At 68.9% G+C, this 55,926-nt stretch carries 52 protein-coding genes, 1 pseudogene and 1 riboswitch (2 of these 54 running past the window's edge); of the genes and pseudogenes, 21 read left to right on the top strand and 32 right to left on the bottom strand.

Annotation, left to right across the window (positions count from 1 at the left end):
- From ABD104_RS15470 to ABD104_RS15455, 4 genes are all read right to left on the bottom strand, one after another.
- A protein-coding gene (locus ABD104_RS15470) for an amino acid ABC transporter permease (protein WP_343927776.1) crosses the window boundary here: on the bottom strand, positions 1-303 show its start. 450 nt of this gene lie to the left of the window's left edge; the window shows 303 of its 753 coding nt (coding positions 1-303); it begins with the start codon at positions 301-303; its stop codon lies beyond the left edge, outside the window.
- A gap of 132 nt (positions 304-435) precedes the next feature.
- Positions 436-1,341 carry an amino acid ABC transporter substrate-binding protein gene (locus ABD104_RS15465; RefSeq protein WP_087837597.1) on the bottom strand — a complete coding sequence of 302 codons (906 nt, stop codon included), beginning with the start codon at positions 1,339-1,341 and terminating at the stop codon, positions 436-438.
- Positions 1,342-1,468: 127 nt separating this feature from the next.
- The gene (gene aspA / locus ABD104_RS15460) at positions 1,469-2,902 is read right to left on the bottom strand and encodes an aspartate ammonia-lyase (protein ID WP_087837596.1); all 1,434 of its coding nucleotides are present in this window, start codon (positions 2,900-2,902) and stop codon (positions 1,469-1,471) included.
- A 150-nt stretch (positions 2,903-3,052) separates the two neighbouring features.
- The gene (locus ABD104_RS15455) at positions 3,053-3,964 is read right to left on the bottom strand and encodes a LysR family transcriptional regulator (RefSeq protein WP_343927775.1); all 912 of its coding nucleotides are present in this window, start codon (positions 3,962-3,964) and stop codon (positions 3,053-3,055) included.
- 174 nt (positions 3,965-4,138) lie between these two features.
- On the opposite strand from ABD104_RS15455, the gene ABD104_RS15450 reads away from it, so the two are divergent.
- Both ABD104_RS15450 and ABD104_RS15445 read left to right on the top strand, forming a co-directional pair.
- Positions 4,139-4,510, top strand: coding sequence for an acyl-CoA thioesterase (locus tag ABD104_RS15450; protein WP_343927801.1), 372 nt, complete (start codon positions 4,139-4,141; stop codon positions 4,508-4,510).
- A 138-nt stretch (positions 4,511-4,648) separates the two neighbouring features.
- Positions 4,649-5,251 carry an SRPBCC family protein gene (locus ABD104_RS15445; RefSeq protein WP_087837594.1) on the top strand — a complete coding sequence of 201 codons (603 nt, stop codon included), beginning with the start codon at positions 4,649-4,651 and terminating at the stop codon, positions 5,249-5,251.
- A 25-nt stretch (positions 5,252-5,276) separates the two neighbouring features.
- Here the strand turns inward: ABD104_RS15445 and ABD104_RS15440 are convergent, their stop codons facing one another.
- Positions 5,277-6,716: an MFS transporter gene (locus tag ABD104_RS15440; protein ID WP_343927774.1), complete on the bottom strand. Its 1,440-nt coding sequence runs from the start codon at positions 6,714-6,716 to the stop codon at positions 5,277-5,279.
- A gap of 58 nt (positions 6,717-6,774) precedes the next feature.
- Positions 6,775-7,407 carry an OmpW/AlkL family protein gene (locus ABD104_RS15435; RefSeq protein ID WP_087837593.1) on the bottom strand — a complete coding sequence of 211 codons (633 nt, stop codon included), beginning with the start codon at positions 7,405-7,407 and terminating at the stop codon, positions 6,775-6,777.
- A gap of 141 nt (positions 7,408-7,548) precedes the next feature.
- On the opposite strand from ABD104_RS15435, the gene ABD104_RS15430 reads away from it, so the two are divergent.
- Together ABD104_RS15430 and ABD104_RS15425 are read left to right on the top strand one after the other, a co-directional pair.
- Positions 7,549-8,127, top strand: coding sequence for a type 1 glutamine amidotransferase domain-containing protein (locus ABD104_RS15430; protein WP_087837669.1), 579 nt, complete (start codon positions 7,549-7,551; stop codon positions 8,125-8,127).
- An 81-nt stretch (positions 8,128-8,208) separates the two neighbouring features.
- Positions 8,209-9,117 (top strand): LysR family transcriptional regulator, encoded by a 909-nt coding sequence (locus ABD104_RS15425; protein WP_343927773.1) that lies wholly within the window; start codon positions 8,209-8,211, stop codon positions 9,115-9,117.
- A gap of 30 nt (positions 9,118-9,147) precedes the next feature.
- Here ABD104_RS15425 and ABD104_RS15420 read toward each other — a convergent pair whose 3' ends face one another.
- Together ABD104_RS15420 and ABD104_RS15415 are read right to left on the bottom strand one after the other, a co-directional pair.
- Positions 9,148-10,488: an amidohydrolase family protein gene (locus ABD104_RS15420; protein ID WP_087837668.1), complete on the bottom strand. Its 1,341-nt coding sequence runs from the start codon at positions 10,486-10,488 to the stop codon at positions 9,148-9,150.
- A gap of 5 nt (positions 10,489-10,493) precedes the next feature.
- Positions 10,494-11,504 (bottom strand): Bug family tripartite tricarboxylate transporter substrate binding protein, encoded by a 1,011-nt coding sequence (locus ABD104_RS15415; protein WP_343927772.1) that lies wholly within the window; start codon positions 11,502-11,504, stop codon positions 10,494-10,496.
- Between the two features lie 252 nt (positions 11,505-11,756).
- On the opposite strand from ABD104_RS15415, the gene ABD104_RS15410 reads away from it, so the two are divergent.
- From ABD104_RS15410 to ABD104_RS30335, 5 genes and pseudogenes are all read left to right on the top strand, one after another.
- Complete coding sequence (locus ABD104_RS15410) at positions 11,757-12,110, top strand: YciI family protein (protein ID WP_130357006.1); 354 nt, start codon at positions 11,757-11,759, stop codon at positions 12,108-12,110.
- Positions 12,111-12,225: 115 nt separating this feature from the next.
- Positions 12,226-12,636 (top strand): YciI family protein, encoded by a 411-nt coding sequence (locus ABD104_RS15405; RefSeq protein ID WP_130357005.1) that lies wholly within the window; start codon positions 12,226-12,228, stop codon positions 12,634-12,636.
- A 26-nt stretch (positions 12,637-12,662) separates the two neighbouring features.
- Complete coding sequence (locus ABD104_RS15400; RefSeq protein WP_087837589.1) at positions 12,663-13,070, top strand: VOC family protein; 408 nt, start codon at positions 12,663-12,665, stop codon at positions 13,068-13,070.
- Between the two features lie 4 nt (positions 13,071-13,074).
- Positions 13,075-14,355 carry an RNA polymerase sigma factor gene (locus ABD104_RS15395; RefSeq protein ID WP_343927771.1) on the top strand — a complete coding sequence of 427 codons (1,281 nt, stop codon included), beginning with the start codon at positions 13,075-13,077 and terminating at the stop codon, positions 14,353-14,355.
- A 7-nt stretch (positions 14,356-14,362) separates the two neighbouring features.
- Positions 14,363-15,908, top strand: a pseudogene (locus ABD104_RS30335) (MFS transporter).
- A 16-nt stretch (positions 15,909-15,924) separates the two neighbouring features.
- On the opposite strand, the gene ABD104_RS15380 reads toward ABD104_RS30335, so the two are convergent.
- Entirely contained in the window at positions 15,925-17,169 is a 1,245-nt protein-coding gene (locus tag ABD104_RS15380; RefSeq protein WP_087837666.1) for a DUF445 domain-containing protein, read from the bottom strand.
- 167 nt (positions 17,170-17,336) lie between these two features.
- Between ABD104_RS15380 and ABD104_RS15375 the strand changes: the two genes are divergently transcribed.
- From ABD104_RS15375 to ABD104_RS15365, 3 genes are all read left to right on the top strand, one after another.
- Positions 17,337-17,690 carry a VOC family protein gene (locus ABD104_RS15375; RefSeq protein ID WP_087837586.1) on the top strand — a complete coding sequence of 118 codons (354 nt, stop codon included), beginning with the start codon at positions 17,337-17,339 and terminating at the stop codon, positions 17,688-17,690.
- A 98-nt stretch (positions 17,691-17,788) separates the two neighbouring features.
- Positions 17,789-18,481: a substrate-binding domain-containing protein gene (locus ABD104_RS15370; RefSeq protein ID WP_087837585.1), complete on the top strand. Its 693-nt coding sequence runs from the start codon at positions 17,789-17,791 to the stop codon at positions 18,479-18,481.
- 7 nt (positions 18,482-18,488) lie between these two features.
- A complete protein-coding gene (locus ABD104_RS15365) occupies positions 18,489-19,424 on the top strand; it encodes a TIGR03571 family LLM class oxidoreductase (RefSeq protein ID WP_087837584.1) in 936 nt (311 codons plus the stop codon).
- Between the two features lie 7 nt (positions 19,425-19,431).
- Here ABD104_RS15365 and ABD104_RS15360 read toward each other — a convergent pair whose 3' ends face one another.
- The 5 genes from ABD104_RS15360 to ABD104_RS15340 form a co-directional block, all read right to left on the bottom strand.
- A complete protein-coding gene (locus ABD104_RS15360; protein WP_338617568.1) occupies positions 19,432-20,139 on the bottom strand; it encodes an SDR family NAD(P)-dependent oxidoreductase in 708 nt (235 codons plus the stop codon).
- Between the two features lies 1 nt (position 20,140).
- The gene (gene phhA, locus ABD104_RS15355; RefSeq protein WP_343927769.1) at positions 20,141-21,031 is read right to left on the bottom strand and encodes a phenylalanine 4-monooxygenase; all 891 of its coding nucleotides are present in this window, start codon (positions 21,029-21,031) and stop codon (positions 20,141-20,143) included.
- A 9-nt stretch (positions 21,032-21,040) separates the two neighbouring features.
- On the bottom strand, positions 21,041-21,364 hold the full coding sequence (locus ABD104_RS15350; RefSeq protein ID WP_254914562.1) for a 4a-hydroxytetrahydrobiopterin dehydratase: 324 nt from the start codon (positions 21,362-21,364) through the stop codon (positions 21,041-21,043).
- Between the two features lie 52 nt (positions 21,365-21,416).
- Positions 21,417-22,385 carry a tripartite tricarboxylate transporter substrate-binding protein gene (locus tag ABD104_RS15345; protein ID WP_087837580.1) on the bottom strand — a complete coding sequence of 323 codons (969 nt, stop codon included), beginning with the start codon at positions 22,383-22,385 and terminating at the stop codon, positions 21,417-21,419.
- A 61-nt stretch (positions 22,386-22,446) separates the two neighbouring features.
- The gene (locus ABD104_RS15340) at positions 22,447-23,877 is read right to left on the bottom strand and encodes a sulfatase family protein (protein WP_343927768.1); all 1,431 of its coding nucleotides are present in this window, start codon (positions 23,875-23,877) and stop codon (positions 22,447-22,449) included.
- 144 nt (positions 23,878-24,021) lie between these two features.
- On the opposite strand from ABD104_RS15340, the gene ABD104_RS15335 reads away from it, so the two are divergent.
- On the top strand, positions 24,022-24,513 hold the full coding sequence (locus ABD104_RS15335) for a MarR family winged helix-turn-helix transcriptional regulator (RefSeq protein ID WP_165963020.1): 492 nt from the start codon (positions 24,022-24,024) through the stop codon (positions 24,511-24,513).
- A 9-nt stretch (positions 24,514-24,522) separates the two neighbouring features.
- Here the strand turns inward: ABD104_RS15335 and ABD104_RS15330 are convergent, their stop codons facing one another.
- The 5 genes from ABD104_RS15330 to ABD104_RS15310 form a co-directional block, all read right to left on the bottom strand.
- On the bottom strand, positions 24,523-24,939 hold the full coding sequence (locus tag ABD104_RS15330) for a putative signal transducing protein (RefSeq protein WP_343927767.1): 417 nt from the start codon (positions 24,937-24,939) through the stop codon (positions 24,523-24,525).
- A 67-nt stretch (positions 24,940-25,006) separates the two neighbouring features.
- A complete protein-coding gene (locus tag ABD104_RS15325; RefSeq protein ID WP_087837665.1) occupies positions 25,007-26,206 on the bottom strand; it encodes an acetyl-CoA C-acyltransferase in 1,200 nt (399 codons plus the stop codon).
- A 212-nt stretch (positions 26,207-26,418) separates the two neighbouring features.
- Complete coding sequence (locus tag ABD104_RS15320; protein ID WP_343927766.1) at positions 26,419-28,824, bottom strand: 3-hydroxyacyl-CoA dehydrogenase/enoyl-CoA hydratase family protein; 2,406 nt, start codon at positions 28,822-28,824, stop codon at positions 26,419-26,421.
- Between the two features lie 234 nt (positions 28,825-29,058).
- The gene (locus ABD104_RS15315; RefSeq protein WP_132979061.1) at positions 29,059-31,023 is read right to left on the bottom strand and encodes a bifunctional metallophosphatase/5'-nucleotidase; all 1,965 of its coding nucleotides are present in this window, start codon (positions 31,021-31,023) and stop codon (positions 29,059-29,061) included.
- 112 nt (positions 31,024-31,135) lie between these two features.
- Positions 31,136-31,696 carry a TMEM165/GDT1 family protein gene (locus ABD104_RS15310; protein ID WP_087837574.1) on the bottom strand — a complete coding sequence of 187 codons (561 nt, stop codon included), beginning with the start codon at positions 31,694-31,696 and terminating at the stop codon, positions 31,136-31,138.
- 17 nt (positions 31,697-31,713) lie between these two features.
- A riboswitch (yybP-ykoY riboswitch) is annotated at positions 31,714-31,880 on the bottom strand.
- A gap of 72 nt (positions 31,881-31,952) precedes the next feature.
- Between ABD104_RS15310 and ABD104_RS15305 the strand changes: the two genes are divergently transcribed.
- Entirely contained in the window at positions 31,953-32,735 is a 783-nt protein-coding gene (locus ABD104_RS15305; protein ID WP_130356986.1) for a M15 family metallopeptidase, read from the top strand.
- A gap of 38 nt (positions 32,736-32,773) precedes the next feature.
- Positions 32,774-34,126: an MFS transporter gene (locus tag ABD104_RS15300; RefSeq protein WP_087837572.1), complete on the top strand. Its 1,353-nt coding sequence runs from the start codon at positions 32,774-32,776 to the stop codon at positions 34,124-34,126.
- Here the strand turns inward: ABD104_RS15300 and ABD104_RS15295 are convergent.
- Positions 34,118-34,990, bottom strand: a complete 873-nt coding sequence (locus tag ABD104_RS15295; RefSeq protein WP_279818137.1) for an endonuclease/exonuclease/phosphatase family protein — start codon at positions 34,988-34,990, stop codon at positions 34,118-34,120. The genes ABD104_RS15300 and ABD104_RS15295 overlap by 9 nt on opposite strands.
- A 137-nt stretch (positions 34,991-35,127) precedes the next feature.
- On the opposite strand from ABD104_RS15295, the gene ABD104_RS15290 reads away from it, so the two are divergent.
- The gene (locus ABD104_RS15290) at positions 35,128-35,691 is read left to right on the top strand and encodes an NADPH-dependent FMN reductase (RefSeq protein WP_087837571.1); all 564 of its coding nucleotides are present in this window, start codon (positions 35,128-35,130) and stop codon (positions 35,689-35,691) included.
- An 81-nt stretch (positions 35,692-35,772) separates the two neighbouring features.
- Here ABD104_RS15290 and ABD104_RS15285 read toward each other — a convergent pair whose 3' ends face one another.
- Complete coding sequence (locus ABD104_RS15285) at positions 35,773-36,141, bottom strand: DUF423 domain-containing protein (RefSeq protein ID WP_087837570.1); 369 nt, start codon at positions 36,139-36,141, stop codon at positions 35,773-35,775.
- Positions 36,142-36,254: 113 nt separating this feature from the next.
- Entirely contained in the window at positions 36,255-36,677 is a 423-nt protein-coding gene (locus ABD104_RS15280; RefSeq protein WP_279818139.1) for a VOC family protein, read from the bottom strand.
- A gap of 127 nt (positions 36,678-36,804) precedes the next feature.
- Between ABD104_RS15280 and ABD104_RS15275 the strand changes: the two genes are divergently transcribed.
- Complete coding sequence (locus ABD104_RS15275; protein ID WP_338617553.1) at positions 36,805-37,686, top strand: LysR substrate-binding domain-containing protein; 882 nt, start codon at positions 36,805-36,807, stop codon at positions 37,684-37,686.
- A gap of 125 nt (positions 37,687-37,811) precedes the next feature.
- Positions 37,812-38,240 (top strand): VOC family protein, encoded by a 429-nt coding sequence (locus tag ABD104_RS15270; RefSeq protein ID WP_087837569.1) that lies wholly within the window; start codon positions 37,812-37,814, stop codon positions 38,238-38,240.
- Positions 38,241-38,243: 3 nt separating this feature from the next.
- On the opposite strand, the gene ABD104_RS15265 is transcribed toward ABD104_RS15270, so the two are convergent.
- From ABD104_RS15265 to ABD104_RS15250, 4 genes are read right to left on the bottom strand one after another with little or no spacing between them, the layout of a single operon-like run.
- Positions 38,244-39,668, bottom strand: a complete 1,425-nt coding sequence (locus ABD104_RS15265; RefSeq protein WP_343927765.1) for an MFS transporter — start codon at positions 39,666-39,668, stop codon at positions 38,244-38,246.
- Positions 39,665-41,077, bottom strand: coding sequence for an efflux transporter outer membrane subunit (locus ABD104_RS15260; RefSeq protein ID WP_132979063.1), 1,413 nt, complete (start codon positions 41,075-41,077; stop codon positions 39,665-39,667). The genes ABD104_RS15265 and ABD104_RS15260 overlap by 4 nt, the downstream gene beginning before the upstream one ends.
- Positions 41,078-41,087: 10 nt before the next feature.
- The gene (locus ABD104_RS15255) at positions 41,088-44,174 is read right to left on the bottom strand and encodes a MexW/MexI family multidrug efflux RND transporter permease subunit (RefSeq protein WP_343927764.1); all 3,087 of its coding nucleotides are present in this window, start codon (positions 44,172-44,174) and stop codon (positions 41,088-41,090) included.
- A 13-nt stretch (positions 44,175-44,187) separates the two neighbouring features.
- On the bottom strand, positions 44,188-45,297 hold the full coding sequence (locus ABD104_RS15250) for an efflux RND transporter periplasmic adaptor subunit (protein WP_420495150.1): 1,110 nt from the start codon (positions 45,295-45,297) through the stop codon (positions 44,188-44,190).
- Positions 45,298-45,465: 168 nt separating this feature from the next.
- Here ABD104_RS15250 and ABD104_RS15245 point away from each other — a divergent pair, with 168 nt between their 5' ends.
- The gene (locus ABD104_RS15245) at positions 45,466-46,089 is read left to right on the top strand and encodes a helix-turn-helix transcriptional regulator (protein ID WP_087837564.1); all 624 of its coding nucleotides are present in this window, start codon (positions 45,466-45,468) and stop codon (positions 46,087-46,089) included.
- A gap of 123 nt (positions 46,090-46,212) precedes the next feature.
- On the opposite strand, the gene aspS is transcribed toward ABD104_RS15245, so the two are convergent.
- The 5 genes from aspS to ABD104_RS15220 form a co-directional block, all read right to left on the bottom strand.
- The gene (gene aspS, locus ABD104_RS15240) at positions 46,213-48,012 is read right to left on the bottom strand and encodes an aspartate--tRNA ligase (protein ID WP_087837563.1); all 1,800 of its coding nucleotides are present in this window, start codon (positions 48,010-48,012) and stop codon (positions 46,213-46,215) included.
- Between the two features lie 76 nt (positions 48,013-48,088).
- Positions 48,089-48,688 (bottom strand): DUF502 domain-containing protein, encoded by a 600-nt coding sequence (locus ABD104_RS15235; protein WP_087837562.1) that lies wholly within the window; start codon positions 48,686-48,688, stop codon positions 48,089-48,091.
- Positions 48,689-48,734: 46 nt separating this feature from the next.
- Positions 48,735-49,064 (bottom strand): FmdB family zinc ribbon protein, encoded by a 330-nt coding sequence (locus ABD104_RS15230; RefSeq protein ID WP_087837561.1) that lies wholly within the window; start codon positions 49,062-49,064, stop codon positions 48,735-48,737.
- Between the two features lie 188 nt (positions 49,065-49,252).
- The gene (locus ABD104_RS15225; RefSeq protein ID WP_087837560.1) at positions 49,253-50,530 is read right to left on the bottom strand and encodes a putative Na+/H+ antiporter; all 1,278 of its coding nucleotides are present in this window, start codon (positions 50,528-50,530) and stop codon (positions 49,253-49,255) included.
- 378 nt (positions 50,531-50,908) lie between these two features.
- A complete protein-coding gene (locus ABD104_RS15220; RefSeq protein ID WP_087837559.1) occupies positions 50,909-52,942 on the bottom strand; it encodes a methyl-accepting chemotaxis protein in 2,034 nt (677 codons plus the stop codon).
- Between the two features lie 214 nt (positions 52,943-53,156).
- Here ABD104_RS15220 and ABD104_RS15215 point away from each other — a divergent pair, with 214 nt between their 5' ends.
- Complete coding sequence (locus ABD104_RS15215; RefSeq protein WP_087837558.1) at positions 53,157-54,035, top strand: manganese catalase family protein; 879 nt, start codon at positions 53,157-53,159, stop codon at positions 54,033-54,035.
- 22 nt (positions 54,036-54,057) lie between these two features.
- On the opposite strand, the gene ABD104_RS15210 is transcribed toward ABD104_RS15215, so the two are convergent.
- Positions 54,058-55,425: a UDP-glucose dehydrogenase family protein gene (locus ABD104_RS15210; protein WP_132979066.1), complete on the bottom strand. Its 1,368-nt coding sequence runs from the start codon at positions 55,423-55,425 to the stop codon at positions 54,058-54,060.
- Positions 55,426-55,536: 111 nt separating this feature from the next.
- Between ABD104_RS15210 and ABD104_RS15205 the strand changes: the two genes are divergently transcribed.
- A protein-coding gene (locus tag ABD104_RS15205) for a PIG-L deacetylase family protein (RefSeq protein WP_165963021.1) crosses the window boundary here: on the top strand, positions 55,537-55,926 show its 5' portion. It continues 288 nt past the right edge of the window; only the first 390 of its 678 coding nucleotides appear in the window; its start codon is at positions 55,537-55,539; its stop codon lies beyond the right edge, outside the window.

The raw sequence follows: 55,926 nt of genomic DNA, 5'->3' as shown, positions 1-55,926 counted from the left end.
CTTGATCGCGTTGCCCAGCGCCTCGGGCAGCAGCTCGGGCAGCACGAAATACCACAGGAAAAGCTGCACCAGCAGCGGGATGTTGCGGAACAGCTCCACGTAGGCCCCGGCCAGGCGTACCGCCCACTTGAGCTGCGTGGTGCGCACCACGCCGACGATGGAGCCCAGCACGAAGGCGATCACCCATGCCGCCAGGGCCGTGGCCAGCGTCCACTGCAGGCCCGACAGCAACGTGTCCATGTAGGTGCCCTGGCCGTCTGGCGACAGCTCCCAGAAGATCTTCCAGTTCCAGTTGTAGTTCATCGCGGCTCCGCCGTGCTTACCCGGTCCGGCACGGGGCCGGCCCCATGGAAACAGGGGACCGCTCGGGTCCCCTGGAATCCTGCTCGATCATGCGCAGCGCATGGCCGGCTGCCTGGCCTTCCGGCCCGGCAATCAGCGATAGGCTGCCGGGTCTCCCGAATCGGTGGGATTGGCGATCACCTTCTTGAGCGAATCGCTCATGGGCACCTTCAGGTTGACGTTGCGCGGCGGAATGGGCGAGTTGAACCACTTCTGATAGAGCTTCTCGACCTCGCCCGACTTCATCATCGCCACGACGGCGTCGTCCACCACCTTCTTGAACGCCGGGTCGTCCTTGGGCTCGATCATGCCGTAGGGCTCGACGGTATAGGCCTTGCTGCTGACCATCCACTGGTCCGGGCTCTTGGAGTTGGCCACCAGCCCGTACAGCAGGATGTCGTCCATGAAGAAGGCTGCGGCGCGCCCGCTGTCGACCATCAGGAAGGCATCGGCATGGTCCTTGGCGGGGATGATCTGCATGCCCAGGTTTTCCTTGCCGTTGGTCTCGGTCAGCCACTTCAGGTTGCTGGTGCCAGCCGTCGAGACGACGGTCTTGCCCTTGAAGTCTGAAAGGTCGTTCAGTTTCGAGCTTTTCTTGGCGACGAAACGCGTGGCCGTCACGAACGTGGTCGGCGCGAACGACACCTGCTGCTGGCGCTCGGCATTGTTGGTGGTCGACCCGCATTCGAGGTCCACCGTGCCGTTGGCGATGAGGGGAATGCGGGTGGCCGAGGTGACCGGCGCAAGCGCGACGTTCAGCTTGGGCAGCTTCAGGTGGCTCTTGATCGCGTCGGCGATCTTGTAGCAGATGTCCATCGAGTAGCCGATGGATTTCTGGTTGTCGTCCAGGTAGGAGAAAGGAATGGAGGAATCGCGATAGCCAAGCGTCAGCGTCCCCGTGTCCTTGATCTTCTTGAGCCGGCCGGTCAGGTCTTGCGCCGAGACAGACGACACGGCGACCAGGGTCAGCGCGGCGGAGAGCAGCACGAGTTTCTTCATGGAATCTCCCTTCCGTAACTAGTAACGATGTCGGCCGAGTGTAGCAACAAGCCGACAGTACGGACATGGATTTTTACCCGAGCCGAGCCCGGGAACGTGCCGTCACCCTCCCGGACCACCCCTCATCTCAAACCGCCACTTTCTTGAACCGGTAGGGCCGCGTCAACACCTCCGGCTTGAGGACCTGCTCCAGGGTCTCCGCATCCAGCAGCCCCGCTTCCAGCACCAGATCCGCCACCGGCCGGCCCGTCCGCATCGCATCCCGCGCGATCCGCGTCGCCGCCTCATACCCGAGCACCGGATTCAGGGCCGTCGCCAGCCCCGCCGACCGCTTCACGGCCTGCGCCAGCCGCTCGCGATTCGCCGTGATCCCCTTGACGCAGTTGTGCGTCAACGTGGTGCATGCCGCTTCCAGGTGCGAAATGCTCTTGACCAGGCTCCACGCGATGATGGGCTCGAAGGCATTGAGCTGCAGCTGGCCGCTTTCGGACGCCATCGTGATCGTCATGTCGTTGCCGATGACCTCGAAGGCCACCTGGTTGACCACTTCCGGAATGATGGGGTTCACCTTCCCCGGCATGATGGAGCTGCCCGCCGCGCGCTCCGGGAGGTTGATCTCGTTCAGCCCCGACTGCGGTCCCGACGACAGCAGCCGCAGGTCGTTGCAGGTCTTGGACAGCTTGCAGGCCACGCGCTTCAGGACGCCGGACAACTGCACGAACGCGCCCGTGTCCTGCGTCGCCTCGATCATGTTCGCCGCGCGCACCAGCGGCAGCCCCGTGATCTCGGCCAGGTACCGCACCGCCAGCGGGCTGTAGTCGGGATCGGTATTGATGCCGGTACCGATGGCGGTCGCGCCCAGGTTCACTTCCACCATCAGCGTCCGGGCCTCGCCCAGCCGCGCCTCGTCCTCGCCCAGCATGACGGCATAGGTCAGGAACTCCTGGCCCAGCGTCATCGGCACCGCGTCCTGCAACTGCGTGCGCCCCATCTTCAGCACGTCGTCGAACTCCAGCGCCTTGGCCTCGAAGGCGCCGCGCAGTTCGGCCATGGCCACCAGCAGGCGCTGCAAGGAAAAGCACATCGCGATGCGCAGCGCGGTCGGATAGACGTCGTTGGTGCTTTGCGAGGCGTTCACGTCCTGGATGGGGTGCAGGACGTCGTACTGGCCCTTCCTGGCCCCCAACAGCTCCAGCGCACGATTGGCGATGACCTCGTTGGCGTTCATGTTGGTCGAGGTGCCGGCCCCGCCCTGGATCACGTCGACGATGAACTGGTCGTGCAGCGCGCCTTCGATGATCTCCTGGCAGGCCTGGACGATCGCCCCGGCCCGTTCCGCGGGCAGCACGCCCAGGTCCTGGTTGGCGCGGGCCGCCGCCAGCTTGACGCAGGCCAGGGCCCGCACCAGGTCGGCCTGGCCGCCTATGGTCGAGCCGGAAATCGGAAAGTTCTCGCGGGCGCGCAGGGAATGGATGCCCCAGTAGGCGTCGGCGGGAATCTCGCGCTCGCCAAGCAGGTCGTGTTCGATGCGGAAGAGGCCGGAAGCGGCATTGCTGCTCATGTTCGATGTCCATCGGAAAGGCCGCCGCACCATGCGGCGCCCGATGGAAAACACTATAGGCAGGCGCCCCGCGATAGCGCCAATGCCGTGTTCGCATTGGCCAATGTTTTTTTTGCATTGCCAGGAAAATGCCCGGCGGCCAGGGACGCGTCAGCGCGCGGCGGACAGATAGTCCCAAAGGGCGTCGACCAGCGGCTTGGCGGGAGCGCCGGCCGGCGCGCGTTCGCGGTAGAGCCGGATCTCCATGGTCTCGGTATAGGCCTCGCCCGCGCAGGCCAGGCGGCGCGCGGCCACCTCGCGGCTGACCGCGCTCTCGGGCAGGAAGGCCACCCCGTGCCCCTCGAGCGCCATGGCCTTCAGCCCCTCGGCCATGTCGGTTTCGTAGCGCTCGTCCAGCGGCGGCCGGGGCCGGGCGCCCGCCAGGATCAGGTCGACGATGCGGCCCAGGTAGGCGTTGGGCGCGTAGGCCAGGTAGGGCACCGGGCCGCCCCCGCCCAGGACGTACTCGGGCGTGCCGTCGGGCTTGCTGCGCGCATAGGGGTAGACCGCCTCGCTGCCCAGCACCAGCATGTCGTAGTGGCGCGGATCGAGCTGGACCGGCTGGCGGGGATGGTAATAGACCATGACCAGGTCGCTGCCGCCCTGCACCAGGCTGATCGCGGCGTCATGGACGTTCAGCGCCATCAGCCTGGCCGTGAAATCCGGCAGGCCGGCCTCGGCCCGGATACGGCTCAGCCAGCGCGGGAAGAAGGTCAGCGACAGGGTATGGGGCACGGCGAAGTCGATCACCGCCTGCGAGGCGGGACGCATGCCCCGCAGCATCGCGCGGGTCTCGTCCAGCTTGGCCAGCATGGCGATGGCTTCGGCGCGGAAGGTCTCGCCGGCGGGCGTCAGGCGGGTGGGGTAGACGGCGCGGTCGACCAGATCGGTGCCGACCCAGGCCTCCAGGGCCTGGATACGGCGCGAGAAGGCGGGCTGCGTGATGTGTCGCAGCTCGGCCGCCCGCGAAAACGAACGGGTCTCGGCCAGCGCGATGAAATCTTCGAGCCACTTGGCTTCCATGCTTGCAACCGTGGAGGAACCGGCGGAAATTGTACCGTGGGGCCGGTGCCGCGCCCGGCCGGGCATACACTTGCCGCATGGCCCCGCGCCGCACCGACCATCTTCGTGGAGTCCAGCGTGACCGATTCGCTCCCCTACCCGCCCCCTGCCCCCAATTCGCTGCCCGCCGGCCAGATGCCGGTGCTGCGCGTCATCCCCATGCCCGCCGACTCCAACCCGTCGGGCGACGTGTTCGGGGGCTGGATCATGGCCCAGGTCGACCTTGCCGGGTCGGTGCCCGCCCAGGGCCGCGCCAACGGCCGCGTCGCCACCGTGGCCGTGACCTCGTTCGTGTTCAAGGAACCGGTGTTCGTGGGCGACCTGCTCAGCTTCTACGCCCACATCGTCAAGACCGGCCGCACCTCGATCACGGTCGCGGTCGAGGTCTACGCCGAACGCATCCGCCTCAACTCGGAAGTCGTCAAGGTCACCGAGGCCACCCTGGTCTACGTGGCGACCGACCACCAGCGGCGCCCGCGTCCCCTGCCGGGCCTGCGCGCGGACTGAACCCGTCTGGACACCCATGGCGATTAGTGGCACATTGACCACAAGGACGTCACCGCCCCAGCCCAGCCGGCACAGACCGGCCGGCCAGCCAACACGGCAGGCACGCAGGCCCTGCCCCCAAGGCGAAGGAGACTCACCATGGACATATCCGGTTCGCGCCTGATTCCAGCGTCCCAGGAACGCACCTGGAACAAGCTCGTCGCTCCCGAGACCCTCAAGGTCTGTATCAGCGGATGCGAAAAGGTCGAGCGCCTCTCCGAAAACGAATACCGGGTCAACCTGCGGGCCGAGGTCGGCCCGCTGTCGGCCCGCTTCCACGGCCGGCTGCAGCTGACCGACATCCGGCCCCAGGACTCCTACCACCTCACTTTCGAGGGGGAAGGCGGCGTGGCCGGATCGGCCAAGGGTTACGCCGACATCCGGCTGACGCCGGAAGGCGACGGCACGCGGGTCTCGTACACCGCCCACGCCGACCTGGAAGGCAAGCTCGCCCAGTTGCGCACGGACCAGGCCGAGAAGATCGCGCGCAAGATGATGGACAACTTCTTCGCGCTGTTCTCGGTCTGCGCGTGCCGGGCGCTGGAACGTCCCGCGCCCCGTCCGCCGCGCGTGGCCAGGCCGATGGCCGCCGGCGGCGCGCATGCCCTGCACCTGCCCTCGCAATGGGTCAACCGGCTGTCGTGGCTGGCCGCGCTGGCCGTCATCGCGGGCCTGGTGGTCTACCACACCTTCCTGCACTGAGCGCGGCAACGGCGCGCCGCGGCGTTCAGCGGCGCACGTTCTTCATCTTGATGCGCTGGGACAGGGCCATCATCGCGACGCAGAACACGATGGCCATCACCATGCCGGCCTCGATGCCGGTATTGACCGACGTGCGGGCGATGACCAGCCCCACCAGCGCGGTGCCCACCGCGCTGCCCAGGGTGCGCATAGTCTGGATCAGCGCCGAGGCCACGCCCACGTCGCGGCGCTCGGCGATCATCTGCATGAACAGCGTCAGGTTGGGGATGATGAAGCCCATGCCCACGCCGGCCAGGCCGAACGAGACCACGGCGAAGGCCATGGACGATCCGCGCTCCAGGAACATCACGCCCAGGCAGCCCACGGCCAGCAGCAGCGCGCCGAACACCATCAGCCGCTGAGGCTGGCTCTGGCGCGGGAACAGGCGCCCGTTGATGACGCTGCCCACCGGTATGCAGGCCACCAGCGGCGCGAGGATCATGCCCGCCTGGGTGGGGCTCAGCCCCACCTCCACCTGCAGCAGCAGCGGGCCGTAGTAGATCAGGATGAACATCACCGCGCCGGTCATCACGCCGACGACGTTCAACAGGCGCGACTCCCTGCGCTCGAGCACGCGCAACGGGAACATGGGCTGTTCCAGGCGGCGCTCGTACCAGACGAGCAGGAAGACCGACACGGCGGCCACAGCCAGGAACACCAGGCCCAGCACCGGACGCGGGTGGGTGGAGAAGCCCAGCTCGAGCGCCGCCATGGGCGTGCCCACGGCCAGCGCCAGCAGCGCCCCGCCCAGCCAGTCTATGCGCGGCGGCGTGTCGTGCCGGGGCTTGAGCGGCGGGAAATACCGCCACAGCATCACGAAGGCGATCACCCCCATCACCGGGCTGACGAAGAACGCCGCCCGCCAGCCGAAGGATTCGGTGATCGCCCCGCCCAGCAGCGGCCCCACGCCGCTGGCCACCGCGAACGACGTCGAGATCAGGGCCTGCCAGCGCACCCGCCGCATGGCATCGGGAAACAGGTCGGCGGGCGCCGCGAAGGCGGTGGCGATCATCATGCCGCCGCCCACGCCCTGCAAGGTGCGGGCCGCGATCAGTTGCGGCATCGACTGGCTGATGCCGCACAGCACCGAGCCCAGCGACACCAGGCCCAGCGAGACGAGGATGAAGTACTTGCGTCCGAACAGGTCGCCCAGGCGGCCGAAGATGGGAATGACGATGGCCGAGGCCAGCAGATATCCGGTGCCGACCCAGGCGTAAAGCGGCATGCCGCCCAGTTCGGCCACCACGCGCGGCAGCGTGGTGCCGACGATGGTCGAATCCAGCGCCACCAGCATCACGACCGCGCAGATGCCGATCAGCGCCAGGATCAGTTGGCGCTGGTCTTCTACCGGTGAAGCGAGGTCGGAAGGCGGGTGGGGACTGGCGTTCCCGGGCGGAGATGGCGGGTGCGGCGGGTTCTCGGACATTTGCGCATAATCATATACCGCGCCCCGGGTATACCCCTACCCCCCAATGGCCCGCCGTTCAAAAGCGATAGCCGATAGCGATGGTCGGCACCCACGGATCGATGCGCGCCTTGCCGATCTGGCTGCCGTTCAGCTTCACCTTGGACGAAATGTCGATGTAGCGCAGGCTGGCGTTCAGGAACCAGCGCTCGCCCATCTTCACGTCCACCCCTACCTGCGCTGCCAGCCCCCACGAGTCGCCCAGGCTCAGGTCCTGGCCGGCCAGGGCGCCCGCGGCCCGGGTGTGGAAGAAGCGCGTGTAGTTCACGCCCAGGCCGACATAGGGCTGCACCTGCGAATCGGGCAGGAAGTGCCATTGCACGCTAAGCGTGGGCGGCAGTTGCCGGGACGAACCGATGTTGCCGCCCACCGCGCCGGAAGCGCCGATGTCGTGCCGGAAGGGTACGGCGGCCAGCAGCTCGATCCCGACGTTGCGGGTGGCCATGTAGGTCAGACTGGCGCTGGGCCGCGTCGAATTGCCGGCGTCCAGGCGCACGGCCCCGTTCAGGACGGTGCCGTTGTCCGATTTCGGCCGGACCTGGCTGATGCCGGCCTTGAGCAGCCAGTCGCCGGCTTCGTGCGCCTGCGCGGCCGAAAACGCCGCGGCAAGAAGGGCGGCAAGCAGGATGGGCGGCGTGCGGCGGGAAAACATGAGGAGCTCCATATCGAACGATGAGGCTCCAGCTTGGCAGCCCCTCGCCCCGCGCGCCTTGTCCCAGATCAAGCCGCCCTCGGGCACGCCGCTTGCTGGGGCATCCGGCTGCCCACGCGGCGCCCCACTATGGAGATCGACATGGCCAAGCCGTTGCAAGGACTCACCGTTGCCATCGTGGCAACCGACAATTTCGAACAGGTCGAACTGACGAGCCCGAAGGAAGCGCTGGAACGCGCGGGTGCCACGGTGCACATTCTTTCCGCCCAGGCCGGCGAGATCCGGGGCATGAAGCATGACGAGAAGGCCGACCGCTTCCGCGTGGAGGCGAGCTGGAACGACGCCGACCCCACCCGCTACGCCGGCGTGGTCGTGCCCGGCGGCGTCTTCAACGCGGACGTCATCCGCACCGACAAGGGCGCGCAGCGCTTCGTGCAGGCGCTGCACGACACGGGCAAGCCGGTGGCCGTCATCTGCCACGGCCCGTGGCTGCTGGTGTCGGCCGGCATGGTCGATGGCCGGCAACTGACCAGTTGGCCATCGTTGCAGGACGACATCCGCAATGCCGGCGGGCAGTGGGTGGACGAGGAAGTCGTGCTGGACGGCAACCTCATCACCAGCCGCAAGCCCGACGACCTGCCGGCATTCAACGCGAAGCTGATCGCCGCGCTGTCCAACGTCGAGAGCGCCGACACGCCATCGGGCGCGCAGCCTACCTGACCCCGGGTATGTGCCCGGCGCGGGGGCGGCCGGCAACCCCTATACTTGCCGCGACCAGGCAAGTATAGGTAGCGCCGCCGTATGAATGTGACCCTGCGCCAGATGCGCGCGTTCGTCGAAGTCGTGCATTGCGGCGGTTTCACCGCGGCCTCGCGGCGGCTGCACCTGACCCAGTCCGCCACCAGCCTGCTGGTGCGCGAACTCGAAGGCCAGCTGGGCTTGCAGTTGCTGGACCGGTCCACGCGCAAGCTCGCGGTCACCGAGGCCGGCGCCGAATTCCTGCAGCATGCGGAACGCATCCTGGGCGAAGTCGAGCAAGCCATCCGCCGCACCCAGGACCTGGTGCAGATGCGCCGCGGGCGCGTCACGGTGGCGACCACGCCGGTCATGGCGGCCACACTGCTGCCCGACGCCATCGCCACCTTCCAGGCCGCCCATCCCGCCATCGAAGTCCGCCTGTCCGACGCGCCGGTCGACGTCATCCTGCGGCAGGTGCAGCAGGGCGAGGTCGACCTGGGCGTGGGAGTGTTCACCGGCAATGAGGTGGAGCTGAACCGCAGCCTGCTGATGCGGCACCCTTTGGGCGCCATGATCCCGAGCGCGTGGCCGCTGGCGCGAAAGAGACGGGACCTGACATGGGCCGACCTGGCCAGCCAGCCCATGATCGTCGTGCCGCAGTTGAGCGGATCGCTGCCGCAGATGGACCGCGTGCTGCACCAGTCGGGAATCGCGGCCCAGCCGCGCTTCGAAGTGCACTACCTGTGGTCGGCCATCGGCCTGGTCGAGGCCGGCCTGGGCATCGCGGTCATGCCGTCCTACGCGGGGCTGCTGGCCCGATCGAAGCGCGCGCGCTTTCGCGTGCTGCACGACCCGGTGGTGTATCGCAAGATCGAACTGGTCACGCAGCCCGGCCGCTCGCTGTCGCCGGCGGCCGCGTCCTTCCGCGCCCACCTGGCGGCCCACTGCAAGCAGTTCGAGGAACGGGGCTGACGCCACGCCGGCCCGGCGGCCGGCGCGCGTTCACCGCGCGGCCAGCTCGCGCACGGACTGGGCCGCGTCACGCACGATCTGCGCGGGATCGCAGGCGGTCCACTGCCCGTGCCGGCGCAAGACCCGCCCGTCGACGATGACGGTATCCACGTTGGCCGGCTGGGCCGAGTAGACCAGCGAGAAGGCCGGGTCCGCCACCGGCGCCATGTTCAGGTCCGTGGTGCGGACCAGGATGACGTCGGCCCGCTTGCCCGCCTCGAGCGAACCGACGCGGTCCGCGATGCCCAGGTCGCGCGCGCCGTCCAGCGTGGCCAGCCGCAGCAGGCGGCGCGCCGTGAGCGGGACCTCGGCGCCGAAACGCTGGCGATGCGACCACAGCAGGGCGCGCATGCAGGCAAAGAAATCGGCGTTGGCCGAGGCCGACGAACTGTCCACCGACAGGCTCTGCCGCACGCAGGCGCACTCCAGCTCGTGGAACTGGATCACCCCGCGCGATGCCTGGGCGTACAACACCTCGATCACCGGTGAACACGAGAACGAGACGCCGCAGGCGGCCAGCCGCAGCTGTTCTTGCTGCGACACGCCCTGGGGGTGCACCAGTTGCAGGTCGGGCCCCAGCAGGCCGTGCGCGTCCAGCACCGAGACCACCCCCGGGCGCGCGTGCATGGTGATCGGCAGGCCCAGGCGTCGCACGCCCGCGAACTCGGCGCGCACGATGTCGATGGGCACGGTGCCGCGCGGATTGGATACCGGCGTCCGCAGCGCCGCACCCAGGTGGATCATGGGATCGCCGCCCTCGGCCCGGGCGATTTCCGCCAGGCCATCCAGGTCCATCGCGCGCCCCAGCGGCAGGTCCTGCCCCCAGCCATAGGCCATGCGGCCCCGTATGCCCAGGCTGCGCATGGCCGCCAGTTCAGCGCGGGCGTGATCGGGCGTGCGGGTGTTGTGCGACCAGTTGTGGACCGTGGTGATACCGCTCGCCAGGCCCTCGGCCAGCCCCAGCCTCACCGAGTGGTAGGAGTCGTCCGGCGTGAAGCGCGGCCCCATGGACAAGGTCACCGGAAAATAGCCGCGCGCCGCTTCGTCGCCGCTGATCAGCGCGCGCAGCGAACAGTTCCACAGGTGCCAGTGCGTGTCGATGAAGCCCGGCATCACGATCATGCCGCGCGCATCCAGCTCCCGCGCCCCCGGCGCGCGCAGTCCGCGGCCGATCGCCACCAGCGTTCCGTCGCGGACATGGACGTCGGCATCGGGCAGGTCGTCCATGCCGTCGGCCATGGTCATCACATGGCCGCCCCGTATCACGAATTCCTCGCGCGCGGGCAGGCCGGACACGTGTCCGGCCGCCTCGTGCCATCTTGCTGACTGCATGCCCATTAGTCGGCCTTGGCTCCGGTCAGGCGGATCAGGCGTTCCTTGTGGCGCATTTCGTCGCGCAGCGCGGCGGCGAATTCAGCCGGCGCCGAGAACACCGGGTCGAAGCCGCGCGCGGCCACGAAGCGCTGCTGGAATTCCGGATCGGCGGCGATCGCCTTCACGTCGGCATGGATGCGCTGGATCACGGCGTCGGGCGTGCCGCCGGTGGCGAACAGGCCGAACCAGGATTCGCGCGGGTCGACGTCGGCATAGCCGGCCTCCGCCAGGGTAGGCACGTCGGGCTCGGACGCCAGCCGGCTGGCCCGCGCGATGGCCAGCGGCTTCATCTTGCCCGCGCGGATGTGGGGCTCGGCGATGGCCGCGCCCACCATGGCCAGTTGCACCTCGCCGCCGAGCAGCGCCGTCACGGCCGGCATGATCCCCTTGTAGGGCACCTGGGTGATCCGTATGCCCGTCTTGTGCCGCAGTCCCTCGAACAGCAGGTGAGGCAGGCTGCCCGATCCCATCGAGGCATAGTTCAGTTCGTCGGGGCGGGCCTTCGCCAGCGCGACCAGCTCATCGAGCGAATTGGCCTTCACCGAGGGATGCGCCAGCACCATCTGCGGCAGGCTGACCAGTTGCGAGACCGGCGCCAGGTCGCGCACCGCGTCGTAGGGCAGCTTTTCGTACAGGAAGGGGTTGCTGGTGATGGTCGATTCGCTCGTGACCAGCAGGGTGTGGCCGTCGGGCGCCGCCTTGGCGACGGCGTCGGCGCCGATGATGGAAGCCGCGCCCAGCTTGTTCTCGACGATGACCGGCCGGCCCCATTTCTGCCCCAGCCGTTCGGCCAGGGCCCGGGCGATCACGTCCACGCCGCCACCGGGCGCGTAGGGCACGACGATGCGCACCGGCCGCGCCGGCCAGGCCGGCTGCCCCATCGCCGGCCCCGCGGCCGCGACGCCCAGGGCCGCGGCACATGCCGCCAGCCACCGGCGGCGACCCTGCGCCGCCGCTGTACTTGCTTGCCTCATCACTTCTCCTTCCCGCCGGACGGCCCGGAAAGCAAGGCCCGCCTTCCGATGTCCCGCGGCGACATGGCAGGCATTTCACCCGCGGGCGGCGGGACAGGCAAACGAGAAAAATTTGTAGTTCTATCAGTTGGCCATCTAAATACGTGCTCCCGCCGCGCTTACACGCTGTCATGAAAAAAGACGCGAAATCTGCAAGAATCGGGCGCTCCGCCTTCGCCGGCCGCGTCCCGCGGCCCTCTCTTGCGAGTCCCCATGGCCTACATGCTGCTCATCGTCGAACCCACCGGCCAGCGCGCCGAACGCAGCGAGGAGGCCGGCCGCGAACTCTACGACCGCATGGTCGCCTTCGGCGCCGACCTGAAGACGCGCGGCCTGCTGCTGGCCGCCGAATCGCTGGCCTCGCAGGACAGCGCCGTGCGCGTGCGGAAACAGGACGGACGTGCACGCCTGGTGGACGGGCCCTTCGCCGAAGCCAAGGAAATGATAGGCGGCTTCTTCCTGCTGGACTGCGCCACGCGCGAGGAAGCGGTGGCCATCGCGCAAACCTGCCCGGCGGCGCAATGGTGCACGGTCGAGGTCCGGGAAGTGGCGCCGTGCTATCGCTGAGCCGCTCGACCTGGTAGTTTCCCTAGGTCGCCTCCGCCATGTCGATTCCGGCACGCGCCGATCGTCGTAGGGTCAGAAGCCCACGTGCGGGCTTGCAACCACCGGAGAAACCGCCATGCGATTCATGATCATCGTCCGCGCCACCGCGGACACCGAGGCCGGCGTCATGCCCGAGGAACCCCTGCTGGCCGCGATGACCGCCTACCACGAGGAACTGGCCAGGGCCGGCGTGCTGCTGGACGCCAACGGCCTGAAGCCGTCGTCCCGGGGCTGGCGCGTCCGCTACCGGGCCGGCAAGGGTACGGTCATAGACGGCCCGTTCGCCGAGACCAAGGAACTGATCGCCGGCTACACGCTGATCCAGGTCCGCTCGCGCGAGGAAGCCATGGAATGGGCCCGGCGCTTTCCCTCGCCCATGGCGGATGCCGACGGCGAGATCGAGGTGCGCGAGCTCTTCGAGCTGGACGACCTCGGCCCGAGCGAAGCGGTGGACCGCTTCCGCAAGCTGGAAACCACCAGCCGATAACGCGCCCATCTTCCAAGGAACCCGCCATGCACAAGCAGATCTTCGTCAACCTGCCCGTCGCCGACCTGCCGCGCACCCAGGCCTTCTTCGGCCAGCTCGGCTTCACCTTCAACGCCCAGTTCACCAACGAAAAGGCCGCCTGCATGGTCATCGGCGAGAACATCTACGCCATGCTGCTCACCACGGATTTTTTCCGCGGTTTCGCCAGCAAGCCGATCAGTGATGCCCGGGAAAGCACCGAAGTCCTGGTGGCCCTGACCTGCGACAGCCGGGAGGCCGTCGACGACATGGTGCGCAAGGCCCTGGCCGCCGGCGGCACGGCGCCGCGGCCTCCGCAGGACCACGGCTTCATGTACAGCCATGGCTTCGACGACCCGGACGGCCATGCATGGGAGGTCTTCTACATGGACCCGGCCACGGTCGAGCAGGGCTGAGCCTGTGACGCAGGCCGCCACCCACCGGGCCATCGAAGCCGTCTGGCGGATCGAATCGGCCCGCATCATCGCGGGCGTCGCGCGGCTGGTGCGCGACGTCGGCCTGGCGGAGGAACTGGCGCAGGACGCGCTGGTGGCCGCGCTGGAGCGATGGCCCGGGGATGGCGTGCCGGACAATCCCGGAGCCTGGCTGATGACCACCGCGAAGAACCGGGCGCTGGACCGCCTGCGCCAGGCCGCCCTGCACGCGCGCAAGCACGAGGAGTACGGCCACGAGACCGAAGTGCTGGGCGCGGGCCATGCGCCGGATCCGGCGGCCCTGGTCGAGGCCGCACGCGACGACGAAGTGGGCGACGACCTGCTGCGCCTGATCTTCACCGCCTGCCATCCCGTCCTGTCCACCGACGCCCGCGTGGCGCTGACGCTGCGCCTGCTGGGCGGCTTGACGGCCGGCGAGATCGCCCGCGCCTTCCTGGTGCCCGAGGCCACCATCGCCCAGCGCATCGTGCGTGCCAAGCGCACCCTGTCGGCGGCCAGGGTGCCGTTCGAGGTGCCCCACGCGCATGAGCGCGCGACCCGCCTGGACTCGGTACTGGAAGTGATCTACCTGGTCTTCAACGAGGGCTATTCGGCCACGGCCGGCGACGACTGGGTGCGGCCGGCGCTGTGCGGCGAGGCGCTGCGGCTGGCGCGCGTACTGGCGGGACTGGCACCGGACGAGGGCGAGGTGCATGGCCTGTGCGCGCTGCTGGAGATCCAGGCCTCGCGTCTGCCGGTCCGCACCGACGCCGACGGGCGCCCCGTCCTGCTGATGGACCAGGATCGCACGCGCTGGGACCCGCTGCTGATACGACGCGGCCTGGCGGCCCTGGCCCGGGCCGAAGCCCTGGGCGGAGCGCACGGCCCCTATGCCTTGCAGGCCGCGCTGGCCGCCTGCCATGCCCGGGCCCGGACGCCGGACGAGACCGACTGGGAACGCATCGTGGCCTTGTACGACGCCCTGGCGCAGGTGGCCCCGTCGCCCGTGGTCGAGCTGAACCGCGCCGTGGCGGTCGGCATGGCGTTCGGTCCCGCCGCCGGGCTGGCGCTGGCGGACGCGCTGCGCGCGGAGCCGGCCCTGGAGAATTACCACTGGCTGCCCAGCGTGCGCGGCGACCTGCTGCACAAGCTCGGGCGCCACGCCGAGGCGCGCGAGGAATTCCTGCGCGCCGCCGCCATGACCCGCAACCTGCGGGAACAGGAACTTCTGCTGGAACGCGCGGCCCAAGCCCTCCCCTCCCATTGACTCCTCCATGACCTCATCCCCGTCTCTCAAGGCTACCCGCAAGGAATGGATAGGGCTGGCCGTCATCGCGCTGCCCTGCATGGTCTACGCGATGGACCTGACCGTGCTCAACCTCGCCCTGCCCGCCATCAGCGCGCAGTTGAACCCGTCCAGCTCGCAGCTCTTGTGGATCGTCGACATCTACGGCTTCCTGGTCGCGGGCCTGCTCATCACCATGGGCACCCTGGGCGACCGCATCGGGCGGCGCAAGCTGCTGCTGATCGGCGCCGCGGCATTCGGTGTCGCCTCGGCCATCGCGGCCTTCTCCGACAGCGCGGGCATGCTGATCGCCATGCGGGCCCTGCTGGGCATCGCGGGCGCCACCCTGGCGCCGTCGACCATGTCCCTGATCCGCAACATGTTCCACGACGAGCACGAACGCCAGTTCGCCATCGGCGTCTGGATCGCCAGCTTCTCGCTGGGCAGCGCCATCGGGCCGCTGGTGGGCGGGGTGCTGCTGCAATTCTTCTGGTGGGGATCGGTCTTCCTGGTCGCGGTGCCGGTGATGCTGCTCCTGCTCGTGCTCGGCCCGGTGCTGCTGCCGGAATACCGCGACCCGGACGCCGGCCGCATCGACCCGCCCAGCGTGGCGCAGTCCCTGTTCGCCGTGCTGGCGGATGATCTACGGACTCAAGCAGATCGCCCAGCACGGCGCGTCGTGGACCGCCGCCGCCATCATCGCGGCGGGATTCGCGGTGGGCGTGGCCTTCGTGCGGCGCCAGCGGCGCCTGCCCTATCCGCTGCTGGACCTGAACCTGTTCATGCGGCCGGCCTTCAGCGCCGCCATCGCCGCCTACGCGCTGTCCTGCCTCGCCATGTTCGGCGTCTACATCTTCATCACGCAGTACCTGCAACTGGTGCTGGGCCTGGACCCGCTGCGGGCGGGCCTGGTCACCGTGCCCTGGGCGCTGGGCTTCGTCGCGGGCTCGCTGCTCGCCCCGCGCCTGGCCCGGCGCGTGCCGCCGCTGTCCATCTTCGTGGGCGGACTGCTCGCGGCCGCCGCCGGTTTCCTGATGGTGCTGCTGGCCGACCGCCCCTACGGACTCGAAGCCATCATGGCGGGCCTGATCGTGATGAGTCTGGGCATGGCGCCGGTGTTCACCATCGGCAACGAGATGATCATCACCTCGGCGCCGCCGCAGCGGGCGGGCTCGGCCTCGGCCATCTCCGAAACCAGCGCCGAATTCAGCGGCGCGCTCGGCATCGCGGTATTCGGCAGCATGGGCACGATGATCTACCGTTCCGGCCTATCGGCGGGCATGCCGGAGGGCATCCCGGCGCAAGTAGCCGAGACCGCCTCGTCGACGCTGGGCGCCGCGGTGGCGGCGGCGCATGCGCTGCCCACGCCGCAGGCCGACGCCATGCTGGCGGTGGCGCGCGGGGCGTTCGTCGATGCGCTGCAACTCTCCGCGGCGGTCGGCGCCGTACTGACACTGTGCGCGGCCGTGGCCGCGGCCTGCATCCTGCGCGGCGGATCCGCCCGCGCCCAGGCACTGCGCGACGACGCGGCGTAGCGCGGCCGGCCGCCGCTCAGCCGCCGAAGGCGAGCACCAGCGCGTGCAGGCCGATCCCGATCAGCCCGCCCACCAGCGTGCCGTTGTAGCGGATGTATTGCAGGTCGGGGCCCACGCTCAGCTCCAGCGCCTGCACCAGCCGCTTTTCGTCCCAGCCCCTGACGGTCTGGGCGATATGCTCGGTGACCCCTTCGCGCAGCCGGGCCGCCAGGCTGCGCGCGCCGGTCATGACATGTTCGTTGATCGCTTCGCGCAGGGCGGGATTGGCGGCCAGCTGGCGGCCCAGTCCCAGCAGGCTCTGCTCCAGGTGCCGCGCCAGCGGCGAGTCCTGCGCATCCAGGTTGCGGCGCAGGGCCGCGTGGATCTCTGCCCACAGCCCCTGCACGTACGCCTGCACCGAGGGGTGATCGATCAGCCGCGACTTGATGCCGTCGATCTGCTCGCGCAATTGCGGATCGTCGCGCAGCCGCGCCACGTAGTCCGCCACCCAGGCCTCGTAGTCCTGGCGCAGCGGATGATCGGGCCGCGACAACACCTCGTGCAGTTCATCCAGCAGCGCGCGCGCCAGCCGGTCCGCCAGATTGTCGGCGATCCCTTCGACCGGTTTCACCAGGTTCACGGTCCCGACGATCCTGGGCCATTCCTTGCGCGCGTATTTCACCATCAGATCCGACACCCGCTCCTTGACGCCCTCGTCGTCCAGGTAGCCCCCCAGGCGCCGCAGGGCCTCGTCCAGCAATTGATGATGGCGGCCGTCGCGCGTCAGCAATCCCAGCACCTCTCCCGCCGTCGCCCCGGCATCCCAGGCCCGCAGGCGGGCGACGACGAAAGACTGGATGGCCTCGCGCACGACCCGCTCGTCCAGCAGGTCCAGCGCCTGCGACAGCCACGTGCGCGCCATGCCCGCCGCCATGCGCGCCTGGGCCGGCTCGCTCAGCCATGCGCCCAGCCGGCTGGCCGGGTCGAATACCTGGAGCCTGGCCAGCAGCGCGTCGGGCGCCAGGAAATGATCGCGCACGAACACGGCCAGGTTGTCCCCCAGGCGCGCCTGGTTGGCGGGAACGATGGCGGTGTGGGGAATCGGCAGGCCCAGCGGCCGCTTGAACAGCGCCACCACGGCGAACCAGTCGGCCAGCGCGCCCACCGTGGCGGCCTCGCAGAAGGCCCGGACCCAGGCCCAGGCGCCCTGCCCGCCCATCGCATGGCTGAGCCCGAAACCCGCCAACGACGCGGCAAGCAGGCCCAGCGCGCCCAGTTTCATGCGGCGCAGGCGGGCCAGGCGGGGATCGGCGGATGGGGAAGGATTCAAGACGGCGGTGCTTCGGTGGGCAAGCCTCCACTTTACCCACGGCCGCGGCGCGCTTCCAGCCGCGGGGGTCGCGGGCGATAGAATCTCCGGTCAAGATTCGCTTCCGGAGCACGACCGCCATGACCGTCCGCCGCATCGTCGCCAATCTCTCCACCCCCGACCCCGCCCTCGCGCGGGAGTTCTACGGCAGGCTGCTGGGCCTGGACGTGGTCATGGACCACGGCTGGCTCATGACCTTCGCGTCCGGCGGCAGCCAGACGCCCCAGGTCAGCGTGGCCAGCGAAGGCGGTTCGGGCACGCCCGTGCCGGCGCTGTCCATCGAGGTCGACGACGTGGACGACGTGCTGGCCCGCGCCCGCGCGCACGGGGCCGAGATCGTCTACGGGCCCTGCGACGAAGCCTGGGGCGTGCGGCGCTTCTACGTGCGCGACCCGTTCGGCAATCTGGTCAACATCCTGACGCATCGCTCGTAGGCCGGCACCCGGCCGAGCAGGCGTCCCGACGCGCGACGCCCCTATGTTCTAATCTGCCGGCAGGGCCGTGCCGGCCGCCGACTCACAGGACGCAAACCATGGCATCCCAGATCCACATCCTTTCCTCGATGGCAACCAAGCAGCTGCTTGCCGATCTCGTCGCCCAATTCCAGCAATCGCACGCACAGCAGGACATCCTCGTGGAATCCGTCGGCGGCGTCGATGCCGCCCGGCGCGTGCAGTCCGGCGAAGCCCTGGACGCCGTCGTGCTGGCCGCCAACGTCATCGACCAGATGACCGAAGCCGGGCATATCGTGGCGGGCAGCCGCGTGGACCTGGTCGTATCGGGCGTCTACGTGGCCGTGCGCGCCGGCGCGCCGCGCCCGGACATCGGCTCCGAAACCGCCCTCAGGCAGGCCGTGCTGGACGCTGGCACCATCGGCTACTCCACCGGTCCCAGCGGCGTCTACCTGTCCAAACTGTTCGAACGCTGGGGCATCGCCGACCAGATCAAGGACCGCACCGTCCAGGCCAAGCCCGGCATCCCGGTGGGGACCCTGATCGCCAAGGGCGAAGTCGATCTCGGATTCCAGCAACTGAGCGAAATGATGAACGTGCCGGGCATCGACATCGTGGGTCCCCTGCCCCCCGGCCTGCAGGTCATGACCACCTTCTCCGCCGGCGTGGCCGCCACCTGCACCCGGCAGGACACCGTGCGCGAACTGCTGGCCTTCATGGCCAGCGCCGACGCGGCCGAGATCAAGCGCAAGAACGGCATGGACCCCGCCTAGGGCCGCCATGAACGCCGCGGCGTCCCTGTTCCAGGCCGACCGGCTGACGCTGGGACTGGCCCTGCCCTGGGTCGACGCCGCCGAACATGCCGGCCGGCGCGAAGTCGATTTCCACCATCAACTGGAACTGGCGGCCCAGGCCGAATCGGCGGGTTTCGCCGCGCTGTGGGTGCGCGACGTGCCGCTGAACCATCCCGGTTATCCCGAAGCCATCGGCCATCTCGATCCGTGGACATGGCTGGGCGCGCTGGCCGCGCGCACCCGGCGCATCGGCCTCGTGACGGGTGCCGTCGTGCTGACGCTGCGCCATCCGCTGCACGTCGCCAAGGGCGCCGTCTCGATCGCCTCGCTGGCGCCGGGACGCTTCGTGCTGGGACTGGGATCGGGCGACCGGCCGCCCGAATACCTGGCGTTCGGCCGTGATGCCGCCACCCGGCGCGAGGATTTCCGCGCGCGCTGGGAACAACTGTCGGCCGCGCTGGGGACCCCGCCGCGCGTCGTGCCCGACGTGCAGGACGATCCGCCCGTGGCCTTCAGCCTGCGGCCGCTCCCCGCCACGCCCGTGCCCATGCTGGCCGTCGGTTCGGCCGGCCAGAGCCTGGACTGGATCGCCCGCCACGCGGTGGGCTGGACCACCTACCACCGTCCGCCGGAAGTACAGCGCGGCCGCCACGGGATGTGGCGCCAGGCGGTGGAACGCGCCGCGCCGGGCCAGTTCCGTGCCTTCGGCGTCGCCATGCGCGTGGAACTGCTGGACCGCCCCGAAGCCCCGGCCGAAGCCATCGAACTGGGCTATCGCACCGGCGCACGGGCGCTGGCCGGCATCCTGGCGCGCATGCGCGAAGCCGGCACCCACCATGTCAGCCTGAACCTGCCCGCAGGCGCCCGGCCGCTGCCGGATGTCATCGCCGAGCTGGCCCCGCTGAACGCCGAGCTGTCCTGAACGGCCTTCAGGACAGGCCCGTCACCGGCAATGCCGCGCCGTGGACGGCGCGGGCCGCCGGCGAAGCCAGGAAGCGGATCACTTCGGCCAGGTCGGCCGGCGCCACCCAGCGCGCGGGATCGGCATCCGGCATGTCGCGCCGGTTCTCGGGCGTATCGATGATGGTGGGCATGACGCAATTGACGTTGATGCCCCGCTCGCGCAACTCCGCGGCCATGGACTCGGTCAGCCGCATGACCGCGCTTTTCGAGGCGCAATAGGCGCCCATGCCGGCCGTGCCGCGCAAGGCGGCATGGGCGGCGACGTTGACGATCCGGCCTTCACCCCGTGCCACCATGCCGGGCACGACGGCGCGCGCGGTATGGACGATGCTGCGGGCGTTCAGGTCCAGCAGGAAATCCCAGGTGGCGTCGCGGGTCTCGTGCACGGCCTCGCCCATGCGGAAACCGCCGGCGATGTTGCACAGCACGTCGATCGCGCCGAAGCGGTCCCGCGCGCGGTCCGCCGCATCCGCGACCTGCCCGGCATCCAGCAGATCCACCGGCGCGATCAGGCACGAGGCCGCGCCCAGCCCCGCCGGCGGTTGCGCCTCGCGGCGGTCCAGCAGCACCAGGTTGGCGCCCTCGGCGGCAAAGGCGGCGGCAACGGCGCCGCCCAACGTTCCAGCCGCGCCGGTGACCATGACCGTGCGCCGCCCCGTATGTGTCGATGCCATGTCAGTTCCCTTCCGCCCGCGCGGCATGGTAAACGCCCGTGCCCCGGGTCATGATATCGTCCCCCGGCAGCAGGATGCCCGGCTCCAGTTCGGATTGCTGGCGTACGCGCTCGTAGACGGGCGCGAAATCGACCCGCGCGAGCTCCAGCAGTTCTTCCAGGTCGTGCAGCACGAAATAGGTTTCCTGGAAATCGTCGATGCGATAGCGCGTCCGCATCACGCGCTCCAGTTCGAAGCGGACCCGGTTGGGCGAGGGGTCTGCCAGCGCGAACAGGCTTTCCGCGTACGACGAGATGATGCCCGAGCCGTAGATGCGCAACCCCTCGGTCTGCTGCACCAGGCCGAACTCCACGGTGTACCAGTACACGCGCGCCAGGTTGGGCAGCACACCCATGCGCTGGGCACGCAGCCCGCCTTCGCCGTAGGCCTGCACGAAATCCGCCAGGATGGGGTTCATCAGCATGGGCACGTGACCGAAGACGTCGTGGAAGACATCGGGCTCTTCCAGGTAGTCGAGCTGGTCGGCGCGGCGGATGAACTGCCCGGCGGGAAAACGCCGGTTGGCCAGGTGCTCGAAGAACACGTCGTCGGGCACCAGGCCGGGCACGGCCACCACCTGCCAGCCGGTGCGCCGCGACAGCACGTCGCTCAGGCGGCGGAAATCGGGAATCTGGTCCGCGCCTATGGGCAGGTCGCGCATGCCCTCCTCGAACTCGCGGCAGGCGCGGCCCGGCACCAGCCTGGACTGCCGCTCGAACAGGAACCTCCAGACGGCGTGCTCTTCCTGGGTGTAGCGCTCCCAGCCCTGGTCTATGGTCCAGTCCGCCCGCTCCGGCCGGCCCGCGTCGCCGGCGGCAAGACCGTGCTTGGGCGCGGTCGATGGGTGCTTCATCCTGGCCTCTTATCCGGAATGGGCGCGCGCAGCCTCGTCGGCGTGGCGCGCCAGGTCGATGTCGCGCTGTGTCAGGCCGTTCGCGTCATGGGTGGTCAGCGTGACGTCCACCCGGTTGTAGACGTTGGACCACTCGGGATGGTGATCGTTCTTTTCCGCATACAGGGCGATGCGCGTCATGAACGCGAAGGCCTGGCTGAAATCCTGGAACTGGAACCGGCGCCGGATGGCGCCCCGCTGCGCGTCCAGCTGCCACTCGGGCAGCTTCGCCATCGCCTGCTCGATGTCCTGCGCACTCAACTTCTGCATGGCCTGCTCCTTGCGCCGGGAGATCGCACCGCAGCCGCGCCCCGGCTGTCGCGCGGCCTGCGCTCCCCGACAAATCTTATTCCGTTGCCTGGAAACCGGAAACCCGCATCCGGTCGCGCCACTGGCCACGTTCGCGCTCCAGCCTGGACCCGAGCCCGGCGGTGGGCTGAGCCGGCAGGGCGTAGCCGAGGTCGGCGATCGCCTTGCGATAGGCGGGGCTGGCCAGCACCGCATCGGCCCGCGCCTGCCACTGCGCCAGCCGGTCGGCCGGCGTTCCCGCCTTGGCGAAAAGGCCGAACCAATCCACCGCCTCGAGCTGCGGCAGGCCGGCTTCGCGCGCGGTCGGCACGCCCGGCAGCTTGGCATTGCGCTGCGGCGAGGTGATCAACACGGCGCGCAGCTTGCCCTGGGCCTGGTAGGGAACGAGCAGTTGCTCGGTGGTGATCAGCGCCGCGACCTGCCCGCCCAGCACGTCGGTGACGGCATTGGCGCCTCCGCGGTAGGGCACGTGCGTCAACGGCGTGCCGCCCTGCCTGGCCAGCTCCGCGCCCAGGAAGTGCTGCGGCGTCCCCAGGCCGGGCGTCGCGTAGTTGGCCTGGTCGGCATGGCCCTTGGCCCAGGCCATGAACGCCGCCAGCGTGGCGCCCTGCGCGGCGGGCCCCAGCGCCACGCCGAAGCCGTATTCGGCCAATGCGGACACCGGCGCGAAATCCCGCACTGCGTCGTAGTGGGCGGACTTCAGCACCATGGGCGTCAGCAGCAGCGAACTGGCCGGCATCACCATCAGCGTCTGGCCGTCGGCGGGGGCGGCCTGCACCGCATCGATGGCCAGCTTGCCGGTCGCACCGGCGCGGTTCTCCACCACCACGGGAAAGCCGGCGACCTGCCGCAGGTGCTCGGCGAATACGCGCGCCACGGCATCGGGCGCCCCGCCGGCCGGATAGCCCACCAGCAGCCGCGCGCCGGCCTGCTGTGCCTGCGCCATGCCGGCCACGGCGGCCAGCGCGGCCGCGATCAGTCCGCGTAGGACCCTGGGGTACTTCATGTCTTGTCTCCTGCCGGTTTTGTGATGATGCGGCGCCGGGCGCCGCGATGGAATCCGCTCCTCACGCCGAGACCGGCGTGTATCCCCCTATGCCCGTCCCGGCCCGGATCGCCGCGTCGCCGCCATGGCGCCGGATCAATTCGGCCTGTCGCGCCTTGGCGCGGCGATCGACCTCGTCGGGGTCGCAGAACCCGGCCAGCCGCTCGCGCCAGGCACGCACGCGGCCCGGCGACTTCGCGGCGATGTCGTGCAGTTCGTCCGGATCGTCGTCCAGGTCGAACAACTGGGGAGGATGGTCGCAATAGTGGACGTACTTGGTATGGGCGTCGCGCAGCATGAAGACGGCCGCGCGCGAACCCACGGTATGGTATTCGGACAGCACCGCGCGGTCGGCGGGCAGCTCCCGCAGCAGCGAACGCGCCGATGGCGACACGCGTCCGGCATCGGCGGGTACGCCCACCGCGTCCAGCACGGTATCGTAGACATCGGTCTGGCCGACGGGCGTGCGCTCGACCCGTCCGGCCTCGATGCCCGCACCGGATAGGATCATCGGTATGCCCACCGACTCGGCATACATGGTGCTCTTGCCCCAGAGGCCCCGCGCCCCCACGTTGTCGCCATGGTCGCTCAGGTACATGATGCGCGTCGCGTCGTCCAGCCCGCACTCCTTCAGCGTGCGCACCAGCGTGCCCACCTTGGCATCCAGGAAGCTGACCAGGCCGTAGTAGCCGGCCAGCGCCCGCCTGACATCCGATTCGTCGCGGAAATGGACGTTGTAGCCGGTCTCGCGCGCATATTGGCGGATGAAGGGATGGGCCGCCTCGTCGATGCCGAACCGATAGGCCTTGGGCAGGCGCAGGGGCTGCGCGGCATAGCGGTCGAAGAAGGGCGCCGGCACGGTCAGCGGAAAATGCGGCGCGACCAGCGATACCATCAGTACCCAGGGCTTGTCCGGGGCGGGCGTCGCCGCCTTGCGACGCAACCACCGGACCGCCGTGTCGCAGATGCGGTCGTCGTAGCGGTTGTAATCCGACTCGCCCGCACGCGCCGAGGCCAGCATGTTCGCGCCGTCGCCCAGCGAGGCGGGCGGATCGCGCAGCAGCATCTTGACCTCGCCCCGGCCGCCATGGATGTGCATGGGCAGCAGGCTTTCGGAAAAACCGTAGTCCTCGCCCGGGGCGCCGCGATAGTGCAGCTTGCCTATGGACACCACTTCATGCCCGTGCTCGCGCAGCACGTGGTGCCAGCTGGGCACGGCACCGTCGTAGGCATCGACATTGTCCCAGTAGCCGGCCTCGTGCACCGCCCGCCCGGTGGCGAGCGCGGCACGGGTCGGCACACAGATGGGGCTGGCGCATACCGCGTTGGCGAAACGCGTACCCGACGCCGCCAGCGCATCCAGGTGCGGAGTCGACACCTCGCCATGGCCGGCGCAGCCCATGACGCCGGGGCTGTGTTCGTCCGACAGGATGATCAGGAGATTGGAAGCCATGAAACGGATCGTTGAACGCTGCGGAAGAGACGATGCGCGCTTTTTGTTGTGTTGTCAATGATGTTTTGACAACCAATTGGCGGCCGGCACGCTCTTCTGTCAACATGGCGCCTGTCCGTTCCACTTTCGTCCCGGCCGATGCCCATGACCGCCCCCTCCCGATCCTCGTCCCGCCGGCGCGGAACCGCGCCGGTCGATTTCGACCTGACCTCGCTGCTGGGCTTCGTCATCTTCCGGCTGTCATCCAGCCTGGGCGGCCTGGCCGAACGGGATGCGCAGGAAGTGGCCGGCCTCACGCTGCCCGAATACCGCTGCCTGGTGGTCCTGGCCACGCGCGGCGACATGGGCGTCACGCCCCTGTGCCAGATCATGCACATCGACAAGGCCTGGGTCAGCCGCACGCTGGCCAAGCTGGCTCAGGCGGGACTGGTGGGCTCCATCCCCGATCCCGCCGACGCGCGCCGCACCATCTTCAGCGTGACGCCGCGGGGCCGGCAGACCGGCCAGGCGCTGATCGCCCGGGCCATGGACAGGCAGGCCAGGATGCTGGAAGGATTCGACAGGGAAGAGGTGGAACGCTTGCTGGAACTGCTGCGCCGGATGCAGGAGAACGCCGATCGCGCGAAGGGCCGGTAGCCGCCCGGCTCAGGCCTCGCCAGCCGGCGTTCCGCAGTCCACGCATTTCATCGGTCCCCTGCGAGGCGGGAAGATGACGCTGCTCCAGCACAGCGTCACCAGCGCCAGCGCCACCTGCGGCCAGTTCACGTCGCGCGCGAACCGCGTGCCGCCGCAGGCATCGCATCGCGCGGCGACGGGCTGGTCGAACACTTCCTGCTGATACTCCCCGCTGTTGCGGCGCGCCAGCACCGCCTGCGCGCGCGGCAGCGACAAGGCGGGAACCTGCACCTGCACACCGCCCAGGGCCAGCGAGAAAGGCCAGTTGGCCCATACCTGGTGCTCGTTCTGCAGCAGCACCGGGATGCCCTCGCTTTCCAGCAGCCCACGAGTGATGTGGGCGTCCCAAGGGTTGGTATGGACTTCCAGGGTGACGAACTCCGCCATTGCACGCCCCTCCCGTCGCCGCGCGGCGTCCCGCCAGGAATCGCCGCGCCCCGTCTCGACCACGCGACTAGACCCGCTCGAAGATTCCCGCGGCGCCCATGCCCGTGCCCACGCACATCGTGACCATGCCGTACTTCAGGTTCCTGCGCCGCAGCGCATGCACCACGGTAGAGGCACGGATCGCGCCGGTCGCCCCCAGCGGGTGGCCAAGCGCGATCGCGCCCCCCATCGGATTGACCCTGGCCGGGTCCAGGCCCAGGTCGCGGATCACCGCCAGCGACTGCGCGGCGAACGCCTCATTGAGTTCGATCCAGTCGATATCGGACAGCGACAGGCCGGCCTGCCGCAGCGCGGCGGGCACGGCTTCCTTGGGGCCGATGCCCATGATCTCCGGCGGCACGCCCCGCACCGTGGCGGTCACGAAACGCGCCAGCGGCACGAGGTTGAATTCCTTGAGCGCCCTCTCGGACACCAGCACCAGCGCGCCCGCGCCGTCCGAGGTCTGGGAACTGTTGCCGGCGGTCACGCTGCCCTTGGCCGCGAACACCGGCCGCAACCTGGCCAGCGCCTCGGCGCTGGTGTCGGCACGCGGCCCTTCGTCCAGCGACATCGTGCGCTTGCGCACCGCCACCTTCTCCGCCTCCAGGTCGGGGAAGTGCGTCACCACCTCGATGGGAGCGATCTCGTCCTTGAACTCGCCCGCCTGCTGGGCGGCCAGCGCCTTCTGGTGCGAGGCCAGCGCGAACGCATCCTGGTCTTCCCGCGACACCTGCCACTGGGCGGCCACCTTCTCGGCGGTCAGGCCCATGCCGTAGGCGATGCCGATATTCTCGTCGCCCTCGAACACCCGCGGATTCAGCGACGGGTTGATGCCCATCATCGGCACCATGCTCATCGATTCGGTGCCGCCCGCGATCATCACGTCGGCCTCGCCCACGCGGATCCGGTCGGCGGCCATCGCCACCGCGGTCAGCCCCGACGCGCAGAAACGGTTCACCGTGACCGCGCCCACGCTTTGCGGCAAGCCGGCCAGCAGGGTGGAAATCCTGGCCACGTTCATCCCCTGCGCGCCCTCGGGCATCGCGCAGCCGATGATGGCATCCTGGATACGCCCCGGATCCAGCCCCGGCACCTGCGCCAACGCCGCGCGCAGCACATGGATCAACAAATCATCCGGCCGCACCGTCCGCAACGCTCCCCGCGGCGCCTTCCCGATCGGCGTCCGCGACGCGGCAACGACATACGCATCCTGAACCTGACGTGACATCCCCATCTCCTTCAATTCGTCCGTGACGCCACGAGGCGCCCCTGTTGTTCCACCGCTCAAACCCCACTTCGTCACCACCTGCACTGAAGGAACGCCAAGAACGCAGTTCCTCGCCAGCCGGTTGGTACCCCAGGATGCGGCGGATCCGGCTCCGCCGGTCCGCGCGCATCGCCCCCTGGGGGGCGCGCGTCAGCGCGTAGGGGGGGGCCACATCAATTCCTTATAGGTTTGCCGGTCTGCATCATGCCCATCAGGCGCTCCTGGGTCTTGGGTTCGCCCAGCAGCGACATGAACGTCTTGCGCTCCAGCGCCATGATCCACTGTTCGTCCACCAGCGACCCCGCCTCGATCTCACCGCCGCACAGGATCTCGGCAATCGCATGGCCCAGGCGGTAGTCGTAGTCCGAGATGAAGCCGCCGTCGCGCATGTTCACCAGTTGCGCGCTCAGCATGGCGATGCCTTCGCTGCCGGCGGCCGCGAACGGCTCCTTCCATGGCGCGCGCCAGCCCGTGTCGTGCAGGGCCTGCGCCTCGCGGATGGCCGCGTACAGCACCTCGTGCACGTTGAAGACGATGGGGTCGTCGTCCAGCAGGTAGCCCATGCGCCGGGCCTCGACCGCGGACTTGGAGACCTGCGCGGTGGCGGCCTGGAAGGCGTACTTCTTCAGGAAGGCCATCAGCGGCATGTCCGGCGCCAGCGCCCGCTCCTGCGCCGCGCGCCGGGCCAGGTAGGTCAGGCCGCCGCCGCCCGGGATCAGGCCCACGCCCACCTCGACCAGGCCGAGATAGGTCTCGAAATGCGCCACGCGGCGCGCGCAATACACCGACAGCTCGCAGCCGCCGCCCAGCGCCATGCCCGCCAGCGCGGCCACCGTGGGCACCTGGGCGTAGCGCAGCCGCAGCATCAACTGCTGCAGGCGTTCCTCCTCGGGCGCGACGGCCTGCACGCCGCCGCTCATGAACAGCGGCACGATGGCCTGCAGGTCGGCGCCGGCCGAGAACGGCTCGCCCGGATTCCAGACCACGAGCCCGCGGTAGTCCTGCTCGGCCAGGTCGACGGCCCGCAGCAGCCCCAGCGTCACGGCGGGGCTGATGGTGTGCATCTTGGTCTTGAACGAGGCGATCAGCACATCGTCCAGGCCGGCGCGGTCCAGGGTCCACAGGCGGATCGCCTCGTCCTCGAAGACGGTCTTGCCGGCGGCCAGCGGCACGATGCCCTCTCCTGCCAGCGGCGCGCGGAAGATCTGGCGCGCATAGACCGGCAGGCTGGAGCGCGGCTCGAACCTGCCCGCGGCCGGGTTCCACGACCCTTCCGGCGTATGGACGCCGCCGCGCTCGGCCACCGGGCCGCTGGTCACCCAGGCCGGCAGCGGCGCGCTGGACAGCGTCTTGCCTGCCGCGATGTCGGCCTGCACCCATTGCGCGACCAGCAGCCAGCCGGCCTGCTGCCACAGCTCGAACGGGCCCACGCCATGGCCGAATCCCCAGCGCATGGCGAAGTCCACGTCGCGCGCGGTGCCGGCGATGTCGGCCAGGTGCACGGCGATGTACTGGAAGGTATCGCGCAGGATGGCCCACAGGAACTGGGCCTGCGGATGCTCGCTGTCGCGCAGCGCCTGCAGGCGCTGCCCGGCGTCCTTGTTCTTCAGGATGCGGGCGACGGCATCGTCGGCCTTGCCGTCGGCCGGCACGTACTCGCCCTTGGCCGGATCCAGCCTGAGGATGGCCTTGCCCTGCTTGCGGAAGAACCCCGCGCCGGTCTTCTGCCCCAGCGCGCCCTGCTTGATCAGCCCGGCCAGCACCGGCGGCGTGCCGTAGTGCGCGGCGAACGGATCATCGGGCAGGTAGTCTTCCATGGTCTTGATGACGTGCGCCAGCGTGTCCAGCCCGACCACGTCGCCGGTGCGGAAAGTGCCGGACTTGGCCCGGCCCAGCTTGGCGCCGGTCAGGTCGTCCACGACGTCGTAGGTCAGCCCGAAGCGCTCGGCCTCGATCATCGCGGACAGCAATCCGAACACGCCCACGCGGTTGCCGATGAAATTGGGCGTGTCCTTGGCCCGTACCACGCCCTTGCCCAGCACCGTGGTCAGGAAAGCCTCCAGATGGTCCAGGATGGCGGGTTCGGTATGCGCGGTGGGAATCAGTTCCACCAGGTGCATGTAGCGTGGCGGATTGAAGAAGTGCACGCCGCAGAAGCGCGGCAGCAGCCCGGGGGCCATGCCCTTGGACAGTTCGGTGATCGACAGGCCCGAGGTATTGGTGGCGAAGATGGCCCGCGGACCGATCGCCGAGGCGACCTTCGCATACAAATCATGCTTCCAGTCCATGCGTTCGGCGATCGCCTCGATCACCAGATCGCATTCCTTGAGCCTGGCCAGGTCGTCTTCGTAATTGGCGGGCTCGATCAGCGATGCCAGTTCCGGCACCGCCAGCGGAGCGGGGCTGAGCTTGCGCAGGTTGTCGATGGCCTTCTGCACGATGCCGTTCTTGGGGCCTTCCTTGGCGGGCAGGTCGAACAGCACCACCGGCACCTTGGCATTGACGCAGTGCGCGGCGATCTGGGCGCCCATGACTCCGGCACCCAGCACTGCGACTTTGCGGACGAGGAAATTCGACATGGTCTTCCTGGCGATAAACGGGCCGGAGCGGCCGGCCCAATCTAGGGCATGCGCGACAGCCGCCGCGCACGGGCGATTCGGGACTAAAGACACGCGCAGCCGCCACGCCTCATCGCAGCAACTGCCTACTCGCATAGTCTACCTCTTGAAGGGAGCGGCACTGGCGGGCCGGATGGAAAGCCCGCCCCGCGCGGCCGATGGCCGCGCCCTGGGACTAGACCCGGGAGGCGCGCGTCAGCGCGTAGAGAGGGTCCACACGTCCTTATGGGACTTGGTGCTATAGAGGCCAGGTTCCAGCTTGCGCAGTTGCGGCAGGCCGTTCGTCCCCTTGGGCTGCGCCGCGATGTATTCCAGGAACACGTCGGCATCCAGCACGCCCACGTCGAGCCGCCGCGCGGCCGGCACGGCCGCCAGGGTGGCGTAGCCATCGCCGCCGTTGGCGTTGAAGCTCAGCACGAACAGCTTGTAGGTGCGGGTGGCGTTGCCCAGGTCCAGCAATCCCCAGTTCCCCGTGGCACTGTCGCGCAGTTCGATGTTGCTGACCCGGCTGCCCTTGGGCTGGGTCGCATCCACGTCCCAGCGCAGCCCGCCGGTGTAGGGATAGGGCCCCGTGGCGCCGGTGCCGCCATAGGTGGCCTCGATGCCGTCCTCCAGCAGGTTCTTGATCTCCGTCGCGGTCACCTCCAGGCGATACAGCTGGTTGCCGAAAGGCACGACCTCGATGGCGCGGCCCGCGGTGATGTCGCCCTGCAGGGGCACCCGCACGCCACCGCCGCTTTGCAGCGTCAGGTCGGCACCGCCATAGGCCTTCTGCGCAATTTCCAGGAAGGCCTGCGCCACGATCTGCTGGATGTCGCCGCCGCGCCGGGTCACGTCGCCCAGCGCGTTGCAGGCCGCGCTCGACCGGCCGTAGTCGTTCCAGCCGGCCGTCTGCGTGGGCGAGCCGCCCGGCACGCGGCGCGAGCACAGTTCGTCGGGCGCCTGTGCCACGACCGTCTTGTTGAACGCATCCACCTGCAGCTTGAACGGCTGCAGCAGCTGCGCCGCCGCGGCGTCCGGCGCCACCACTTTCAGGAAACCGCTGGCCTGCACGTCGGCCAGGATCGCGGCCCGGTCCGGCGCACCCGCCGCCGCGCCGCCAATGGCGAAATCGTCGCCGATCAGCACATGCGGCGTGCCTTCGCACTTGCTGATCTCGCCCCTGGCGTCGAACTCCACCTTCAGCTCGCCCACCACCCGGCTGTATTCCCAGGCCTGGACCAGGCACACGGGCTTGCCCTGCTTGTCGGTCATCCGCGTGGGATAGGCGCCACCGGGCGTCGCACCCAGCGCGTACGTGCCCGCCATCGCGTCGGGGCCGAGCAATGTATGCGAGTCCCCGCCCACCAGCACGTCCACGCCATCGAGCCTGGCGATGATCTGCTTGTCGTACCCGTAGCCGGTGTGGCTGAGCAGGATGATCTTGTCGATGCCCTGCTTGCGCAGCGCGTCGATCTCGCGCTGCGCCGCCACCGCCTCGTCCTCGAACACCGTACCCTTGTCCGGGCTCGAGGACGCCTGGGTCTTGGCCGCGATCGTCAGTCCGATGATGCCGATCTTCTGGCCGTGGCGCACCACGACCGTCGACGGCGATACCGCGCCCGCCGCGCGCGAGGGATGCAGCGCCGAGGACGCGGCGAAGCTGACGTTCGCGCTCAGCACGGGCGTCCTGCAACTGCCGGCGTGCAGCAGGTCGATGAAATGCTTCAGGCCGCTGTCGCCCTTGTCGAACTCGTGGTTGCCGAGCGCGAAGGCGTCGAAGCAGACCGTGTTCATCAGGGCGGCATCGGGCTCGCCCATCTCGCCCGCCCGGTTGAAATACAGCGTGCCGGTCAGCGCGTCGCCCGCGTGCAGCTTGAGCACGTGGGTCGACTTCGCCGCCAGCTGGTCGATCGCCGCCTTCACCCGGGGAAAGCCTCCGGCCGATACCGCGACGGCCTTGCGTGATCCGTCGGCCACCTTCAGTTGCAGCGTGGCCGAGGTGGCATCCAGGTGGGAATGATGGTCGTTGACGTGCAGGATGGTCAGGGCCAGGGGCCGCCCCTGCGGCTCCGGATTGACGGGAATGGGATCGTCATCGCCCGAGGACAGGCATCCTGCCGCCAGCAATACCGCGGCGAGCCCCACACCGCCGCTCACGAGTCTTTTCATGGTTTTCATCCGTTTGTCACTGAAGGACTCGAAGGATGGAGGCCTGTCATGAAACGGTCGTGAAGCTTGCATGAAGATCGTGTTGCACCGTCCCCGGGCCGTCCGGGGACGAGCCCCGCGATCAGAACAGGCCGAGCAGCGCGGCCAGTCCCAGACAGGCGAAGATCAGTGCCGCGATGCCATGCACCAGCCGCACCGGCAGCCGATGGGCCAGCTTGTCGCCCAGCAGCACGGCGGGCACATTGGCGATCAGCATGCCGAGCGTGGTGCCGGCCACCACGGCGTAGTAGGCATGGAATTGCGCGACCAGCGCCACGGTCGCCACCTGCGTCTTGTCGCCCATTTCCGCCAGGAAGAATGCCACCACCGTGGTGCCGAACACGCCCAGCCTGAGCTTGCCGGTCTCGGCTGCGTCGAGCTTGTCGGGAACCAGCATCCAGACCGCCATGGCGATGAAGGAAACGCCCAGTATCCAGCGCAGCGCGTCGGGACCGATCACCTGCGTCAGCCACGCGCCAACGGCGCCGGCCAGGGCATGGTTGACGATGGTCGCGGTGAAGATGCCCAGGATAATGGGCCAGGGCCGACGCCAGCGGGCAGCCAGGAACAAGGCGAGCAGTTGGGTTTTGTCGCCGATCTCGGCCAGGGCGACGATGCCGGTCGAGACGAGGAAGGCTTCCATGTTTGATACGCGCTCCGGGCCGGACGGTTGACCGAATGATCGTGCAACAGCCCCGGCCCACCGGAAGCTGCACGATCAAAGGTCTTGCCAAGTCCTGGACCGCCTGCGCCATGCCCGTAGGCAAGTGTGTTGACGCAGGCCCTTGCACCCAAAGGCAAGGAGGCTACTCCCCAATGACGGGCGCAAGTATAGCGCAACTGGCCCGCCGCGCGCCGTACGCCGCATAATATGCGCTGCTTCAAGATGGAATGCCCGAATGAAGAACCGCTCCTCCGACCAGGACGACCGGCGCCCGGCCGGTTCGCTGGCACAAGCCACCGGCGCCTGTCTCGCCGCCGCGGCGCTGCTCTCGCCGGTCGCCCACGCCCAGGAAGACCCGCTTCTTCCCATCCCCGTCGGCTTCGTCCACCTGACCGACGTCGCCCAGACCGTGCGGCTGGACATCCGCTATCACGGCAGCGCCAACTTCATGGGCCGGCCGGCGGCGGGCTACGACGCCCCCACCTGCATCCTGACCGAACCCGCCGCGCGGCGCCTGCTGGCCGTGCAGCGCGAAGTCCGGCCCCAGGGCCTGACGTTGAAGATCTTCGATTGCTACCGGCCCCAGCGCGCCGTGACCGATTTCGTGGCCTGGACGCGCGACGCCGCCGACCAGAAGACCAAGGCCGAATACTTCCCCGGCGTGGACAAGGCCGCGCTGCTCGAACTGGGCTACATCGCCGAGCGATCCGGCCACAGCCGGGGCAGCACGGTGGATCTGACGCTGGCCGCGCTGGAGCCTGAAACCGCCTCCGCCCTGCCCGTCCGTGGTCCGCTGCTGGCCGGCGGCGAGGTCGACATGGGAACCCCCTTCGACCTTTTTGATGTAAAGTCGCATACAGACAATCCTGATTTACCCGAGGCTGTCCGACACAATCGCCGGTTCCTGAAGGAACTGATGGCCAGGCACGGTTTTCGCAACCTGCCCGAAGAGTGGTGGCACTACACTCTGGACGAAGAGCCGTATCCGGATACCTATTTCAATTTCCCCGTACGCTGATCCGCGCGCCGCGCGCACGGCGCGCGCACAACAAGAAGATGCATCCCCTGGACGGACTTACCCCGCCGCGCAAGTACTGGGCCCTGGCAGCCACGATGCTGGCGATGGCGATGACCGTCCTGGAAACCACCATCACCAACGTCGCGCTGCCGTCCATCGCGCGTGACCTGGGCGTCTCGCCTGCCCAGGCCGTCTGGATCGTCAACACTTACCAGCTCGCGATCGTCGTCGCCCTGCTGCCCTTCTCGTCGCTGGGAGAAATCCTGGGCTACCGGCGCGTGTTCGGCGCGGGCCTGACGGCCTTCACCATCGCCTCGGCGGGCTGCGCGATGTCGCAGTCGTTCACGATGCTGATTTCCTTCCGCGTGTTCCAGGGCCTGGGCGCGGCGGCGGTCATGAGCGTCACGCCGGCCCTGCTGCGCTTCATCTATTCCCAGAAGCAGTTCGGCCGGGCCATCGGCTATAACGCCCTGGTCGTGGCGACCTCGTCCGCCGCCGGGCCGATGATAGGGTCGCTGATCCTGTCGGTCGCCTCCTGGCCCTGGCTGTTCGCGGTCAACCTTCCCATCGGCCTGTTCATCCTGTCCATCGGCAGCCGCATGCTGCCCGAGACCGAACTCGCCAAGCGTCCTTTCGATGCGCTCAGCGCCACGCTCAGCGGATTGACCTTCGGCCTGATCGTGGTGGGCGTGGACCGGCTGCTGCACGATTTCATGACGGCGCTCGCGCTGCTGGCCGGCGGCGCGGTGGCCGGGCTGGCGCTGGTCCGGCGCGAACTGACCCAGGCGACGCCGCTGCTGCCGCTCGACCTGCTGCGCATCCGCCAGTTCGCGTTCTCGGTCGGCGCCTCGGTCTGCGCGTTCTCGGGCCAGACCATTTCCTATATTTCGCTGCCGTTCTACTTCCAGCAGATCCTGGGCCGCAGCCAGCTGGAAATGGGCATGCTGATGGTGCCCTGGCCGCTGGCGGTGGCCATCGCGGCCCCCGTGGCCGGACGCCTGTCGGAATCCGTCGCGCCCTCGATCCTGTGCTCGATAGGTGCCGGACTGGTCGCCGGCGGCCTGGTGGTCATCTCGTTGCTGCCCACCAGCACGCCCAACGGCTGGATCATGGCCTGCATGGTGCTTTGCGGCACCGGCTTCGGCATGTTCCAGACTCCCAACAACCGGGTCATGCTGACCGCGGCCCCGCGCCATCGCAGCGGCGGAGCGGGCGGCCTGCAGGCCACGGCGCGCCAGTTCGGCATGGCACTGGGCGCGGCGCTGGTGGCGCTGGCGTTCACCGCCGCCTCGGCGCACGGGCCGACCACGGGCCTCGTGCTGGCCGCCGTCTTCCTGGCCGCGGCGTCCGCGGTCAGCGCGGCGCGGCCAGGCACCCGCATGTCAAGGTAGTTCGAGCTCGGCCAGCAGCGGCGCGTGGTCCGACAGGCGTGTCCAGGGCCTGCCGTACAACACGCTGGCCTGCCGGACCGAAAATCCGCGCTGGTAGATCCGGTCCAGCCGCAGCCACGGAAAGATGGCGGGGAAAGTGCGGGGCGGACGCGGCGCCATCAGTTCGTTGCCCATGCCGAGCTTGGGCGGGCCCTGGAACCCGGGCCGCAGCCGCCAGGGCGAGGCTTCCCCGCCCCGCAGCACCCGGCCCAGCATGCGGACCGAATCGCGCAGGCGCGGCAGTTCCACGTTGTTGCCCCGAGGCGCGGTCGCGAACACCTCGTGCAAGCCCAGGCGTTCGACCAGGATGTCCGACAGCACGTTGGTCCAGTCGTTGAAGTCCCCGGCGATCAGGATGGGATCCGACGACGGCACGACTTCCTCGATGCGCGACACCAGCGCTCCCACCTGGCGCGACCGGCTGCCGGCGAACAGTCCGAGATGCACCACGAAGCAATGCACCTCGTGGCCGCCGATGCCCACGCGGGCATGCAGCAGGCCGCGCTGCTCCAGGCGGTGATCGGAGATGTCCTGGTTCTGGTGCGACAGGATGGGGAAGCGCGACAGCAGCGCGTTGCCATGATCGCTGTGCCGGTAGACGGCATTGCGGCCATAGGCGGCCTCCAGCCTCAGGGCCGCGGCCAGCATCTCATGCTGCTCGTGCAAGGTACCGGACTTGTCGTTGCGCCCCTGGACTTCCTGGAGAAAAGCCAGGTCGGCGCGCAGCCCGTGCAGGCCGAGGCGCAGTTCCTGCACGGACTCGCGCTTGCCCAGGGCGGACATGCCCTTGTGGATGTTGTAGCTGACGATACGAACGACTGACATCGTGAGCATCAAGGGGGGACAAGGGATTCATTCTAGTGGATTCGCTGCGCTATCATGAATCGGCAGTTCCCCCGCTCCGGTGCGGCCGGCGGCCGCGCTCCGGCATCCCCTTTTCTCATCCAGATCCGGGAATCTTCATGAGCACCTACAAGATCGGCGTGATCATCGGCAGTCTCCGCAAGGAATCGTTCAACCGCCAGCTGGCGAAGGCCGTGACGAAACTGCTGCCATCCAACTTCCAGACGGAGGAAATCGCCATCGGCGATCTCCCCCTGTACAACCAGGATCTCGATACCGCCCTGCCCGGGCCCGTCGTCACGTTCAAGCGGCAGGTGGAAGCCGCGGACGGCCTGCTGTTCTTCACGCCGGAATACAACCGGTCGTACCCCGGCGTGCTCAAGAACGCGCTGGACTGGGGCTCGCGCCCCTGGGGCAAGAGTTCGTGGCCGGGCAAGCCCGCCGGCATCATGGGCGCCTCGCCCAGCCAGGTCGGCACGGCCCTGGCGCAGGAACACCTGCGCATGGTGCTGTCGGCGCTGGACGTGCCCGTGCTGCCTCAGCCGAGCATCTTCGTGCAGTACACCGGCGGGCTGGTGGATGCGGACGGCAAGATCACCAATGAGGCCAGCGCCAAGTTCATCCAGGGATTCGTGGATCGGTACGTGGGCTGGATGGAGAAGTTTCCCCCCCCTACGCCCTGACGGGCGCCCCCCGGGGGGCGGCACTGGCGGACCGGCGGAGCCGGATCCGCTGTGCCCTGGCAACCAACGGGCTGGTGGGGGTCAGCGGTTGGGCATGAGGGCGGCGATGGCGACGCCCAGCCAGCCTACGATCATGGCGCCGCCGCCGAAGGGGGCGGTGCCCCAGAACAGTTTCATGCCGGCCAGTTGGCGCAGGGCCAGGTCCACCGAGAACAGCAGCGTGCCGGCGATGATCAGGGCCGCGGCGCCGATCAGGGCGGTGCGGCCGCGCTGGACGTGGGGCACCACGGCGGCCAGGCCGGTGATGGCGGCGGCATGCAGCAGCAGGAACAACGCGGCGGTGGACAGGATGCCTCCACCCGTCAGGTGCGTGGCCATGGCGGCCAGCATGACGCCGGCCGCGCCCATCGGTGCGGCGCAGCCCAGCAAGACTCGAGAAGATAACAACATGCAGCGCTTCCTTGAAAAATGGCCCCACGCTTGCCGCCGCGCGGCGGCGCTGCCCCGCCAGGGGCGGCCCGGCGATGAAAAACCGGTCGGGCCCGGGTCGCGCCGCCGGCCGGCTACTTCGCGAACACCTGGCCGAGATCGCCAAATGCCTTGAATTCGAGCGCGTTGCCCGAAGGATCCAAAAAGAACATAGTAGCCTGTTCGCCCACTTCCCCCTTGAAACGGACGTGTGGCTCGATCACGAACCGGGTGCCGGCCTGGCGCAGTTTTTCGGCCAGGGCCTCCCATTCGTCCATGGGAAGAATGGCGCCGAAGTGGCGCACGGGGACGTCGTCCCCGTCGACCGCGCTGGTATGGCGCGTGCCGGCCTCGCCCGGCGACAGGTGGGCCACGATCTGGTGCCCGTAGAAATTGAAATCGACCCACGCGTCCGAGCTGCGGCCCTCGGGACAGCCGAGCAGGCCGCCATAGAAGGCTCGTGCCTGCGCGAGATCGTCGACGGGGAAAGCCAGGTGAAAGAGCGGGATGCCAGCCATGAGGAAACTCCGGTGCAGGCCCGCCATCCGGGCCCGGGCTATGATTGTATTGAACGAAACTTCCGATGCGAAACGAAAGTTTCCCGGCCTTGTCATCGATTTTTTCTATTAGCATCCAGGCATCCCCATGGTGATCCGCTACCTACAAACCTTCATGGCAGCCGCGCGGGCTTCGTCCTTCTCGGCCGCCGGCGCGCGCCTGGGGCTGACCCAGTCGGCCGTCAGCACCCAGATCAAGCGGCTAGAGGAAGACCTGGGCTGCCTGTTGTTCGAGCGGGCGGGCAAGTCGGTCCGGTTGAGCGAACGCGGGCGCCAGTTGCTGCCCGAGGCCGAGCACATCGTGCAGCGCTACCAGGCCATGCGCGGCGCCAGCCGGCAGCCGGCGCCGGTGGCCATCACCGTGGGCGCGATTTCCACTGCACAGACGGGGTTGCTGCCCGGCGCGCTGCGGCGCTTCCGGCAGTCCCTGCCCGCCGTGCATGTCAACGTGGTGCCGGGCATGTCCTCGCAGCTCCTGGCGCAGGTGGACGAGCAGGAACTCGACCTGGCCGTGCTGATCAAGCCCAACCTGAACCTGCCGCGCCACCTGAAATGGACCGCGCTGATGCGCGAGCGCTACGTCGGCATCGCGCCGCGCGGAACGCGGGGGGACTGGGAGGCGGTGGCGGCGGCGCTGCCGTTCATCCGCTACAACCGCAAGTCGCATGGCGGCCATCTGGTCGACCAGTTCCTGCGCCGCCTGTCGACCGGCGTGGACGAGCTGATGGAACTGGACGAACCGGCCGTCATCCTGCGCATGGTCCGCGAGGGGCTGGGCTGCGCCGTCATCCCGGGCACGCTGGTGGATGCGGCCGCCGACAGGCAGGTGCGCATCGTCGAGCTGCCCGGGCCGCCCTTCTTCCGCGAGATCGGCGTGGTCGCGCATCCGCGCGAGGCCAACGAAGCCGTGCTGGCATCGCTGGTCGAAAGCATGCGGAAACAGGCGGTCGAGCTGGAAGCGCGCGCCTGACGCCGCCCGCCGGCTGGCACGGACATCCCCGGAAACGATGCGGGCGGCGCGGCGCCTTGTCCATCGCGCGCATGCCATGCTACGGTTTTCGTACGTTCCGACGCCTGCCTGCCAGGAGACCGCCCATGACACGCACCTCCATCATGCCTTGCCTGGTCTACCGCGATGCCCCCGCCGCCATCGACTGGCTGTGCCAGGCCTTCGGCTTCACCCAGCACCTGGTGGTGCCGGGGGACGGCGGAACCATCGCCCATGCCCAGCTCACCCTGGGAGACGGCATGATCATGCTCGGCTCGGGTACGAGCGAACTCATGCGCCAGCTTACCGCCCTGCCGGCCGACATCGGCGGCCGGCAGACCCAGACGCCCTACGTCGTCGTCGCCGATCCCGACGCGCACTACGCCACCGCCATCAAGGCCGGTGCCCGCATCGTGCGCCCCATCCAGGAGGAAGATTACGGCGGCAAGGGCTATACGCTCGCCGATCCCGAAGGCTATGTCTGGCACTTCGGGAGCTACGACCCGTGGCAGGACTCGGAACTGAATCCCCCGTAGCCCTTACGCCGTCTCCTGCCGTCCGGCCACGCGGCGCGACAGGAGCACGGCCAGCGCGGGAGCGATGGCGAAAGTGCCGAACAGCCAGAGGGCGGCCCGCTGGGCGCCGGCCACGCCGCCCGGATCGGCCAATCCGGCCGCGTTCGCCACCATGCCGGCCAGCGCCGAGGCCAGCGACATGGCGTACAACTGCACCGTGGTGATGGATGCCGAGGCCAGGTTTTCTTCCCCCGGCGGCGCCGCGACGAATAGCCGCGTCAGCAGGTGCGGCCAGCCCACCCCTATGCCCAGCCCCACGCCCGCCAGCGCCAGGCAATACAGCGCCAGTCCGGGCACGCCCTCCAGCCACCCGGCACGTGGCGTCAGGACCGCCATGGCCACCAGCGCGCCCAGGCTGATCCAAGGGCCGGCCCGCACCATCCGGTCGGCCGCGGCGCCGCGCCGGCCGGCGCTGCCCACCGAACCCAGCGTCCAGCCGCCGGCCATGACGGCGGTGAGGTAACCGGCGGCGAGCGGCGTCATTCCGTGGATGACCTGCAGGAAGTACGGCACGAATATCTCGGTCGTGATGCCGACCACCAGCAGACTCATCAGCGCATACAGGAGGCCCAGCCGCGCCGACAGCGAATATGCGCCAGCCGGCAGCAGCCGCGCGGCCGCGCGCCGGTCGATCGCCGCGATGCCCACGGCCAGCACGCAACCCGCCGCCACGCCGGCCAGGTTCCACGCGGCGCTGGTGCTGAGACTGCCCAGGGACACGGCCAGCACCGATACCACCAGGAGGCCTATGGTCGCGTAGGGCGGCCGCATGCCAGTGTCGCCGGCGGAACGGCTCCGGCCCGGCAACTGGACGGATACGATCGCGGCCAGCACGGCGGCCACCGGGATCAGCGACCAGAAGGCCCAGCGCCAGTGCCCTTGCCCGGCGAACAGCCCGCCCACCGCCGGGCCGCACAGCGTCGCCACGCCCCACATGCCCGACACCAGGCCCATCGCCCGTGGCCACAGCCGCGCCTCGAACACCTGGCGGATCAGCGCATAGCTCAGCGCGAGCAACACGCCGCCGCCGAAGCCCTGCACCGTTCTCGCGGCCAACAGGCTGGGCATGGACGGGGACAACGCGCACCACGCCGACCCCGCCGCGAAGGCGCAAAGCGCCAGCAGGTAGGCGCCGCGAGGACCCAGCAGTTCCAGCAGGCGGGCAGACAGCGCCGACCCGACCATGGACGCGACGACGAACAGCGAAGTGTTCCAGGCGTAGTACTCCAGGCCGCCTATGTCGGCGATCATGCTGGGCAGGATGGTGGTCACGACGTAGACGTTGATGGCATGCAGCGCGACGCCGCCGGCCAGCGCGATGGACCGCAACGCGTTGCGGCCATGGAGCAGTTCGCCCCAGGAAGCCTCGGGCAAGGTCGATGCGCTCATGAATTTCCTCCGTCCGTGCCCATGCCCCAGCCCAGGGCCTTGTACAGGGCCACCGCGTTCACGTACGAGGCGGTCTCCGCTTCCGTGGCCTCCTGGCTGATCTGGTAGTAGCTGCGCTGGTTCTCCAGCACGGCCAGATACGGCCCCGCGCCGGCCCGGTAGCGCCGCGTGGCGATCTCCAGTCCGGCGCGCGCATGCTCCGCGGAGCGCGCCAGCGCGGCCAGGCGCTCCTGCTGGCGGGCCAGCCGCGTCAACGCCCCCTCGACCTCTTCCTGCGCCAGCAGCAGCGTCTGCTCGTAGCGGGCCTGCGCGCCGGTCGACTGCGCGTGAGCGGCGCGCAGGCGTGCGCGGGCGCTGCCCAGCCGGAACGCCGGCCAGTCGACGGTGGGCGCGACTTCGAACGCCCGCGCGGCGCCGCCGAGGTCGCCGCCGCGCAGTGCGAAGAAACCGATGAACCCGCCCAGGCTCACACGCGGATAGAGGTCGGCGGTAGCCGCGCCCTCGTTTTCGGTGCTGGCGGCAAGCAGTCTTTCGGCGCGCACCACATCGGGCCGGTTGCGGATCAGCGCATCGACGTCTCCCAGCGGCAGGCGGCCCACCAGCGGAGCCTGCCCGCCGGCATCGGCCGGCGCAGCCGTCTCGCCCGGCCGCCGCCCCAGGAGCACGTCCAGCCGGTAGCGGGTCTCCTGGCTGGCCGCCCACAGCGGCGCGATGGCCGCCTCGCTGCGGGCCAGGTTGGCGCGCGCGTTTTCCAGATCCTCCCGCAGTCCGCTGCCGGCGCGGACGCTGGCGTCCACCAGCCGCACCGTCTGGCGCCAGCTCTCGGCCTGGGCCCGCGCGACATTCAGGCGGCGCTGCAAGCCCTGGTACTCGTAGTGATAACGGGCGACGTCGGCGGCGATGGCCAGCCGCACGCGGTCCAGGTCCGCCCGCGCCGCATCGGCCTGCGCCTGGGCCGACGCGGCCAGGTGGGCCAGGCGGCCGAACAGGTCGATTTCCCACTGCGCATCGAACCCGGCGCGGAAGTTCTCGAAGGGCTTGCGCTCGGGATCGCCCGTGGCCATGGCCTGCTGCTGGACGCCGCGGCGCCAGGCGGCCTGCGCGGTAACGGCGGGATAGCGGTCCAGCTCGCGCTCGTCGTACATCGCCCGCGCGCCTTGCAGGCTGGCATAGGCCTGGCGGACATCGTGGTTGTGTTCCAGCGCGGCGGCGATCAGGCGTTCCAGCGCGGGATCGTCGAAGAACGACCACCAGGGCGCCGTGGAAGGCTCGGCGGCGAACCAGGCCTGCTCGGGGCTGGCCAGCGCAATCGGGGCCACCTGCGGCGCCTCGTAGCGGGGCCCGACGGCGCATCCGGCGATCAGTGCCGCCATGGCCAGCATGGCGGGCATGACAGGTTGCTTGTACATGCGATGCTCCTCAGTGCGCCTGCGGCGCGGCGGCGCCGGCCTCGGCCAGCTCGCGCCGGCGCGCTGCGCCGGTGGCGTGGTCGCGGGCCAGCAGCGAATAGACGGTGGGCAGCACGAACAGGGTGAACAGCGTGCCCACCACCATGCCGCAGACGATGACGATGCCCAGGCCGAAGCGGCTTTGCGCGCCCGCGCCGGAGGCGCCCAGCAGCGGCAGCAGCCCGAACACCATGGCGGCCGTGGTCATCAGGATGGGCCGCAGGCGGATCTGCGCGGCGCGCAGCATGGCCTCGATAGGCGTGAGCCCTTCGGCGGCACGCAGCTCGTTGGCGAACTCCACCATCAGGATGCCGTGCTTGCTGATCAGGCCGATCAGCGTCACCAGCCCGATCTGCGTATAGATGTTGAGCGTGGCCCCGCCCAGCGCCAGCGGCACCAGCGCGCCGCAGATGGACAGCGGCACGGTGATCAGGATGACCAGCGGATCGACCAGGCTTTCGTACTGGGCCGCCAGCACCAGGTAGATGACGATCAGCGCCGCGGCGAAGGCCAGCGCCAGCGCATTGCCCTCCTGCTTGTACTGGCGGGCGTCCGATTGCCAATCGTGGCTGAAGTCGGCAGGCAGGCTCGCCGCGACCGACTCCAGGAACGCCACCGCGTCGCCCAGCGTCACGCCGGGCGCGGGAATGGCCTGGAAGGTGGCCGAGTTCTGCTGGTCGAACTGGGTCAGCTTGTTGGGCTCGACCTGCACCGACACCGCGACCACCGCCGACAGCGGCACGAGGTCGCCGTCGGCGGTGCGCACGTACTGGAGCGCCAGGGCCTCGGGCGTGAGCCGCCGCTCGCGCGTGCTTTGCGGGATCACGTCGTACGAACGGCCGTCCAGGCCGAAGCGGTTGACGTAGTTCTCGCCCACCAGCACCGCCAGCGATTCGCCGATGTCGCGCATGCCTATGCCCAGGCTGTTCGCCTTGGCGCGATCCACCTTCACCTGCACGACGGGGTTGTTGTAGTCGAGGTCGCTGTCCACCACCACGAACAGGCCGCTCTGGCGCGCCCGCTGCTTGATGTCTTCCATGGCGTCGAACAGCGTGCGGTAGTCCATTGAACTGCGCAACACCATCTGCACCGGCAGTCCCCCGGTGGAGCCGGGCAGCGCAGGCAACTGGAACGCGAAGATGCTGCTGCCCTCGACGTCGTTCACGGCCGCCTGCAGCGCCGACTGAACCTCGGCCCCCGACCGCTCGCGCTCGCCCCACGCCGACAGGTCGATGCCGCCGATGCTGGAGGCCAGCCCGTCGCTGCCGTTGATGATCCAGCGCCCCGTGGTTTCGGGCAGGCTCTTGTAGATGTCGTCCAGCTTGCGCGAGTAGTGTTCGACGTAATCGAGGTTGGCATACTGCGGCGACTTGACCGCGGTCAGCACGCTGGCCTGGTCCTCCACCGGTGCGAGCTCGCGCTGCGGCATCGAATACAGCACCGGCAGGCTCACGCAGACCGCCAGCGCCAGCGCGCCGGTTACCCAGCGGTGCCGCAGCGAACGTTGCAGCACCGCCGCGTAGCCGCCTGTCAGGCCGCCGAAGAAACGCTCGGCCAGCCGCGCCATGCGTCCCTCGTTCTGCTGCGCGGGCAGCAGGAATGAGCTCATCACCGGGGACAGCGTCAGCGCGATCACGCCGGACACCACCACCGAGCCGGCCAGCGTGAAAGCGAACTCCTTGAACAGGGCGCCGGTCAGCCCGCCCATCAGGCCGATGGGGGCGTACACGGCCGCCAGGGTCAACGTCATCGCGATGACCGGCCCCGCCACTTCGCGCGCGCCGATCAGCGCGGCCGCGGCGGGCGAACGCCCTTCCTCGATGTGCCGGTGGACGTTCTCGACCACCACGATGGCATCGTCCACCACGAGTCCGATGGCCAGCACCATGGCCAGCAGCGTCAGCAGGTTCACGCTGAACCCGAAGGCCAGCATCAGCGCCGCCGCGCCCAGCATGGACAGCGGGATGGTGGCGATCGGCACCAGCACCGTGCGCAGCGACCCCAGGCACAGGAAGATCACCGCCACCACGATGACCAGCGCCTCGATCAATGTGTGCACGACCTCGTCGATGGAGGCCTTGATGAAGCGCGAGGTCTCGAATGCCAGCCGCGCGTGCACGCCGGGCGGCAGCGTCTTGTCGATCTCGGCCAGTTGCTTGCGTATGCCGTCCACGATCACCAGCGGGTTGCCGGACGGCGTCGAGGCCAGGCCCACGAAGATCGCCGGCGTGCCGTCCATGGTGGCGCTGCTCTCGGTCGAGGCCGCGCCCAGTTCCACGGTACCGACGTCGCGCAGCCGCACCAGTCCGTCGGCGCCGCTGTGGACCACCATGTCGCGGAATTCCTCGACGCTGATGAGATCGGTATTGACCCGGACGTTGGCGATCACGTACATGCCCTTCACCTTGCCGGGCGCCGCCTGGTAGTTGTTGCGCCGTACCGCCTCGGCCACGTCCGCCGCGGTCAGGCCGCGGCCGGCCAGCCGGTCGGGATCCAGCCACAGGCGCATCGCCAGCCGCTGCCCGCCGTAGACCGAGACCTTGGCCACCCCCTCGATGCCGGAGAACTTCGGTTCCACCACCCGCCGCACATAGTCGCTCAGGGCCGGCATCGACAGCGTGTCGCTGGCGAAGCCGACATAGGCCACGTCGGTGGACTCGCCGGCCGACCGTTCGATCACCGGATCGTAGGCCTGCTCGGGCAGCCGATAGCGCACCTGGTTGACCTTGGCCATGACCTCGGCCAGGGCCTGCGTGGAATCGCGGTTCAGCTCCATGCGCACCGTCACGACGCTGCGGCCCTGGACCGAGGACGAGGACAGGTAGTCGATGCCTTCCACCGAGGACACGGCCTGGGCGATGGGCTGCGTGACGAAGCCCTGCATCAGCTCGGCGGAAGCGCCGGGATATTCGGTCGTGATGGTGACGGTGGAACTCTCCAGCAGCGGATACTGGCGGATCGGCAGCCGGGTCAGGGACAACAGGCCCAGCAGCAGGATGAGCGCGCTCACCACCAGGGCCAGGACCGGGCGGCGGACGAATACGTCGGTGAACGTCATGGCGGCACCCGGTTCAGATGCCGGAGACGCGCGTGGCGGACACCGTCTCGCGCAGCGTATCGCCCGCGCTCGGCTCCACCGGCATCCCGTCGTTCAGCTTGAGCTGGCCCGAAGTGACCACGCGATCACTTTCGCGCAAGCCCTCTTCGATCTCGACCAGGCCTTCGTGGCGCGCGCCCACCTTGACCGCCACCCGCTTGACCACCAGCCCCTTGCCCGGCGCGTCCTGCACGACGAACACGGTATCGCCGTAGGCGGTATAGGTGACCGCGGTCTCGGGCACCGCCAGCACCGAGGCCGGGCCGTCCTGGCGCTCGACCCTGACGCTCGCGTACATGCCCGCCTTCAACGCGCCTTCCGGATTGGGCAGGGTTGCCTGGACCCGCACGGTGCGCGAACGCGAGATCATCGGATCGATCGCGTTGATCGTGGCGCGAAAGCGCCGGCCCGGATAGGCGTCCACCAGCACCTCCACGGGCTGGCCGGCACGCAGCCGTGGAACGGCCTGTTCGTCCAGCGAGAAGTTGGCCCGCAGCGACGCGGCATCGACCAGGGATGCGATGGGATCGGCGACGTTCAGGTACTGGCCGGCATGGACGCGGCGCAGGCCCAGCACGCCGTCGAAGGGCGCGCGCACCGTCTTCTGCGCGATCAGGGCCTGGACCCGCTGCAGTTCTCCCTGCGCCATGTCCCGCGCGGCACGGGCGTTGTCGAGCTGTTCGCGCGTGGCGGCATCCTCCTCCAGCAGCCGCAGCACGCGGGCGTGCTGGAGTTCGGCATTGCGCAACTGCGCCTCCAGGCGACGCGCCTCGGCCTGCTCGGGTGCGTCGTTCAGCTGCACCAGCACCTGCCCGGCCTTGACCCGCTGGCCCGACTCGAACGCGATACGCGTGATGCGCCCGCCCGCTTCGGTGGCCAGGAGGACCTGGCGCACCGCCTCCAGTTCGCCGACGCCCACGTAGACCCGGGGCAATCGGGCTCGCTGCACGCTGGCGACCGCCACCTTGGGCGCGGGATAGGCGGCGGGGGGAGGCTCGTCGCCGCCCGATGCGGCGACGCGCACGCCGGCCAGGACGACGGCGGCCAGTATCGCCGTGCCCACCAGGATTTTCTTGCGCATGATGCGGACCTTGAAGGAGGAGAGGCCCGTTCGGACACGGCCGGAGAACCCGGGAACGCGAACGCAAGCCGGATTCCTCGACAACGGGACCGGCAGGGCCTATTATCAAAGAAATTTCTTGCATATTAGAGAGCGTCTTTTATTTATGCAAGAAAGACCTTGGAAAATTGAATGGTATTCCCCACCGCCGATCGCATCCTGTTCTTCATCAAGACCCATGGGCCGGTCTCCACCGCCACCCTCGCCCGCAAGCTGGACCTGACCACCGAAGCCGCGCGCCAGCAAGTGCAGAAGCTCGTGGCGGCAGGCCTGGTCGAGGGCCGCCAGCAGCCCGCGGCGGGTGCCGGCCGGCCGCGCCAGGACTGGGTCCTGACCGAGGCGGGCAATCGTCGTTTTCCCGATACGCACGCCCAGTTGACGACGCAGTTGATCGACTCGATCCGGCAGTTGTTCGGCGAGGAAGGACTGGACCGCCTGATTGCCAAGCGCGAAGCCGAAGCCAGGGCCGCCTATGCGGCGGCGTGCGACGGCAAGAGCCTGGAGGAACGCCTGCGCCAGCTGGCGCAGGTCCGCTCCAACGAGGGCTACATGGCGAGAGTGGAACGCGACGGCGCCGACTGGCTGCTGGTGGAGGACCATTGCCCGATCTGCGCGGCGGCGCAGGCATGCCAGGGTTTCTGCCGCTCGGAACTGCAGTTGTTCCAGGAGATCGCGGGCAAGGACACGCAAGTGGCGCGCGAGCAGCACCTGCTGGCGGGAGGCGGCCGCTGCGTGTACCGCATCCACAAGGTGTAGGTGCCGCTTCGCGGCGGCGCCGCCCCCCAAGGGGGCCTTTTCATCCTGGCGACGGTCCGGCGATGAAAAAAGCCCCGCCTCTTGCGAAGCGGGGCCCGGATGGCGTGCGGCGAAGCCGGCCGCTTACTGCGCCGTCTTGACCTCGGCGGCGCGCAGGCGCACGTGCAGTTCGCGCAGCTGCTTCTCGTCCACCTCCGACGGCGCGCCGGTCAGCAGGCACTGGGCGCGCTGGGTCTTGGGGAAGGCGATCACGTCGCGGATGGACTCGGCGCCGGCCATCATCGTGACGATGCGGTCCAGGCCGAAGGCGATGCCGCCGTGCGGAGGCGCGCCGTATTGCAGCGCGTCCAGCAGGAAGCCGAACTTGACCTGGGCTTCCTCGGCATCGATCTTCAACGCGCGGAACACCTTGCTCTGCACTTCCTCGCGGTGGATACGAACCGAGCCGCCGCCGATTTCCCAGCCGTTCAGCACCATGTCGTAGGCCTTGGCCAGGCAGGCGCCGGGATCGGTTTCCAGCAGGTCCTCGTGGCCGTCCTTGGGCGAGGTGAAGGGATGGTGGGCGGCGGTGTAGCGCTGCTCTTCCTCGTCGTACTCGAACATCGGGAAGTCGACCACCCACAGCGGCCTCCAGTCGCCTTCCAGCAGGCCCTGCTTGCGGCCGAACTCGCTGTGCCCGATCTTCACGCGCAGCGCGCCGATCGAGTCGTTGACGATGCGGGCCTTGTCGGCGCCGAAGAACAGGATGTCGCCGTCCTGGGCGCCGCTGCGGCCCAGCAGTTCCTGCAGGGCGGCGTCATGGATGTTCTTGACGATGGGCGACTGCAGGCCTTCGCGGCCCTTGGCCAGTTCGTTGACCTTGATCCAGGCCAGGCCGCGGGCACCATAGATGCCGACGAACTGGGTGTAGGCGTCAATCTCGCTGCGGCTCAATTCCGCGCCGCCCGGCACGCGCAGGGCGACGACGCGGCCGCCCGCGCTGTTGGCGGCGCTGGCGAAGACCTTGAAGTCGACATCCTTCATGACGTCGGTCAGGTCGGTGAACTCGAGCTTGACGCGCAGGTCCGGCTTGTCGGAGCCGAAGCGGCCCATGGCCTCGCTCCACGGCATGACCGGGAACGGGTTGGCCAGTTCGACGCCCTTCACTTCCTTGAACACGTGACGGATCATGTTCTCGAAGATGTCGCGGATTTCCTGCTCGTTCAGGAACGAGGTCTCGCAGTCGATCTGCGTGAACTCGGGCTGGCGGTCGGCACGCAGGTCCTCGTCGCGGAAGCACTTGACGATCTGGTAGTAGCGGTCGAAGCCCGACACCATCAGCAGTTGCTTGAACAGCTGGGGCGATTGCGGCAGCGCGAAGAAATGGCCCGGGTTGACGCGCGAGGGCACCAGGTAGTCGCGCGCGCCTTCCGGCGTGCTCTTGGTGAGCATGGGCGTCTCGATGTCGATGAAGCCCAGGCCGTCCAGGTACTTGCGCGACTCGATCGCCACGCGATAGCGCAGCATCAGGTTCTGCTGCATCTGCGGGCGGCGCAGGTCCAGCACGCGGTGCGTCAGGCGGGTGGTCTCGGACAGGTTCTCGTCATCGAGCTGGAAGGGCGGCGTGACCGACGCGTTCAGGATCTCGATGTCGTGCGCCAGCACTTCGATCTCGCCCGACTTCAGCGCGGGGTTGGTCGTGCCCTCGGGGCGCTTGCGCACCAGGCCGGTGACGCGCACGCAGAATTCGTTGCGCAGGCGCTCGGCGATCTGGAAGGTGTCGGCGCGGTCGGGATCGCAGACGACCTGGGCCAGGCCTTCGCGATCGCGCAGGTCGATGAAGATGACGCCGCCATGGTCGCGGCGGCGGTGCACCCAGCCAAACAGGGTCACGGTTTGTCCCAGGTGCTCGGTCGAGACCTGGCCGGTATAGCAGGTACGCATGGAATCTCCGTCTAAATTGGTGTGTATCGATGCAGGGCCGGGCCGCGCACGCGCGCGCCGGACGTCCTTGGCGACGTCAATTGCCCCGCGCCGGGGAACCCGGCGCCACCACCCCCATCGATACGATGTACTTCAAGGCCGCATCCACAGACATGCCGAGCTCGACGATATCCGCGCGCGGCACCATCAAAAAGAAACCCGACGTCGGATTCGGCGTCGTCGGCACGTAAACGCTCACGCAGTCGGCGGGCAGGTGTTCGGCCACCTCGCCGCCGGGCGTCCCGGTCAGGAAGGCCAGCGTCCAGGATCCGGCGCGGGGATACTGCACCAGCACCGCCTTGCGGAAGGCCTGGCCATTGGGCGCCAGCACCGTGTCGCTGACCTGCTTGACCGAGTTGTAGATCGAACGCACCAGCGGGATGCGGCCCAGCAGGCCTTCCCAGACCTCGAGCAGCTTGCGCCCGAGCAGGTTGGCCGCGCCCATGCCCGTCAGCAGCACCACCAGGATCACCACCGCCAGGCCGAACCCGGGAATATGGGTGCCGAACAGCGACTCGGACGTGAGCACCGAGGGCACGACGGCCTCGAGCGTCGACACGACCAGGCCCAGCACCCACAAGGTGATGACCAGCGGGACCCAGATCAGCAAACCGGTGACGAAGTAGCGTTTGAACACGAAGGTTCCAGTAGGAGCGGACGGCGCCGCCAGCGCCGCGCCCCGGTCAGGTCGAGGCCGGCGTGCTCGGCGCCGGCGCGGCGGGCGTCGACGAAGTTCCCGAATCCGAGCCGGACGAAGCGCTTGCGGCGGACGAGCTGCTTTCCGTGGACGAGGCGGCTGGCGAGGCCGAGCCGCCGGACTTGCCGCCGCTGTTGTTGCGGAAATCGGTCACGTACCAGCCCGACCCCTTGAGCTGGAAGCCAGCCGCGGTCAATTGCTTGGAGAACGTGGACTGTCCGCATTGGGGACAGTCGGTCAACGGGGCATCGGACAGCTTCTGCAATACATCCTGCTGGTGTCCGCAGGCACTGCACTTGTAGGCGTAGATAGGCATCGCCAAGACTCCTCAGGCATACCGGTTCATCCCCACGTCAGCGGGGAACACTCAAAGAGCGGCCAAAGCTATCTGGACCGGCGGGCCGGACTTCGGGAAATTAATCAAAGCCTTGAATTTTAGCGATTTTTTGAGTATTTAGCGCGACGAGGTGGAAAAACGGCGCGGGCGGGAAATATCCCCCGTCCCTAGACCGGCAGCAGGAAGAAGACCGCCGCGATCGCCGTGGGCAGCGAGGCGCCCATCAGCAGCGCCACCGGCGTGATGGTCCCGCCCGGGAAAGAGCCCTTCAGGACCGCGAAACCGGCCGGATTGGGCGCGTTGGCGATGACCGTCAGCCCGCCGCCGGTGACGGCGCCCGCCACCAGCATGGTGCGCCATGCTTCCGAGGTGCCGTCCACCAGCGAGCCCAGGTAGGTCAGCGCCGCGTTGTCGGTGACGGCGGTCAGGGCGGTCGCCCCCCAGTACAGCACCAGCGGCGACATATCCGCCAGCAGGTCCTGCAGCCACCATTTCTGCAGGCCTCCCAGCACCACCAGCCCGGCCAGGAAGAAGCCCACCATCAGCCCTTCCTTGATCATCAGCGGACGCTGGTACTTCCGGTAGGCCTCGGTATAGCCGATGAACAGCAGGAACAGGCCCACGAACACCGCCGGATGGTGCGCGAACAGCACGACCGCGGCCAGGAAGGCCACGTGCACGGCCGTCACGGTGGCCGGCACCCGGCGTTCCTCGCCTCCCGGGCCGGACGCCGCCGGCGCGTGCGTCCGGACCAGCCGATGGAAGCAGAGCGTCACGATCAGCGCGTTCAGCACCACCGCGCATGCCGCGCGCCAGCCGAAATGGGCCAGCATGTAGGCGCTGTCCCAGCCGAAGGTGGACGCCACCATCAGCACGGGCGGCGCCGCGTAGGAGGTCAGGACGCCACCGATCGAGACGTTGACGAACAGCACGCCCAGGGTGAAGTACTTGAAGCGGGAGCTGTCGATGCGATGGAAACTGGTGTCGCGCAGCATGACCGCGGCCAGCGTCATGGCCGCCGGCTCGGTGATGAACGACCCCAGCAGCGGCACCACCGACAAGGTCAGGAAATAGACCGCGACCGACCGGCTGCCCGGCACCACCGCCGCGACGGCGCCCACCAGTTGCGTGACCAGGTTCAGGATCGGCCGGCTGGCGGCGATGACCATGATGGCGAACACGAACAGCGGCTCGGTGAAATTGCGCGTGTCCATGTACTCGACCGCCGCCCCGGCGCCCGCCAGGCCCGCCATCGCCACCAGCAGCACGAAGGCCCAGAATCCGAACACGGCCTCGACCTCGGACAGCATGTGCCAAAGCCCCGCATGCCGCCCCCCCTTGTGCGCCAGCGCGGCGAAGACGGGCACCGAGAACGTGTGGATGATCGCGATCGCGAACAGGACGGTGGCGATCAGCTCGATCGCACTGACGGAGGCAGGAGTCATTGCTGGTGGGCGTCTTAGACTGGCAAGGTGCCTGTGGAGTGTAGCCCACCCCCTACGCCCTTCGGGCGCCCCCTCAAGGGGGCGATGCGGGTGGACCGGCGGAGCCGGATCCACCGCATCCTGGGTCTAGTACCGCTGTCTTGGGTTGTCGTGCCGGTGCTTCGCTGGCTGTCAGCGGTAGCAATCGTGCTTCAGTCCACGATGGTTTCCCTAGAGCCAGGAAACCGCGGATCTGGCTCCGCCAGTCCGCCGGTTTCGCCCCCTCGGGACCCGGCGCCGGGCCGCCCCAAGGCGGGTCCCGGCCCCCTTGGGGGGCTGCCGCGTAGCGGCTGGGGGCCCACCATTCTGGGCGCGCGAAGCGCGTAGGGGGGGCCCCAATCACGTCCTCAACGTGCGGATGGTCTCGTCCAGGACTTGCGCCTGGTTCTGCAGCGACTCGGCCGACGCGACCGACTGCTGCACCGCGGCCGCCGATTCCTCGGAGTACTGGGCGATCTGCTCGACCCGGCTGGCGATCTGCTCGGACGCCGACTTCTGCTCCATCGCGGCGTTCGAGATGTCGGCGATGACCTCGGCGGTGCGGCCGGCGGCCTCGCGAATGCGGACCAGCACGTCGCCGGCCTGGCGGGCGCCTTCGGCCGAGCGCTGCATGTCGGCATTGACCTGGCGCATGGCGTCGGCGGCCAGCGCGGTCTGCTTCTGCACGGCGGCAATGACCTGGGCGATCTGGGAAGTCGAGGACTTCGTGCGCTCGGCCAGGCCCCGTACCTCGTCCGCCACCACCGAGAAGCCGCGCCCTTCCTCGCCGGCGCGGGCCGCCTCGATGGCGGCGTTCAGCGCCAGCAGGTTGGTCTGCTCGGCGATCTCCTGGATGGTCTTGACCACCGCCGAGATCTGGCGCGACGAGGCCTCCAGTTCCTGCACCACCTCGGCGGAACTGGCCACCTGGCTGGCCATCTTCTCGATCTCGGACACCGTCTGGGTCACGACCACCGCGCCTTCCTCGGCGGCCGTGCTGGACGTGCGCGAGAAGCTGTTGGCTTCGCGGGTGTTGTCGGCGATCTGGGAGATCGACACGGTCAGTTGCTCGACCGCGGCCGCGACGCCGCTGGCCGCCTCGGACTGCACCTCGGTACCCTTGCCGATCTGGTGCAGGGCCTGGAGCGTCTGGGTCGTGGCCGTGGCGACCTGCGACCCGGTCGAATTCATCTGCTGGGCCAGGTGGGCGATGCGCGCCCGCGTGGCGTTGATGCGGTCGGCCATGATGTGGATCTCGTTGCGCGATCCGCGCGGCCCCGCCGGCACGTCGCGCGTCAGGTCGCCATCGCCCAGCCGCCCGATTCCCTCGACCACGTCGCGCACCGGCCGCAGCGCGGTGGACATCTGGTAATAGGTCAGGAGGCCGGTCAGGAGGCCGCCCACGACCAGCAGCGCCACCATCAACCCGATCTGCCGGTACTGCGCCGCCATGAACTCGGCCTTGGGCCCGGTCGCCACCAGCGTCCAGCCCCAGTTGGGCACGGTCTGGAAGGCGACCAGCATGGTGGAGTCGTCGGTGGAACGCGTGGCTTCCAGGAAACCGCGGTCCTGGTCGACCATGTGGTAGTAGAAGGAGCGGTCGGCCTCGGCGGCCTCTTCGACCGTCTTGCCCTTGTAGAGCGGATGGACCAGGAACTCCGAGGTGCCGTTCATCCTGGGCGTCATCGCGAACATGGTGCCGTAGCCCGCCACCTGCGTTTTCTCGATGAACTCCAGCGCGCTGCCGACGTCGTCCGACAGGTCGACCTGGAGCGTGATGCCGCCGAAGATCTTGCCGGTATCGTCCTTGAGCGGCCGCACGTGTAGCGCGTACCAGCGCTTGTTGCGATAGACGATGTTGGTCGCGGCCTGTTGGGTATCCATGGTGGTCGCGACGAAATCGTCGGCCGGAATGGGCTGGCCGGTCATCGGCGAGCCGTCCGGCCCGCGCAGCAGCGTCGCGGCGCGGATCCACCGGTTGTTGTGGCGCACGACCAGTTCGGGCTCGGCACCGGTATAGCTGCGCATGCGCTGCAGGATCGCCGAGTTGCCGTTGAGCACGTTTTCCCCGGCGCGCACGGTCATGACCTCGCCGGCGACGCCGGTTTCGGTCATCGTGCCATCCGGCGACGGCAGTTCGCCCAGCATGCGCTGGAATACCAGCAGCTGGCGTTCGACCCGCCCGCGGGAGGACTCGAAAGAGGACACCAGGCTGGAATTGATCGAACCGAGCGCGTCCATCATCTCGCGCTCGACCGCCTCCTTGCCCGCTTGCAGTCCCTGCCAGGCCACGACGACGGCGGTCACCAGCGAGACGACGGCGCTGACGGAAAGCGCCAGCACCAGTACCTGCTTGGCCAGAGATCGCTGACCCAAGCCGAGAGACACAGCCATTGTTTACCCCAAACCGTTGTTGCCGGCTCGTACCGGTCGTTTCGTGCGCTCGCGTTCCCTTCGCGGGCGGGCGTGTCTGTGTTTACGGCAGCGGGGACCGGGAATTGAGCATTTTTTGCGGGAGTATTGCGGGCCGGCGTACCAGGGATATCCCGGTAGGCGGCATGGGAATGATTCCTGCGGAGCGAAGCGCTCGCCCTTCAAGGAGATCCTCATGTTCGCGCACAACAAACGCCTGCAATACACCGTCCGCGTCTCGGAATGCAACCCGGGCCTGGCCAACCTGATGCTGGAGCAGTTCGGCGGTCCGCAGGGAGAACTCGCGGCCGCGTGTCGCTATTTCACCCAGGGGCTGGCCGAGGACGATCCCGGCCGCAAGGACATGCTGCTGGACATCGCCACCGAGGAGCTGAGCCATCTCGAGGTGATCGGGACCATCGTCGCCATGCTCAACAAGGGCGCCAAGGGCAAGCTGGCCGAGGCGGCCGAGGAAACCGCGGAGCTCTACCGCTCCATCACCGGAGCGGGCAACGATTCCCACCTGACCCAGGTTCTCTACGGCGGCGGGCCGGCCCTGATCAACTCGGGCGGCGCCCCCTGGCATGCCGGCTACATCGACTCCATAGGCGAGCCCACCGCGGACCTGCGGTCGAACATCGCCGCCGAGGCCCGCGCCAAGATCATCTACGAGCGCCTGATCAACCTGACCGACGACCCGGGCGTCAAGAACGCGCTGCAATTCCTCATGACGCGGGAGGTCGCGCACCAGCAGTCCTTCGAGAAGGCCTTGTACGCGATCACGCCCAACTTCCCTCCCGGCAAGCTCCCGGGCGACCCCCACTTCACCAACGTGTATTTCAATATGTCGCAGGGCGAAGGCGACATGCGCGGCTCCTGGAACGACGACGGCCATTTCACCTACGTCTCCGAGCGCGAGGAACAGTGCGCGGTGGACGGGGGCGACGGCCAGCCGCAGGTAACGTTGACCGCGGATGAGCAAGCCGCGCTGGAGGATCTTGCCACCCGCACGGCCTCCGATCCGGAAGTGGATCCGACCACCGGGGCGGAACTGGGGTCGGAAGCCGGGCGCTGACACCCGGGCGGCGGCCCGGCCGCTAGCGTACCGTGGCCGCGGCGGGCGCCGCCCGCGGCGCGGGGCGGCCGGCGGCCCGCCCCACGCCCTCGTAGTGCAGGCCGCAGGACCTCACGTAGGCAGGATCGTACAGATTGCGGGCGTCGAATACGGCCCGCGCGCGCAGGGTCTGGGCAAGGCCGCGGAAATCGGGCGACTTGAATTCGCGCCATTCGGTCATGACCACGAGCGCGTCGGCGCCGCGGCACGCGGCGCGGGCATCGTCGGCGATGGAGAATCCGTCCTGCCCCAGGGCGCGCAGCGCGTTCGCACCGGCCACGGGGTCGTAGCCGCGCACCGAAGCGCCGGCGCGCAACAGACGTCCGATCAGGTCGATGGAGGGCGCCTCTCGGATGTCGTCGGTGGCCGGCTTGAAGGCCAGCCCCCATACCGCGATGGTGCGGCCGGCCAGGCGGCCCCGGAAAAAGCGTTCGAGTTTTTCGTACAACAGCGTCCGCTGGCGGAGGTTGACCGCCTGCACGCTGCCCAATATATCGGCCGCCGCGCCATACTCGTCGGCCAGCCGTATCAACGCGCGCACATCCTTGGGCAGGCAGGACCCGCCGTATCCCGCCCCGGCATACAGGAAGTCGTAGCCGATGCGGGGATCCGCGCCGGTGCCCCGACGCACCGATTCGATGTCGGCGTCGACTTTCTCGGCCAGGCAGGCGAGTTCGTTCATCAGCGAGATCCGGGCCGCCAGCATCGCGTTCGAGGCGTACTTGGTGAACTCGGCCGACCGGATGTCCATGCAGATGAGCCGGTCGTGGTTGCGGTTGTAGGGCGCGTAGAGCGCGCGCAGCAAGGCGCCGTCATCGTCGTCGGACGTGCCGATCACGATGCGGTCCGGCCGCTGGAAGTCCTCGACCGCGTGGCCTTCCTTCAGGAACTCCGGATTGGAGGCCACCCGCAATTCGCACGGCGCGCCGCGACGAGCCAGCTCGGCTTCGACGACTTCGCGCACGCGGTCGCACGTGCCCACCGGGACGGTGGACTTGACCACCACCAGCAGGTCGCGCGTGGCCGAGCGCGCGACGTCTCCCGCCGCCTGCAACACCTGGCCGATGTCCGCCGCGCCATCCTCCCTCGAGGGCGTACCCACCGCGATGAAGACGGCGTCGGCATCCGCCACGGCAGCCGGCAGGTCGTCGGTGAACACCAGCCTGCCCGCCGCCGCATTGCGCGCGACGAGCGTGTCCAGCCCGGGTTCATAGATGGGCAGGTGGCCGCCCCGCAGCAGATGCAGCCGGGCGGCGTCGCGATCCACGCAATGCACCCGGTTGCCCACGTCGGCCAGGCAGGCTCCGGTCACGAGTCCCACATAGCCGGCGCCGATGACGGCGAGATTCATGGCCTTGCTCCCTTTGGATATCGGTACCCCCATCCAGCAAGTTCCATTCCCCCGGCGAACGCCTCAATCTGGTTACACCTGTTCCCGCCGGCCGGTGGCAAGGTAGCCGCCATGAGCCCATCACTCTCTTCCCTGACCATCGTTTCCCCGCACCTGGACGATGCCGTGTTCAGCTGCGGCACGTTGCTCGAGCGGACACCCGGGGCCACGGTCGTCACCGTTTTCGCCGGAACGCCCCGGGACGCCCCGCTGACCGACTGGGATCGGCAATGCGGCTTCGCAAGCGCGCAAGCAGCCATGCAGGCGCGCCGGACCGAGGACGCCAAGGCGCTGGCGATGCTGGGCGCCAGCCCGGTATGGCTGGACCTGCTGGACGCGCAGTACGGCGGCGCCTATCGGCCGGAGGACATCGAGCAGCATCTCGCCCCCTGCCTGGACCGCCGGCGCGGCGGCATGGTGGCCGTGCCGCTGGGCCTGTTCCACTCCGATCATCAGGTGGTC

Origin of the sequence: Pigmentiphaga daeguensis, assembly GCF_039523035.1 — a bacterium.
GTDB classification, from domain to species: Bacteria; Pseudomonadota; Gammaproteobacteria; order Burkholderiales; family Burkholderiaceae_B; genus Pigmentiphaga; species Pigmentiphaga daeguensis.
The sequence above is the reverse complement of the archived record's forward strand: the minus strand, read 5'-3'. Positions and strand labels throughout refer to the sequence as shown.

Bases quoted from the DNA above. Each gene is read 5' to 3' on its own strand.
- ABD104_RS15410 (WP_130357006.1), top strand. From the start codon at position 11,757: ATGGCCTACATGCTGCTCATCGTCGAACCCACCGGCCAGCGCGCCGAA.
- ABD104_RS15320 (WP_343927766.1), bottom strand. From the start codon at position 28,824: ATGTCGAATTTCCTCGTCCGCAAAGTCGCAGTGCTGGGTGCCGGAGTC.
- ABD104_RS15300 (WP_087837572.1), top strand. From the start codon at position 32,774: ATGCATCCCCTGGACGGACTTACCCCGCCGCGCAAGTACTGGGCCCTG.
- ABD104_RS15325 (WP_087837665.1), bottom strand. From the start codon at position 26,206: ATGTCACGTCAGGTTCAGGATGCGTATGTCGTTGCCGCGTCGCGGACG.
- ABD104_RS15225 (WP_087837560.1), bottom strand. From the start codon at position 50,530: ATGACTCCTGCCTCCGTCAGTGCGATCGAGCTGATCGCCACCGTCCTG.
- ABD104_RS15245 (WP_087837564.1), top strand. From the start codon at position 45,466: ATGGTATTCCCCACCGCCGATCGCATCCTGTTCTTCATCAAGACCCAT.
- ABD104_RS15230 (WP_087837561.1), bottom strand. From the start codon at position 49,064: ATGCCTATCTACGCCTACAAGTGCAGTGCCTGCGGACACCAGCAGGAT.
- ABD104_RS15430 (WP_087837669.1), top strand. From the start codon at position 7,549: ATGGCCAAGCCGTTGCAAGGACTCACCGTTGCCATCGTGGCAACCGAC.
- ABD104_RS15445 (WP_087837594.1), top strand. From the start codon at position 4,649: ATGGACATATCCGGTTCGCGCCTGATTCCAGCGTCCCAGGAACGCACC.
- ABD104_RS15210 (WP_132979066.1), bottom strand. From the start codon at position 55,425: ATGAATCTCGCCGTCATCGGCGCCGGCTATGTGGGACTCGTGACCGGA.
- ABD104_RS15305 (WP_130356986.1), top strand. From the start codon at position 31,953: ATGAAGAACCGCTCCTCCGACCAGGACGACCGGCGCCCGGCCGGTTCG.
- ABD104_RS15335 (WP_165963020.1), top strand. From the start codon at position 24,022: ATGACCGCCCCCTCCCGATCCTCGTCCCGCCGGCGCGGAACCGCGCCG.
- phhA (WP_343927769.1), bottom strand. From the start codon at position 21,031: ATGAAGCACCCATCGACCGCGCCCAAGCACGGTCTTGCCGCCGGCGAC.
- ABD104_RS15315 (WP_132979061.1), bottom strand. From the start codon at position 31,023: ATGAAAACCATGAAAAGACTCGTGAGCGGCGGTGTGGGGCTCGCCGCG.
- ABD104_RS15295 (WP_279818137.1), bottom strand. From the start codon at position 34,990: ATGTCAGTCGTTCGTATCGTCAGCTACAACATCCACAAGGGCATGTCC.
- ABD104_RS15270 (WP_087837569.1), top strand. From the start codon at position 37,812: ATGACACGCACCTCCATCATGCCTTGCCTGGTCTACCGCGATGCCCCC.
- ABD104_RS15220 (WP_087837559.1), bottom strand. From the start codon at position 52,942: ATGGCTGTGTCTCTCGGCTTGGGTCAGCGATCTCTGGCCAAGCAGGTA.
- ABD104_RS15360 (WP_338617568.1), bottom strand. From the start codon at position 20,139: ATGGCATCGACACATACGGGGCGGCGCACGGTCATGGTCACCGGCGCG.
- ABD104_RS15400 (WP_087837589.1), top strand. From the start codon at position 12,663: ATGCACAAGCAGATCTTCGTCAACCTGCCCGTCGCCGACCTGCCGCGC.
- ABD104_RS15265 (WP_343927765.1), bottom strand. From the start codon at position 39,668: ATGAGCGCATCGACCTTGCCCGAGGCTTCCTGGGGCGAACTGCTCCAT.
- ABD104_RS15215 (WP_087837558.1), top strand. From the start codon at position 53,157: ATGTTCGCGCACAACAAACGCCTGCAATACACCGTCCGCGTCTCGGAA.
- ABD104_RS15310 (WP_087837574.1), bottom strand. From the start codon at position 31,696: ATGGAAGCCTTCCTCGTCTCGACCGGCATCGTCGCCCTGGCCGAGATC.
- ABD104_RS15415 (WP_343927772.1), bottom strand. From the start codon at position 11,504: ATGAGGCAAGCAAGTACAGCGGCGGCGCAGGGTCGCCGCCGGTGGCTG.
- ABD104_RS15365 (WP_087837584.1), top strand. From the start codon at position 18,489: ATGAACGCCGCGGCGTCCCTGTTCCAGGCCGACCGGCTGACGCTGGGA.
- ABD104_RS15380 (WP_087837666.1), bottom strand. From the start codon at position 17,169: ATGAAACTGGGCGCGCTGGGCCTGCTTGCCGCGTCGTTGGCGGGTTTC.
- ABD104_RS15405 (WP_130357005.1), top strand. From the start codon at position 12,226: ATGCGATTCATGATCATCGTCCGCGCCACCGCGGACACCGAGGCCGGC.
- ABD104_RS15440 (WP_343927774.1), bottom strand. From the start codon at position 6,716: ATGTCCGAGAACCCGCCGCACCCGCCATCTCCGCCCGGGAACGCCAGT.
- ABD104_RS15345 (WP_087837580.1), bottom strand. From the start codon at position 22,385: ATGAAGTACCCCAGGGTCCTACGCGGACTGATCGCGGCCGCGCTGGCC.
- aspA (WP_087837596.1), bottom strand. From the start codon at position 2,902: ATGAGCAGCAATGCCGCTTCCGGCCTCTTCCGCATCGAACACGACCTG.
- ABD104_RS15285 (WP_087837570.1), bottom strand. From the start codon at position 36,141: ATGTTGTTATCTTCTCGAGTCTTGCTGGGCTGCGCCGCACCGATGGGC.
- ABD104_RS15370 (WP_087837585.1), top strand. From the start codon at position 17,789: ATGGCATCCCAGATCCACATCCTTTCCTCGATGGCAACCAAGCAGCTG.
- ABD104_RS15455 (WP_343927775.1), bottom strand. From the start codon at position 3,964: ATGGAAGCCAAGTGGCTCGAAGATTTCATCGCGCTGGCCGAGACCCGT.
- ABD104_RS15340 (WP_343927768.1), bottom strand. From the start codon at position 23,877: ATGGCTTCCAATCTCCTGATCATCCTGTCGGACGAACACAGCCCCGGC.
- ABD104_RS15435 (WP_087837593.1), bottom strand. From the start codon at position 7,407: ATGTTTTCCCGCCGCACGCCGCCCATCCTGCTTGCCGCCCTTCTTGCC.
- ABD104_RS15450 (WP_343927801.1), top strand. From the start codon at position 4,139: ATGCCGGTGCTGCGCGTCATCCCCATGCCCGCCGACTCCAACCCGTCG.
- ABD104_RS15330 (WP_343927767.1), bottom strand. From the start codon at position 24,939: ATGGCGGAGTTCGTCACCCTGGAAGTCCATACCAACCCTTGGGACGCC.
- ABD104_RS15425 (WP_343927773.1), top strand. From the start codon at position 8,209: ATGAATGTGACCCTGCGCCAGATGCGCGCGTTCGTCGAAGTCGTGCAT.
- ABD104_RS15420 (WP_087837668.1), bottom strand. From the start codon at position 10,488: ATGCAGTCAGCAAGATGGCACGAGGCGGCCGGACACGTGTCCGGCCTG.
- ABD104_RS15255 (WP_343927764.1), bottom strand. From the start codon at position 44,174: ATGACGTTCACCGACGTATTCGTCCGCCGCCCGGTCCTGGCCCTGGTG.
- ABD104_RS15290 (WP_087837571.1), top strand. From the start codon at position 35,128: ATGAGCACCTACAAGATCGGCGTGATCATCGGCAGTCTCCGCAAGGAA.
- ABD104_RS15275 (WP_338617553.1), top strand. From the start codon at position 36,805: ATGGTGATCCGCTACCTACAAACCTTCATGGCAGCCGCGCGGGCTTCG.
- ABD104_RS15280 (WP_279818139.1), bottom strand. From the start codon at position 36,677: ATGGCTGGCATCCCGCTCTTTCACCTGGCTTTCCCCGTCGACGATCTC.
- aspS (WP_087837563.1), bottom strand. From the start codon at position 48,012: ATGCGTACCTGCTATACCGGCCAGGTCTCGACCGAGCACCTGGGACAA.
- ABD104_RS15465 (WP_087837597.1), bottom strand. From the start codon at position 1,341: ATGAAGAAACTCGTGCTGCTCTCCGCCGCGCTGACCCTGGTCGCCGTG.
- ABD104_RS15260 (WP_132979063.1), bottom strand. From the start codon at position 41,077: ATGTACAAGCAACCTGTCATGCCCGCCATGCTGGCCATGGCGGCACTG.
- ABD104_RS15375 (WP_087837586.1), top strand. From the start codon at position 17,337: ATGACCGTCCGCCGCATCGTCGCCAATCTCTCCACCCCCGACCCCGCC.